The sequence below is a fragment of the Paenibacillus gorillae genome, assembly GCF_000513275.1.
GTDB classification, from domain to species: Bacteria; Bacillota; Bacilli; order Paenibacillales; family Paenibacillaceae; genus Pristimantibacillus; species Pristimantibacillus gorillae.
The window spans coordinates 1-57,018 of the sequence record NZ_CBVJ010000012.1; the positions used below are offsets into that span (position 1 = coordinate 1).

At 46.8% G+C, this 57,018-nt stretch carries 57 protein-coding genes, 2 tRNA genes and 1 pseudogene (1 of these 60 only partly in view); 34 read left to right on the forward strand and 26 right to left on the reverse strand.

The annotated features are described in order from the left end of the window. A partial coding sequence (locus TY10_RS30715; protein ID WP_042159531.1) for an ATP-binding protein occupies positions 1 to 1,368 on the forward strand: 1,368 nt, incomplete at its 5' end. 4 nt (positions 1,369 to 1,372) lie between these two features. Here TY10_RS30715 and TY10_RS00645 read toward each other — a convergent pair. Beyond that, positions 1,373 to 2,419 (reverse strand): YkvI family membrane protein, encoded by a 1,047-nt coding sequence (locus tag TY10_RS00645; RefSeq protein ID WP_202903122.1) that lies wholly within the window; start codon positions 2,417 to 2,419, stop codon positions 1,373 to 1,375. Positions 2,420 to 2,621: 202 nt separating this feature from the next. After that, positions 2,622 to 3,329: a hypothetical protein gene (locus TY10_RS00650; protein ID WP_042159533.1), complete on the reverse strand. Its 708-nt coding sequence runs from the start codon at positions 3,327 to 3,329 to the stop codon at positions 2,622 to 2,624. A gap of 326 nt (positions 3,330 to 3,655) precedes the next feature. Here TY10_RS00650 and TY10_RS00655 point away from each other — a divergent pair, with 326 nt between their 5' ends. The 4 genes from TY10_RS00655 to TY10_RS00670 all read left to right on the forward strand — a co-directional run bounded on the left by TY10_RS00655 (position 3,656) and on the right by TY10_RS00670 (position 5,333). Then, positions 3,656 to 4,225 (forward strand): xanthine phosphoribosyltransferase, encoded by a 570-nt coding sequence (locus tag TY10_RS00655; RefSeq protein ID WP_042159698.1) that lies wholly within the window; start codon positions 3,656 to 3,658, stop codon positions 4,223 to 4,225. A gap of 82 nt (positions 4,226 to 4,307) precedes the next feature. After that, the gene (locus TY10_RS00660) at positions 4,308 to 4,634 is read left to right on the forward strand and encodes a hypothetical protein (RefSeq protein ID WP_042159535.1); all 327 of its coding nucleotides are present in this window, start codon (positions 4,308 to 4,310) and stop codon (positions 4,632 to 4,634) included. A gap of 97 nt (positions 4,635 to 4,731) precedes the next feature. Next, a complete protein-coding gene (locus tag TY10_RS00665) occupies positions 4,732 to 4,944 on the forward strand; it encodes a hypothetical protein (protein WP_042159538.1) in 213 nt (70 codons plus the stop codon). Between the two features lie 23 nt (positions 4,945 to 4,967). Further along, complete coding sequence (locus tag TY10_RS00670; RefSeq protein WP_042159540.1) at positions 4,968 to 5,333, forward strand: TFIIB-type zinc ribbon-containing protein; 366 nt, start codon at positions 4,968 to 4,970, stop codon at positions 5,331 to 5,333. 662 nt (positions 5,334 to 5,995) lie between these two features. Here the strand turns inward: TY10_RS00670 and TY10_RS00675 are convergent. Both TY10_RS00675 and TY10_RS00680 read right to left on the reverse strand, forming a co-directional pair. After that, entirely contained in the window at positions 5,996 to 6,748 is a 753-nt protein-coding gene (locus TY10_RS00675) for an SDR family NAD(P)-dependent oxidoreductase (RefSeq protein ID WP_042159543.1), read from the reverse strand. 26 nt (positions 6,749 to 6,774) lie between these two features. Beyond that, positions 6,775 to 7,242, reverse strand: coding sequence for a MarR family transcriptional regulator (locus TY10_RS00680; protein WP_238327389.1), 468 nt, complete (start codon positions 7,240 to 7,242; stop codon positions 6,775 to 6,777). A gap of 274 nt (positions 7,243 to 7,516) precedes the next feature. Here TY10_RS00680 and TY10_RS00685 point away from each other — a divergent pair, with 274 nt between their 5' ends. Both TY10_RS00685 and TY10_RS00690 read left to right on the forward strand, forming a co-directional pair. After that, positions 7,517 to 7,837 carry an ArsR/SmtB family transcription factor gene (locus TY10_RS00685; protein WP_042159545.1) on the forward strand — a complete coding sequence of 107 codons (321 nt, stop codon included), beginning with the start codon at positions 7,517 to 7,519 and terminating at the stop codon, positions 7,835 to 7,837. Between the two features lie 23 nt (positions 7,838 to 7,860). After that, a complete protein-coding gene (locus TY10_RS00690; protein ID WP_042159548.1) occupies positions 7,861 to 8,370 on the forward strand; it encodes an SRPBCC domain-containing protein in 510 nt (169 codons plus the stop codon). A gap of 73 nt (positions 8,371 to 8,443) precedes the next feature. Here the strand turns inward: TY10_RS00690 and TY10_RS00695 are convergent, their stop codons facing one another. Beyond that, positions 8,444 to 9,280 carry a helix-turn-helix domain-containing protein gene (locus TY10_RS00695; RefSeq protein WP_042159549.1) on the reverse strand — a complete coding sequence of 279 codons (837 nt, stop codon included), beginning with the start codon at positions 9,278 to 9,280 and terminating at the stop codon, positions 8,444 to 8,446. A gap of 198 nt (positions 9,281 to 9,478) precedes the next feature. On the opposite strand from TY10_RS00695, the gene TY10_RS00700 reads away from it, so the two are divergent. Together TY10_RS00700 and TY10_RS30170 are read left to right on the forward strand one after the other, a co-directional pair. After that, positions 9,479 to 11,953, forward strand: a complete 2,475-nt coding sequence (locus tag TY10_RS00700) for a beta-mannosidase (protein WP_042159552.1) — start codon at positions 9,479 to 9,481, stop codon at positions 11,951 to 11,953. Between the two features lie 85 nt (positions 11,954 to 12,038). Continuing rightward, a complete protein-coding gene (locus TY10_RS30170; protein WP_155985640.1) occupies positions 12,039 to 13,148 on the forward strand; it encodes a WD40/YVTN/BNR-like repeat-containing protein in 1,110 nt (369 codons plus the stop codon). A gap of 59 nt (positions 13,149 to 13,207) precedes the next feature. Here the strand turns inward: TY10_RS30170 and TY10_RS00710 are convergent, their stop codons facing one another. The 4 genes from TY10_RS00710 to TY10_RS00725 form a co-directional block, all read right to left on the reverse strand. Further along, on the reverse strand, positions 13,208 to 14,188 hold the full coding sequence (locus TY10_RS00710; protein ID WP_042159557.1) for an ABC transporter substrate-binding protein: 981 nt from the start codon (positions 14,186 to 14,188) through the stop codon (positions 13,208 to 13,210). 120 nt (positions 14,189 to 14,308) lie between these two features. Then, the gene (locus TY10_RS00715) at positions 14,309 to 15,952 is read right to left on the reverse strand and encodes an ABC transporter substrate-binding protein (RefSeq protein ID WP_042159559.1); all 1,644 of its coding nucleotides are present in this window, start codon (positions 15,950 to 15,952) and stop codon (positions 14,309 to 14,311) included. 122 nt (positions 15,953 to 16,074) lie between these two features. Further along, a complete protein-coding gene (locus TY10_RS00720) occupies positions 16,075 to 17,412 on the reverse strand; it encodes a sensor histidine kinase (RefSeq protein WP_042159561.1) in 1,338 nt (445 codons plus the stop codon). Between the two features lie 2 nt (positions 17,413 to 17,414). Beyond that, positions 17,415 to 18,128: a response regulator transcription factor gene (locus TY10_RS00725; RefSeq protein ID WP_042159563.1), complete on the reverse strand. Its 714-nt coding sequence runs from the start codon at positions 18,126 to 18,128 to the stop codon at positions 17,415 to 17,417. 180 nt (positions 18,129 to 18,308) lie between these two features. Between TY10_RS00725 and TY10_RS00730 the strand changes: the two genes are divergently transcribed. Then, positions 18,309 to 19,631 (forward strand): ABC transporter substrate-binding protein, encoded by a 1,323-nt coding sequence (locus TY10_RS00730; RefSeq protein ID WP_042159565.1) that lies wholly within the window; start codon positions 18,309 to 18,311, stop codon positions 19,629 to 19,631. A 98-nt stretch (positions 19,632 to 19,729) separates the two neighbouring features. On the opposite strand, the gene TY10_RS00735 is transcribed toward TY10_RS00730, so the two are convergent. Then, entirely contained in the window at positions 19,730 to 20,419 is a 690-nt protein-coding gene (locus tag TY10_RS00735; protein WP_042159567.1) for a FadR/GntR family transcriptional regulator, read from the reverse strand. A 266-nt stretch (positions 20,420 to 20,685) separates the two neighbouring features. Between TY10_RS00735 and TY10_RS00740 the strand changes: the two genes are divergently transcribed. Genes TY10_RS00740 through ilvC form a run of 3 tightly spaced genes read left to right on the forward strand, consistent with a single transcriptional unit; the run spans position 20,686 to position 23,678 of the window. Beyond that, positions 20,686 to 21,882 (forward strand): MFS transporter, encoded by a 1,197-nt coding sequence (locus tag TY10_RS00740; RefSeq protein WP_042159569.1) that lies wholly within the window; start codon positions 20,686 to 20,688, stop codon positions 21,880 to 21,882. Beyond that, the gene (locus TY10_RS00745) at positions 21,875 to 22,693 is read left to right on the forward strand and encodes an ABC transporter ATP-binding protein (protein ID WP_042159702.1); all 819 of its coding nucleotides are present in this window, start codon (positions 21,875 to 21,877) and stop codon (positions 22,691 to 22,693) included. The genes TY10_RS00740 and TY10_RS00745 overlap by 8 nt, the downstream gene beginning before the upstream one ends. Continuing rightward, entirely contained in the window at positions 22,683 to 23,678 is a 996-nt protein-coding gene (gene ilvC / locus TY10_RS00750) for a ketol-acid reductoisomerase (protein WP_042159570.1), read from the forward strand. The genes TY10_RS00745 and ilvC overlap by 11 nt, the downstream gene beginning before the upstream one ends. 145 nt (positions 23,679 to 23,823) lie before the next feature. Here ilvC and TY10_RS00755 read toward each other — a convergent pair. Continuing rightward, positions 23,824 to 23,910: transfer RNA gene (locus tag TY10_RS00755), tRNA-Leu, on the reverse strand. A 211-nt stretch (positions 23,911 to 24,121) separates the two neighbouring features. Here TY10_RS00755 and TY10_RS00760 point away from each other — a divergent pair. Beyond that, the gene (locus tag TY10_RS00760) at positions 24,122 to 24,544 is read left to right on the forward strand and encodes an Rrf2 family transcriptional regulator (protein WP_042159580.1); all 423 of its coding nucleotides are present in this window, start codon (positions 24,122 to 24,124) and stop codon (positions 24,542 to 24,544) included. Positions 24,545 to 24,624: 80 nt separating this feature from the next. Here TY10_RS00760 and TY10_RS00765 read toward each other — a convergent pair whose 3' ends face one another. After that, the gene (locus TY10_RS00765; protein ID WP_238327390.1) at positions 24,625 to 25,620 is read right to left on the reverse strand and encodes an AraC family transcriptional regulator; all 996 of its coding nucleotides are present in this window, start codon (positions 25,618 to 25,620) and stop codon (positions 24,625 to 24,627) included. A gap of 244 nt (positions 25,621 to 25,864) precedes the next feature. On the opposite strand from TY10_RS00765, the gene TY10_RS00770 reads away from it, so the two are divergent. The 3 genes from TY10_RS00770 to TY10_RS00780 all read left to right on the forward strand — a co-directional run bounded on the left by TY10_RS00770 (position 25,865) and on the right by TY10_RS00780 (position 29,825). Continuing rightward, on the forward strand, positions 25,865 to 26,851 hold the full coding sequence (locus TY10_RS00770) for an oxidoreductase (RefSeq protein ID WP_042159584.1): 987 nt from the start codon (positions 25,865 to 25,867) through the stop codon (positions 26,849 to 26,851). Positions 26,852 to 27,076: 225 nt separating this feature from the next. Further along, complete coding sequence (gene cysI, locus TY10_RS00775) at positions 27,077 to 28,822, forward strand: assimilatory sulfite reductase (NADPH) hemoprotein subunit (protein WP_042159704.1); 1,746 nt, start codon at positions 27,077 to 27,079, stop codon at positions 28,820 to 28,822. Positions 28,823 to 28,991: 169 nt separating this feature from the next. Next, positions 28,992 to 29,825: a uroporphyrinogen-III synthase gene (locus TY10_RS00780; RefSeq protein ID WP_042159586.1), complete on the forward strand. Its 834-nt coding sequence runs from the start codon at positions 28,992 to 28,994 to the stop codon at positions 29,823 to 29,825. A 92-nt stretch (positions 29,826 to 29,917) separates the two neighbouring features. Here TY10_RS00780 and TY10_RS00785 read toward each other — a convergent pair whose 3' ends face one another. After that, complete coding sequence (locus tag TY10_RS00785) at positions 29,918 to 30,694, reverse strand: amino acid ABC transporter ATP-binding protein (protein ID WP_042159588.1); 777 nt, start codon at positions 30,692 to 30,694, stop codon at positions 29,918 to 29,920. A gap of 183 nt (positions 30,695 to 30,877) precedes the next feature. Between TY10_RS00785 and TY10_RS00790 the strand changes: the two genes are divergently transcribed. Then, positions 30,878 to 31,237, forward strand: coding sequence for a c-type cytochrome (locus TY10_RS00790; protein WP_162160550.1), 360 nt, complete (start codon positions 30,878 to 30,880; stop codon positions 31,235 to 31,237). A 167-nt stretch (positions 31,238 to 31,404) separates the two neighbouring features. Here the strand turns inward: TY10_RS00790 and msrB are convergent, their stop codons facing one another. The 6 genes from msrB to TY10_RS00820 form a co-directional block, all read right to left on the reverse strand. Beyond that, entirely contained in the window at positions 31,405 to 32,493 is a 1,089-nt protein-coding gene (msrB, locus tag TY10_RS00795) for a peptide-methionine (R)-S-oxide reductase MsrB (RefSeq protein ID WP_042159590.1), read from the reverse strand. A gap of 11 nt (positions 32,494 to 32,504) precedes the next feature. After that, positions 32,505 to 33,062 carry a redoxin family protein gene (locus TY10_RS00800; protein ID WP_042159592.1) on the reverse strand — a complete coding sequence of 186 codons (558 nt, stop codon included), beginning with the start codon at positions 33,060 to 33,062 and terminating at the stop codon, positions 32,505 to 32,507. Positions 33,063 to 33,081: 19 nt separating this feature from the next. Next, a complete protein-coding gene (locus tag TY10_RS00805; RefSeq protein WP_420329367.1) occupies positions 33,082 to 33,807 on the reverse strand; it encodes a cytochrome c biogenesis CcdA family protein in 726 nt (241 codons plus the stop codon). A gap of 9 nt (positions 33,808 to 33,816) precedes the next feature. Beyond that, entirely contained in the window at positions 33,817 to 34,908 is a 1,092-nt protein-coding gene (locus TY10_RS00810; protein WP_042159596.1) for a sensor histidine kinase, read from the reverse strand. Then, positions 34,905 to 35,612 carry a response regulator transcription factor gene (locus tag TY10_RS00815; RefSeq protein ID WP_042159598.1) on the reverse strand — a complete coding sequence of 236 codons (708 nt, stop codon included), beginning with the start codon at positions 35,610 to 35,612 and terminating at the stop codon, positions 34,905 to 34,907. Before TY10_RS00815 ends, TY10_RS00810 begins: the two co-directional genes overlap by 4 nt. 269 nt (positions 35,613 to 35,881) lie before the next feature. Further along, positions 35,882 to 35,968 (reverse strand) — tRNA-Leu (locus TY10_RS00820). A gap of 228 nt (positions 35,969 to 36,196) precedes the next feature. Between TY10_RS00820 and TY10_RS00825 the strand changes: the two genes are divergently transcribed. After that, positions 36,197 to 36,967: a divergent polysaccharide deacetylase family protein gene (locus TY10_RS00825; protein WP_063510413.1), complete on the forward strand. Its 771-nt coding sequence runs from the start codon at positions 36,197 to 36,199 to the stop codon at positions 36,965 to 36,967. Here TY10_RS00825 and TY10_RS00830 read toward each other — a convergent pair. Next, positions 36,932 to 37,633 (reverse strand): N-acetylmuramoyl-L-alanine amidase family protein, encoded by a 702-nt coding sequence (locus TY10_RS00830; protein ID WP_155985643.1) that lies wholly within the window; start codon positions 37,631 to 37,633, stop codon positions 36,932 to 36,934. The genes TY10_RS00825 and TY10_RS00830 overlap by 36 nt on opposite strands. A 196-nt stretch (positions 37,634 to 37,829) precedes the next feature. Here TY10_RS00830 and TY10_RS29530 point away from each other — a divergent pair, with 196 nt between their 5' ends. The 3 genes from TY10_RS29530 to TY10_RS29535 are packed head-to-tail and all read left to right on the forward strand — an operon-like array spanning position 37,830 to position 38,395. Further along, complete coding sequence (locus TY10_RS29530) at positions 37,830 to 37,970, forward strand: YqzE family protein (RefSeq protein WP_238327396.1); 141 nt, start codon at positions 37,830 to 37,832, stop codon at positions 37,968 to 37,970. Then, a complete protein-coding gene (locus TY10_RS30175; RefSeq protein WP_155985641.1) occupies positions 37,937 to 38,161 on the forward strand; it encodes a hypothetical protein in 225 nt (74 codons plus the stop codon). Before TY10_RS29530 ends, TY10_RS30175 begins: the two co-directional genes overlap by 34 nt. A gap of 48 nt (positions 38,162 to 38,209) precedes the next feature. Beyond that, positions 38,210 to 38,395: a hypothetical protein gene (locus TY10_RS29535; protein WP_081735054.1), complete on the forward strand. Its 186-nt coding sequence runs from the start codon at positions 38,210 to 38,212 to the stop codon at positions 38,393 to 38,395. Between the two features lie 649 nt (positions 38,396 to 39,044). On the opposite strand, the gene TY10_RS00840 is transcribed toward TY10_RS29535, so the two are convergent. The 3 genes and pseudogenes from TY10_RS00840 to TY10_RS32410 form a co-directional block, all read right to left on the reverse strand. Beyond that, complete coding sequence (locus TY10_RS00840) at positions 39,045 to 39,986, reverse strand: YqhG family protein (protein ID WP_042159602.1); 942 nt, start codon at positions 39,984 to 39,986, stop codon at positions 39,045 to 39,047. After that, on the reverse strand, positions 39,983 to 40,798 hold the full coding sequence (locus TY10_RS32405; RefSeq protein WP_420329368.1) for a DEAD/DEAH box helicase: 816 nt from the start codon (positions 40,796 to 40,798) through the stop codon (positions 39,983 to 39,985). The genes TY10_RS00840 and TY10_RS32405 overlap by 4 nt, the downstream gene beginning before the upstream one ends. An 18-nt stretch (positions 40,799 to 40,816) precedes the next feature. After that, positions 40,817 to 41,745, reverse strand: a pseudogene (locus TY10_RS32410) (DEAD/DEAH box helicase); the annotation flags it as partial. Positions 41,746 to 42,072: 327 nt separating this feature from the next. On the opposite strand from TY10_RS32410, the gene TY10_RS00850 reads away from it, so the two are divergent. Further along, positions 42,073 to 44,727: an adenosylcobalamin-dependent ribonucleoside-diphosphate reductase gene (locus TY10_RS00850; protein ID WP_042159604.1), complete on the forward strand. Its 2,655-nt coding sequence runs from the start codon at positions 42,073 to 42,075 to the stop codon at positions 44,725 to 44,727. A gap of 306 nt (positions 44,728 to 45,033) precedes the next feature. Beyond that, the gene (locus TY10_RS00855; protein ID WP_162160552.1) at positions 45,034 to 45,705 is read left to right on the forward strand and encodes a 4'-phosphopantetheinyl transferase family protein; all 672 of its coding nucleotides are present in this window, start codon (positions 45,034 to 45,036) and stop codon (positions 45,703 to 45,705) included. 124 nt (positions 45,706 to 45,829) lie between these two features. Here the strand turns inward: TY10_RS00855 and TY10_RS00860 are convergent, their stop codons facing one another. Next, positions 45,830 to 46,483, reverse strand: a complete 654-nt coding sequence (locus tag TY10_RS00860; protein ID WP_042159606.1) for a hypothetical protein — start codon at positions 46,481 to 46,483, stop codon at positions 45,830 to 45,832. 214 nt (positions 46,484 to 46,697) lie between these two features. Here TY10_RS00860 and TY10_RS00865 point away from each other — a divergent pair, with 214 nt between their 5' ends. The 10 genes from TY10_RS00865 (at position 46,698) to TY10_RS00910 (ending at position 55,525) form a co-directional block, all read left to right on the forward strand. Next, a complete protein-coding gene (locus TY10_RS00865) occupies positions 46,698 to 47,120 on the forward strand; it encodes an organic hydroperoxide resistance protein (protein ID WP_202903124.1) in 423 nt (140 codons plus the stop codon). A gap of 252 nt (positions 47,121 to 47,372) precedes the next feature. Continuing rightward, entirely contained in the window at positions 47,373 to 47,945 is a 573-nt protein-coding gene (locus TY10_RS00870; RefSeq protein ID WP_042159611.1) for a TetR/AcrR family transcriptional regulator, read from the forward strand. A gap of 41 nt (positions 47,946 to 47,986) precedes the next feature. Further along, a complete protein-coding gene (locus tag TY10_RS00875; RefSeq protein ID WP_042159613.1) occupies positions 47,987 to 48,601 on the forward strand; it encodes a cysteine hydrolase family protein in 615 nt (204 codons plus the stop codon). A 23-nt stretch (positions 48,602 to 48,624) separates the two neighbouring features. Further along, positions 48,625 to 49,584, forward strand: coding sequence for an aldo/keto reductase (locus TY10_RS00880; protein ID WP_042159616.1), 960 nt, complete (start codon positions 48,625 to 48,627; stop codon positions 49,582 to 49,584). A gap of 34 nt (positions 49,585 to 49,618) precedes the next feature. Further along, complete coding sequence (locus TY10_RS00885) at positions 49,619 to 50,701, forward strand: MFS transporter (protein WP_052350273.1); 1,083 nt, start codon at positions 49,619 to 49,621, stop codon at positions 50,699 to 50,701. A gap of 444 nt (positions 50,702 to 51,145) precedes the next feature. Further along, the gene (locus TY10_RS00890) at positions 51,146 to 51,760 is read left to right on the forward strand and encodes a cysteine hydrolase family protein (protein ID WP_042159618.1); all 615 of its coding nucleotides are present in this window, start codon (positions 51,146 to 51,148) and stop codon (positions 51,758 to 51,760) included. 71 nt (positions 51,761 to 51,831) lie between these two features. Next, positions 51,832 to 52,380 carry a hypothetical protein gene (locus tag TY10_RS00895; protein ID WP_042159620.1) on the forward strand — a complete coding sequence of 183 codons (549 nt, stop codon included), beginning with the start codon at positions 51,832 to 51,834 and terminating at the stop codon, positions 52,378 to 52,380. Positions 52,381 to 52,588: 208 nt separating this feature from the next. Further along, the gene (locus tag TY10_RS00900; RefSeq protein WP_042159621.1) at positions 52,589 to 54,127 is read left to right on the forward strand and encodes a spore germination protein; all 1,539 of its coding nucleotides are present in this window, start codon (positions 52,589 to 52,591) and stop codon (positions 54,125 to 54,127) included. Between the two features lie 19 nt (positions 54,128 to 54,146). After that, positions 54,147 to 55,307 carry a Ger(x)C family spore germination protein gene (locus TY10_RS00905; protein ID WP_042159623.1) on the forward strand — a complete coding sequence of 387 codons (1,161 nt, stop codon included), beginning with the start codon at positions 54,147 to 54,149 and terminating at the stop codon, positions 55,305 to 55,307. Further along, positions 55,304 to 55,525, forward strand: a complete 222-nt coding sequence (locus TY10_RS00910; RefSeq protein WP_042159625.1) for a hypothetical protein — start codon at positions 55,304 to 55,306, stop codon at positions 55,523 to 55,525. The genes TY10_RS00905 and TY10_RS00910 overlap by 4 nt, the downstream gene beginning before the upstream one ends. Here the strand turns inward: TY10_RS00910 and TY10_RS00915 are convergent. Continuing rightward, positions 55,514 to 56,629, reverse strand: a complete 1,116-nt coding sequence (locus TY10_RS00915) for a GerAB/ArcD/ProY family transporter (RefSeq protein ID WP_042159626.1) — start codon at positions 56,627 to 56,629, stop codon at positions 55,514 to 55,516. The two genes, TY10_RS00910 and TY10_RS00915, sit on opposite strands and share 12 nt — an antisense overlap. A gap of 130 nt (positions 56,630 to 56,759) precedes the next feature. Continuing rightward, positions 56,760 to 57,018, reverse strand: partial view of an alpha/beta fold hydrolase gene (locus TY10_RS00920; RefSeq protein WP_042159628.1) — the 3' end only. 596 nt of this gene lie beyond the right edge of the window; 259 of the gene's 855 nt are visible here — the last part of the coding sequence; its start codon lies beyond the right edge, outside the window; it ends in the stop codon at positions 56,760 to 56,762.

Consider the following 57,018-nt stretch of genomic DNA (forward strand, 5'->3'; position numbering starts at 1 on the left):
GCTGCGCACTGCCGTGACCGCGCGGCGCGAAGCGCTACGCGCCGCGAGCAGCTGCAGCAAAGCCTGCTGGAGCTGGGGAACCGGCTCCAGCGGCTGCGTGCCGCAGCGGAAGAGCGCCGCGCCGCCGCAGAAGAAGCGGCGCGGCAACGCGATACAGCCGCCAGCGCTTGGCGCGGCTGGCTGGAGGCACTTGCGCTGCCGCAAGCGATGTCGCCTGACGCGGCGCTCGAAGTATTCGAGCTTGTCGAGCAGGCGCTGCAGCGGCTGGCGCAGCGCGAACGCCGCGCCGCGAAATATGCCGCGGCAGGGCGGCAGCTTGCCGCATTCGAGGCGCAAGCTGCGGAGCTATGCGCTTCGCTGCCTGAGGCGGCGAGGGCAAGTCCGCCGCTTTCGCTGCGGCTGCTGCAAGCCGAGCTGCGCCGGCAGGAAGCGGCACGGCAAGAGGCAGCGCGCCTTGGTGAGCGGCTTGCGGAGCTGAACCTTGCGATCCGCGACGCTAGCGTACGAATTGACAGTGCCAATGCAGAGATGGCGGAGCTCGTCCGGCAGGCACGCATGGAGTCGGCTGCGGAATTCGCTGCAGCGCTTTCTCATCGTCCGCGCCTTGCGTCAATCGACACCCAATTGAACCGGTTGACGATTGAGCTCACGGCAGGCTTGTCTGAGCAGCGGTTCGCTGAACTGGAATTGCTGCTGGAGTCCCATGATGAGGTAGAACTCAGACAGCTTCATGCCGAAGCGGTGGGAAGCCATGAGAACGGTGAACGAATGAAGACGGAAAAGCTGGATGCAAGGGGAAGAATGCGGCAGCAGCTGGAGCAGCTGCTTCAGGAGGATGAAGGGCGCAGGCTGCTCGCCGATAAGGAAATGACGATTGCGCAGCTGGAGCAGGACGGCGATCGCTACGCGGTACTGGCTGTCAGCGCCTCGCTCATTCGCGCGACGAAGCGGATTTATGAGGAGGAAAGGCAACCGGAAGTGCTGCGGCTCGCAAGTGAATATATACGGGAGTTAACAGAGGGCCGTTATGTCCGGGTCATGACGACACCTGGCGATCCGGCGATTCGGCTGGAAACGGTAGATAAGCGCTTTGTTCCAACCGACAGGCTGAGCAGGGGAACCGCAGAGCAGGTGTATTTGGCGATGCGCCTGGCTCTAGCTGAGGAAGCAGCGCACCGCCAGCGGCTGCCTATGCTGCTAGACGATTTGTTCGTTAATTTCGACCGGCCGCGGCTCATAGCGGCTGCCGGGCTTATGAAGCGGCTTACAGAATCGCGGCAAATACTGCTGTTTAGTTGCCATGATCACATTCGCGATCTGCTCACCGGATTAATGCCGCAAGCTGCGCTGATCCAGTTGGAGAGGTAGACCGTCACGTTTTTATTTGTGTCATTCGTTTGCGAATAATCAAATACAGCCATCCTAAGCTGACTAGGCCGAAGATCGGATAAAGGGTCGAGAGCAGCGGTCCAAAGCCGATCTGGCTGGCGACAAAGCAGCAGAGCAGTACAAGGATTGTAAGTATGGAACGCGACCATTTCAGCCGCTCCTGAAGCTGCAGGGTCAAGCCGTAAATGTCAGCGATGAGCGTTGTGAAAATTTCCGCAAAAATTAAAAATACATAAATGAACTGAACCGTCTGGCCAAGCTGCTTGGCAATGCCGCCCATCGGAATGGCATATTGCTGAATGCCCGGCATATGGACCGATAGCGCGATATGGCCGGCCAATAGCATGAAGCCGATACCGAGGCTTCCGACCCAAGAACCGAGTATGATCGTTTTCCGGTCGCGAATTTCTGCTCCAAGCGGTACGAGCACCGCTTGTGACATCGACAGATTAAAGGCTGTATACAGAAATGGCGATGCCCAGGCGGCCCAGACGCTATGATCGCTAGAGAGCGATATGAACCGGCCGGCACCGGGAGTATGGAAGGTATCTACAATGACGACAACGGTAAACAGCAGCATCAGCGGAACAACGATGGCGTTTACGGTCAGTATCGCCTTCATCCCTTTGCGCAGCAAAAAATAACAAGCGGCAATCGTTATAAGCAAGCCCGCCTGGTACGATATATTCCAGTTTTCATAAAAGATCGTCCCGGCGCCTGCGAGCATCACTGCAGTTACGCCGAGCAGCACAACCAGCATGAAATGGCTGATCCACCGGCCGTATTTTTCTCCAAACAGTGCTTTGTTCAAGTCTTCGTACGATTTGGCCTGAATATCGCTGGAAATTAGCATCATTTTGGTGCCAAGCCAGATGAACATCGCTGTCGCGATTGCTATCGTTAAGGTGCCCCAATAGCCGAAGCGGGTGAAAAACTGCAAAATTTCCTGTCCGGTCGCAAAACCGGCGCCTACGATCGTCCCCATATAGGTGGATGCGATCTGAAGCACCTTTCCGGTACGTTTCAGCATTATGGCGTCCTCCGTTCGATAAACCTTCTATATATCAATAGGTATGATGGAGAGAGGACGAGCATGACAGCTTGTTCGGTTTTTTGGTACTAGACTCTTAGTTCCGCTGTAAAAATATAAAAAGGGCGCTTCCCGTTCAAATAAACGGAGTAGCGCCCTTACTATTAGTTGCTGTTGTATGACAGAAGATTATCCGGTTTGGTTATACGACTGCTAATAGCTTAATCGATACGATTTTGCTATGATCGGGATCAAGATCGAGCTTTAACAGCGTGCTTTTACCTTCATAAGTCAGAATAAAACTATTTTGAGTGTTTGGCTTGCCTAGCGCCTTTACAGCCGTCTCTGTTTTATCGCCGACGCGAATGCCGCTTATGCCGGTGGAAATGCTTGCATCATAGACTTCAACGTATTGAATGATGTTTTTACCGTTAATGCCGACGGAAAAGCCCTTGTATTCATGGACTTCGATCGATTCGTCGCCATCTTCAAGCGTATACGTATCGCCAGCCTCGCCAAATCGTTTCAGCAGCTTGGAGCGGGCGTCACCAATGGCTAGACCCATAATTAAAGGTTTAGCGGCGTTCCACTGCGGCTCGCTGCTGGCGGAGCTTTTACTGCCGGAATTGTCCGACTTAACATTGGATTCTGCGCTCGTACCGCCGCCTGGTCCGGGATCGGCCGTTTCACCCGTCGGCTCGCCGCTGACGAGGTTGTTTTTCAAATAATTCTTCTGTGGCGTATCGCCTTGCATATAGGATTTGCCGTTCACGGCATTTGCATCTCCGGTCAGGTCCGGCTTCTCTCCGTTATAATTGCTCTGGCAGCCGGCAGCCACAATTGCCAGCGTAAGCACGGCAGCCAATTTCGCACTGTTATGTAGTTTCGATCCGCGTTTGCGTCTGTTCATTGCTCCAACTCTCCCTTTACAGGAATTGAATTCCTGTTCAATTATGTACGTCGGTTCGGCTGTCCTTGTTCCTTATATCGGTAATGCGGGTTGAACCCGTAATATCTGAATTCATCTATTTGCGAACGTGCAAAAACATTGTACTATTCTAGACGGTTGAAACTGGAAAAAGTTTCTGATTTTTATTGCTTCTGTTAAAAAACTTTAAGCGGCTTTCGTGTGAAAGGATGCGCCAATGTCGGCTTTTGCATCATTCGCAGGTTGCGCTTTCGGCCGTTCCTATGGTACGTTAACGAAAAGGGATTTTGGTGGAAGGAATGAATACGATGGATATTTTAAAAGAGCGAATTTTACAACAAGGTCAGGTACTTTCGAATGATGTACTAAGACTCGATTCTTTGATCAACCACCAAGTCGATCCGGCTTTGACGATGGAGATGGGCCACGAATTTGCCAAACGGTTCGCGGGCGAGCAAATTACGAAAGTGTTGACAATCGAATCCTCAGGTATTCCTTCTGCATTCGCAGCCGCATATGTGCTGGGCGTTCCGCTCGTGTTCGCACGACGCAAAAAAACGCTCATTGCCGATCCGGAGGCTTATTGCGAGCGTGTACCTTCTTTTACGAAGGGAATGGTCACTGATATCATGGTGTCCAAGCAGTATCTGACAGCGGATGATAAAGTGTTGTTTATTGACGATATAATTGCAAATGGAGACGCGGCTCGCGGTTTGGTGAAAATTATCGAGCGTTCAGGCGCCCATTTGGTCGGACTAGGCATTGTGGTCGAGAAAACGTTCCAGGCTGGCGGCAGAACGCTGCGGGAACAAGGGGTCCGGGTGGAGCCGCTTGTGAAAATCGCATCGCTGGCTGACGGCAAAATTACGTTTGAATAGCATGTTCCAGTATATATGCTCTTTTCCGACAAGGAGTTTTAGCATATAATAGTTCGTAAGTGACTGAGAGGAGGCATAAGCAATGGGAAACTTATCTGCAGAATTTATGAACGCCAAGTTGAACGATGCGAAAGTTCATTTTGAACGCGCGCTCGATTGCAAACATACTGAATTTGATGATCTGTACCCTTATATGATTGAGCATCCGCAATTTTTCTGGTATAAACGTTATGTAGCCTGGTCGGAGCTTTTGACGATCGTGAAGCTGAGCGAGGAACTGGAGATGGAATGGCGCGATCAGTTTACAGAACGTCAAGCGGATTATATTGCGAAGCGCGTTATGTCCTCTAAAGTGCTGGACGAATGGTACGAGACGGAGACGAATGACTCCAAGGAGCATGTTGGTTAAGCTGAGGCTTCATAACATAATTGGATAGACCAAACCTCAATGGGCGCTTTAGTCCGTTGAGGTTTTTTTCAAAACTAGGACAGGGAGGCGAGTTGCTGTGATTAGCGAAGAACAATTGGATCAGTTTCGGATTAGCGGCGAAATGGTTAGAGCTGTGCGGGATGAAATAGAGGCTAATGATGTAGTTGGCATCGTTGTAGCATGGGATGATTCAACCGTTGTGTTACGAAAAGCGAATCGGCGCGTATTAAAGCTTAGCCGCGGCTATCGCTTCGAACCAGCCGCGAGCGAAAGAGGGACGGCTCTTTAAACGCGGTGAAGGGAGCGGATATTATGAAGTGTCCGATTTGCGAAGATGTTCGTATGAGGGAAGTGGAGAAGGACGGCGTTCTGATTGACGTATGTCCGGATTGCAAAGGGGTATGGCTAGATCGGGGGGAGCTGGACAAGCTTGTCCAAGGCGTGAAGGAACTGAGGGAAGAATACGGGCGGGATGACCGGTATAACAACCAGTACAATCAGCCGCAGTCTCAGCCTCCGCAGCAGCCTTACGGTCAACAGCCGCCTCCGTACCAGCAGAACCAAGGATATGGCAATGGCAACAACGGCCAGTACGGCTCCTACAAGGATGGCAAGCACGGTTATCCGCATAAGAAGAAAAAGTCAGTGCTGGACGTCTTCGGCGACCTGTTTGACTAATGAATTGAACGCCGTTTGTCGGCGGAGGGTTGACCTTACGGCTTTTCAGCCGAAGGGTCGGCCCTTTTTTTGTTTTTCATTATTGTTTTTCATTATTGTTTTTTATTTTGTTCTTTAATTTGTTCATTATTTTGTTCACTATGTTGTTCTGCGTGTTGTTCTTTAATTTGTTCTTTATTATGGCGACATTTCGATACCGATTAACATTGTGGGGATACTCTATATGGAGGCACTGTATAATTCTTGCCTAGTACTACATAGCGAAGCTGCTTCGTTAATTGGCGGGACTGCAGCCGAGGACAGTAAGTTGCCCAGTACTAACTAGCGAACCTCCTTCGCGTTAAGCGGTCAAACTGCAGCGGACGATAAGTGAGGTGGTTTCGCTATATATGGTTATATGGTTAATCGGCCGCGCGCTTCCTGGCGCGCGGTGCCATCGCGGTATGCGGTTCTGGTTGCGCGTCTGTGGTAAATCTTCGTGTTGTTTCCAACGATAAGCGAAGCCGTTCCGTTGAGCCGCCAACCTGCACACAATTCTCATCGCGTGGAGCAACATTACATCGCGGCAGTCACAACGCGAAAAAAAGGCTGCCACCCAATAAGCGCTCAGGTGACAGCCTATATTTCCAGGAAGCAGCGGTACCCGTTGCTTCCAATATTCCTTACTTCGCGTAATAGCCGCCGTCAATCGGCAGCTCGATGCCTGTAATATACGAGGATTCATCGGATGCGAGGAAGAGGACGCCTTGCGCGATATCCTCCGGTTTGCCGAGCCGTGGCAGCGGTGTTTGCGACAGGAACCATTGGCGCATATTCTCATCCTTCATCAGGTCGACGGTCATCGGCGTTTCAATGTAGCCCGGATGAATGGAGTTGGCGCGAATGTTATGTTTGGCGTAATCGACCGCTGTTGCTTTCGTCAGCATCCGTACAGCGCCTTTACTAGCTGTGTATGGACCTGTGCCGCTGCCGCCGGTCAGTCCGGCAATCGACGATATATTAATAATCGAGCCCCCGCCGGCTTCGATCATATGCGGGATGACATATTTTTGCCCCAGAAAAATACTAGTCACGTTAATCGACATCGTTTTCTCCCAGGCTTCAACGGTCAAGTCCATAAATGGAGTAGCGTTAGATATGCCGGCGTTGTTGACGAGGATGTCGACTTTGCCGAATTTTGCAACGGTTTCCTCTACGATGCGAATCCAGTCGTCCTCAGAAGCGACGTTATGCTTGAAGCCCAGTGCTTCGCCGCCGCCAGCTTCAATCTCACGAACGACCTCATTAATTTTATCTTCCTGCAAGTCGGTCACAACTACATTAGCGCCTTCTTTGGCGAACAGCAAAGCGTCCGCTTTCCCCATGCCTCCGGCTGCACCTGTAATAATCGCTACTTTATTAAGAAGTCTTCCCATCGTTGATTGCCTCCCTGTTCTTGAGATTAGATGCTGCTATTCTTCAACTGGAGCAATTCGTTAACGCGCTCATATGAGGCAATGAGCAAATCCTTCTCGTTTTCTGATAAGTCAGACCATAGCCCGTCCGTAAGCGTCTGATACTTTTCCAGCATTCGCTCATGGATATGACGGCCGTGATCCGTAAGCTGCAAATAAACTTGCCGCCGATCCGTTTCGGAGACGACACGCTCAACCAAACCTTTTCGAACGAGCTTGTTGCTTAAATTCGATACGGCCGGGAGTGTAATATCCAGTACTTTGGAAAAATAAGAGCTGGTAAGCTGCTTCTCATGAAATAATGCCTGCAGGATAAAATATTGCGACGAGGTTAAGTCAAAGTCCGGAAGCTTGGCATAACTCGCGACGATAGTCATCATCTGACGGGCAAACAAAAGGGACAGCTGCTCCTGCTTGTCCATCACCATCACCTCATAACGATACGGTTTAATCATTTCACATATGCTTCTAATTAAAGTAGTTAAAAGCTTTTAACAATTTAAATGTATCTTATTTTTAGCAGAGAGTCAACCAATAGGGCGGAAATGGCAGGCGCAGCAGCAACTAGCTGGAATCCCAATGTGATAGGAGACAATAGCAACAACAATCTTTTGAATATTCCTTGACAGGAATATTCCTAAAGTGGTATATTTCAATCAAGGATACGTGAGCTGGTCCGTTTGACGATACAGCCTCGGTGAATATCATTCCATAAGGGGCAATGTCAGGATGGAAATTACAACTTTCAGCGCATTATCCGATCCAAACCGGCTGCATATTGTCGAGCTTTTGCTGGAAGGCTCCTTAACCGTAGGGGAGATCGCCGAGCGGCTGCAAATCCGTCAGCCTCAAGTTTCCAAGCATTTGCGCATTTTGCTGGATGCGGGACTTGTTGAAGTGCAGGCGGAAGCTAACAGGCGTCGTTACAAGCTGCGGCTGGAACCGCTTCAGGAAATAGACGCCTGGCTCGCCGATTATCTTCGGATCTGGGATGAACGGTTCGGCAAGCTGGAGCATTATTTGGATCAGCTCAAGGGACGGAAAAACTAAATGATTAACAGGAGGAATGTCAGATGACGAACAAATTGACATTAAGGCCGGAAGGTTCAGTATTATTTATGGAGCGGGAGTTTGATGCGCCGCGTGAGCTTGTGTATGATGCTTACACACAAGCGGAGCACTTGAAGCATTGGTGGGGGCCTCGCGGCTGGGAATTGTCCTATTGTACGGTCGATTTCCGCCCAGGCGGCGTCTGGCATTATTGTATGAAATGCGTGGACGAGAACCAAGGCGATTTCTTTGGCTTTGAATCTTGGGGGAAAGGCGTTTACAAGGAAATCGACGCGCCTGAATCCTTTACTTATCAGGATTTCTTCTCCGATGCGGAGGGCAATGAGACAGAAGGCATGCCATCTTCAATTGTTGCTCTATCGTTTGAGCCGCTGGAAGGCAATCGGACGAGAATGGTTAGCCGCGCAAAATATGAATCGGAGGACCAGTTGAACAAGGTGCTTGAAATGGGAATGGAGCCGGGCATTGCCCAAACGCTGGACCGGTTTGAGGAATATTTGCTTACTTTGTAATCATTGAAATAATTGCGGCAGTACAGCAGAGGCAGGCCATCTGGTAATCCGGATCGGCCTGTCTCTTTTCCATTTAACGGCGCCGGATTTTCCCGGGAGAGGCACCGTAATTTTTTTTGAACAAATGATAGAAGTGACTGAGATTGTCAAAACCGGCTTCATACGAAATTTCCAGAATGGATAGCGGCGTCGTCAGCAGCAGGTTTTTGGCGTAGCCCAATCGAAGCTGGTTAATGTGAGCTGTCGGCGTCGTATGAAGATATTGCTTGAATACGCGGTTCATATGGCCCACGCTGCGGTCGGATAAGGTGTAGAGCCGCTCCAGGCCGCCTGTGAAGTTTTCTTTCTTTTGCAGCTCCAGCAGCAGAGCATCCAGCCATTGCGGCATTATTTTCTCATTCTCGTTCTGGTCGTTAAAGAAGTAATAAGTCAGTGCATCTGTCAGAAAGCTTCGCGCCAAAATTCTGGCCTTCTTCTTCTCAAGCGTCGTATAGAGGTGAATAAGCTCTCCTTTCCGGACGAGCGTCTCGACATCGGATGGAGGCAGTACGATAGATGGTGGCATTGCCACGCTTTTCAGCTTTTGAGCGACAACGGGATTAGCCAAATATTTGAAAGCATCCTCGATCACTTCTTTATAGAAATTGACATTAATAAACTGACAATCGGAATCATCGTAAAAGTCATACCAGTGCGTATCGTCAGGGCGGATGAAAACCATCGTCCCTTTTTCCATATAGTGCGCTTCACCGTTAATATGATGGATGCATTTGCCGGCCGTTATAATAAAAACTTCGTAATAATCGTGGCGATGCAGCGGTGTCGTGTGCTTAATGGAATATTCGATATGAAAATTCGCCTGAACCTCAGGGTCGATCAGCGCTGCAGCTTTCAATACGGCAACTTGCATCTTATACTCACCTCATAGTTGAAATAAGGGTTGTCTATATGATGTTAATATAGCACAAAAAAAGCTCAAACAATACAAGACTGAGGGCGTAATCAAGTGTTACTATCATGCTGTTGGCGGATAGACATACCTTATCGCCTCATCCTTATTGATAATCATATAGCACAATAAATTACTGACGAAGCAGGTGGAATACAGATGCAATTGCTAACCCTTAACGGCGTATGGAACATGAAGAGAACGGACGAAGCGGAATGGATTAACGGAACCGTACCGGGCTCCGTATTTAACGATTTGCTCCAAGCGGGCAAAATGGAGGATCCGTTTTTCCGGGATAATGAATACGATGCACTGGAACTGTCGAAATTCGACTATGAATACAAACGTGAATTTACGGTAGAGCAGGATACGCTTAATCATGACGTTGTTCTGCTGCGCTGCGAAGGTCTCGATACGTTATGCGAGGTTTTCATTAACGGCAGCTCTGTTTTGAAAGCGGATAACATGCACAGAACATACGAAGTGGATGTTAAGAACGTTCTTGTTGCCGGTGATAATCAGATTCACATTGTCATTCAATCGGCTACGCTATACGCACTGGAAAAAGAGAAGGAACAGCATTTGTCCAGCTGCGCCGACGCCGTACCTGGCATCTCTCATATTCGGAAGGCGCACAGTATGTTTGGCTGGGATTGGGGTCCGCAAATTCCCGACGCGGGCATTTGGCGCAGTATCTCCATCGTCGGCTTCGATACGGGCAGAATTGACGACGTATATGTCACGCAGCAGCATTCTGACAACAAGGTAAATATCGATATTAAGGTCGACCTCCAGAAGTGGAATGATTCCGCGCTCAGCCTGCGTGCGGTTCTGGAATCGCCAGACGGCAAAACCTATGAACATACGGTTTCCGCTGCAACTGGTACGGATGCTTTGCTTCAGCTAGAAGTTGCAGATCCGCAAATTTGGTGGCCGCATAACTACGGCAGCCAGCCGCTTTATTCCTTGAAGGTTGAGCTTCTGGATGGTGGCGGCAAGGCGATTGACGACAAGTCGCTGACTATCGGACTGAGAACGTTGACTATCAAACAAGAGAAAGACACTTGGGGGGAGTCCTTTGAGTTCGAAGCGAATGGCAAGCGTATTTTTGCTATGGGCGCGAACTATATTCCGGAGGATAACGTCTTTGGCCGGATCAGCTATGAGAGAACGGAGAAGCTCATTAAGAGCTGTGTAGAAGCCAATTACAACTGTATCCGCGTATGGGGCGGCGGCTATTATTGCGACGATTATTTCTATGACCTGTGTGACCAATACGGCTTGATCGTCTGGCAGGACCATATGTACGCTTGCGGTAATTATGATTTTAACGAGCAATTTAAAGAAAGCATTCGTCTCGAAACGATCGACAACGTGAAGCGTATCCGTCATCACGCATCCCTTGGCTTGTGGAGCGGGAACAACGAGCTGGAGTATGCCTGGGCATACTGGGGCTGGGGAGAGCGTTACGGCGAGAAGCTGCAGCAGGATTATCTCAAGCAGTTCGAGCAATATTTGCCGGAGCTGAATGAGTCGCTTGATCCGAATACGTTCTACTGGCGTTCTTCGCCTTCATCTACTGGCAACTTCGATGATCCGAACAATGAGAACATCGGGGATATGCACTATTGGGATGTATGGCATGGACGCAAGCCGATTACTGAGTTCAGAACCCTGTATCCGCGCTTTATGTCGGAGTTCGGTCTGCAGTCATTCCCGTCTCTGAAAACAGTAGAGAGCTTCACGCTGCCGGAGGACCGCAATATCTTCTCTTATGTGATGGAATCGCATCAGAAGAACGGTACGGGCAACGAGAAGATTCTCTACTACATCAGCGAATATTTCAAATTACCGAAAAACTTCGATACGCTTCTCTACGTTTCTCAGCTCATTCAGGCAGAAGGAATGCGTAATGCGGTTGAGCACTGGAGAAGAAACCGCGGCAGATGTATGGGGGCAATCTACTGGCAGTTGAACGACATCTGGCCGGTTGCATCATGGTCAAGCCTGGATTACTTCGGCAGATGGAAAGCGGCTCATTATTCGACGAAAAGATATTTCGCTCCGGTATTGGCATCGGCTTGCGAAGAGGGTACTTCTGTTGCGCTGCATGTGAGCAACGAAACGCTGGAGCCAGTCGAAGGCAAGCTGACTTGGCGCCTGATGAATCATCGTTCTGAGGTGATTCAAAGCGGTGAGCAAGGGGCAGCGGTTGACGCTCTGGCAACGAAAGAAATCGTCGGACTGGATTTCGCTTCCGTTCTGGATTCCAAGCAGAAGCAAAGACAAAGCTACTTGGAGTTTGACTTCATCGTGAACGGGCAGTCAGTGAGCGGCGGAACGGTTCAATTTGTGAAGTCGAAGCACTTTGATTACTTGAATCCGCAAATCAGCGTACAGGTCAGCGAAGCCGAGGACCGGTTCGTTATCGAGCTGGAAAGCCAAGCTTACGCTAAATTCGTAGAGCTGGACTTCAAAACTGCCGATGCTTTGTTCGACGACAATATTTTCGATTTGTCGGCGTCCCGTCCGAAGACTGTAACGGTTAAGAAAGACAGCTTGTCTGAAGCTTTGAGCCTGGATGCATTCCGGGAACAGCTTACAGTACGCAGCTTGTTTGATACGTACGAGTAATCGGACGGCTTGAAAAACAGAATGACAGGTTCTCAACCTGATTGAAATAATAGAGCATCTCCTTTTAGGGTAAAGAGGCAGCCTTTTGCCAATTACTCTGGCGGGAGATGCTTTTTCGTTACGCCATTTAATCCTTAAAATCCTGAATAGGAAATATTTCATCATCCAGCAACATTTACCTTGTGAGCTTCGTCAGAAGATTATCTTGGAAAAAAGAGAATATATGGAAAATAAATATTCTAATAACTATTTGTTGTTGTGGAGGAAACCTATAGTGCAGCATAGATTTAGCCAGATATTGAACCTGAATAACAAACGAAAGAGTGCTTTTCCTTTTACAACTGTCCTTCTACTCATTATAGCTGCTGGACTATTAACCTCTTGCACCAGCATAACCGGAGGCTATTCCTTTAGGCCTGGCTCCGTCTCTACATCAGTCTCTACTCCCAAACCTAATGACGCTAAGTATGTCGTCCCTATTGCAGACAATTCCTATTCAATGGATCGGACAGGCAATATTAACTTCAATTATAGGAAGGGAACTGTTACTGCAAAAGCGCCGTTACAATTGGATGCGACGGAATTAGTACCCGGAATGGGCTTTATGGAGACAGGTTTCTACTTATCAGAGGAAAAAACCGCAATCGTATATGGATTTGCCGATGGGATATCGTCACCGCTGCATGTATTGATTAGCGAGGACATGGGAGAGACGTGGAATGAATATAAGATTGAAGGCGCTAAGGGGTATGATACGAAGCTTATCGGCTTTACGTCGGAAAAAGAGGGCTGGATCATCTTAGGGGACCCATTCGGTGTAGGGAAATCGATGAATTATATATATCAGACATCCGATGGCGGTCAGACATGGCAAGAGATTGGCAATGTCAATGAGAAATATGCGGAGCAAATTTCGGGAGCCGGATTCTATAACAAGGACATTGGCTTCCTAGGCTTTGGATCCGATGAAGACAAAGGACCTGTCATCTTCGGGACGAAGAATCGGGGGCAAACGTGGGGAAAACTGGATATCGATTTGCCGGAGCATTTTACCCAATTTGAGCAGACACCGCTTAATCCTGTTTTTAATGGCCAGGAATGGAAATTTCTGATATTGCTAAGCAAGGCCGGAGAAACAGCTGGAACGATCGAATTGACGAGTAAAGACGGAGGACTTTCATGGGCTTATGAATAATAATGATCGGACAAAAATAATGCCCGGAGAAATGGTATGACCATCTTTCCGGGCATTATTTACTTCACGAGGGCATTCAAGACGTCATCGATTTTTTTCGTATTGGCAATGGCTCCGCTAGCCATCCAGTAGTTGCTTGGCATTTCGAAGACGTGGCCGTTTTTGACGGCAGGCAAATTCCGCCACAAGGCGCTGTTCTCATAATCCGTCAATAGCGCTCTTGAATCCTCTCCCTGCACAAGTACAAAGATATAGTCGGCATCCAATTGAGGCAGTATTTCCAGTGAGAGCGGCTGAGCGCGACTCCAGGATAATTCCTTAACCAGCTTATGCGGAGTTAACCCTAGATCGGAATAAAGCACGAGTCCGCTGTAATAGGAGCCGTCCATCAGTTGGACTTCTTTCGGCTTTACACGAATGACGGCAAACGTTTTATTTTCCACATAGGGCTTCAACTGCTCTTTTGCCTGCACAACTTTGTTGTCGTAATCGAGAATCGCCTGCTTCGCTTTAGCGGAAGTGCCTGTCATCTCACCGATGACCTCAAGCGTGTTTTTCCAGTCAACTGTCGCATCTTCAAAAACATAGGTCGGAGCAATGGCGGAAAACTGCTTATACGCTTCTTCGTCCGCCATATTCGTCGTATACAGCACAACGAGGTCAGGGTTCGTTGCAAGCAGCGCTTCCTTGTTTAGCCCTCCGCTCGAAAAATCAAGCTTGGGCACATCTTTGAGATCCTGCTCTAAGTAATCCTGCACTAGCTCGCCGTAGGACCATTTTGCAGCAGGCTTGATCCCAAGGGTCAGAAGCGTATCTTCAAGGTAAGGGGCGACGATCCTTTGGGGAGTAGAAGTCAGTTGAATAGAACCCAATGAATGCTTGAATTCTTTCGGCTCTGACACGCTCTCTGTCCCGGTATCAGGCGATGCGGAAGGAGTTAGGCTGTTATTGTTAGCCTTCGAGCCGCAACCGCTTATAAGTAAAATGAGTGAAAGTGCTGCTAAAATATAAGCTGAGCTTTTTCGGAATTGGTAACGCATAGTGCCTCCTAGGTGATTTTGATTTTCATTATCAACAAAAGTTATTTTATCACCTTGGTATTGCGATTGATAGAGAGAATTGTGTGGCGTTAAGCAGGCGAATTGTGCGATTAGTCTTCTCTATTTAGTTCCCAGCAGCTGCTGAGCCTGTTCAATAACAAGCTCATGAGCATAAGGCGAATACTCCAGCCAAGGCGTTTCCTCTATAAGATAGACCTGTCCGTTTTGAACTGCTCGAATTGTCGTCCACTCGGTGTCCTGTTGCAGTTGTTCCCAAGCCTGCTGCGATTCCTCATCCTTATCGACGACCAACAGTAAATGGGCAGTATCGTGAAGAAGAGAAACATCCAGTGCAGAAAGCGTGCGGAATACCGGAATGTCAACCGTATCGAAGGGAGGCCGAAGACCAAGATCATCGTATAGAACAGCACCGCCGTTGCGTCTGCCGTAAATAATCAATTTACCAAGCATCATGTGCAGAAGCGTAACGGTTTCGTTACCAATGCTGCGCTGAATGATCGTTTTTGCTTCATTAGCTTTGTTCTCATAATGGTCGATCCAGCGTTCAGCAGCCTTTTGTTGTCCGACAATAGATGCAATCTGCCTGAACTGATCCCGCCATGGCTTACCCATCCATGGAACAACAAAGGTAGGTGCGATTTTGCGGAGCTGCTCGTCAATTTCTGGCGGAATAATATCGTCGCACAGTATCATTTCAGGCTTTGCCTCCGCCAGACTTTGCATGTTATGCCTCCAAAAGTCGGCCGGCATGATTTTACGCCGCAGCAAATGTACAGAAATTAAATCATGATAACGGCTCCGGTGGTATTCTCTCTGACGGTCAACAGGCGCAGCATAGGGAATGATATCAAGTGCCATGAGGTGAGCAGCGTAATGATAACTGACGGTTGCAATTCTCTCATGCTTGCTGGCAGCGAATATGGAGGGGGGCATGCCAACCTCTTCTCTGAATTTTCGCCTAAAATGGGAATCGTCGCCGTATCCCACCCGGCGGGCCGCCTCACTTATTTTCATACCGTTGCGCAGCAAAGCTTTGGATTGAAGGATGCGGATTTTGGACAAATAGCTGTGCGGGCTAAGTCCGGTGATAGTCTTGAAGACATGCGAATAATGCCAAGGGCTCATGCAGGCGATTGCTGCTAATTCATCGCGGGTTAGCGGCTCCGCGTAGCGGCGCTCCATCTCTTGAATAGTGCGCAGAATGGCATAACGGGCATCTGTTTCTTGCTCTTGCCCGGGTTCATTGATGTCCATAAGCAGATATACCAGCTTATAAAACGATATCCTATCACTATGCCTGCGCAATTCCTTAGCACTTGTGTGACTATCCCATAGCAGTACGGCCAAACGGTGAAGCTCTGGAAAATAGGGCTTGGGAAGATCAACGCCGCAGTTAAACACATCGGCAGACAGCTGGAAAATACGGTTTTCCTCATTGCGTGCATGCTCGGATAACGCTTCGAATTGAATATAGTAGCCTTCAGGAAGCTCGGATCCGTTCCGTTCATATTCAAAAAGCATGCCAGGGGAAATAAGCAGGCCTCTATCTCGCTCTAGCGTATAAAGTTGTTTGTCTATAAAGAATAGACAGCTGCCTTTAGTAACCAGCAGCAAAATATAGCATTCCGCGAAAGCGGAGCTGGGAGCTTCCTCCATGCGTGAGCCCAATTGTTCGATGTTGATAAAACGGAAGATGAGATTATCGCCGGTACCCTTAGCAGATTGCGGGAGTAGTAAAGTCATTACATCATTCCTTATCTAGAGCGATTAATATCAGTAGTTTCATTGAATTGTAATAGAAACAGGCTTAGGAAGCAATGGAAGGATGGTGTTCACAGCGGCTTCATCTCTTGCAGGCAGGCGGCTCAGCTAACTTGAGAGGCAGGGAAGCTTAATACAAAGGCTGCCCCTCCATTTTTCCGGTTATGAGCCGATATTTGACCGTGACATCGTTCGACAATTGCCCGGGAAATGGCTAACCCTAATCCGGTTTGTCCATCTTGTCCTTTAACGAATCGCTGGAAAAGGCGAGGGAGGATTGCTTCCGAAATACCTTCGCCATCGTCACAGATTTCAATAGCGACCCGATTATCATTTTCAGACACATTGATGCGTATCGTTTCTTTGGCATAACGCGAAGCATTTCCGACAATATTCAGCAAAGCCTGAAGCAATTTCTCCGGATCAACTTTAATATGAGGCTGTTGTCCCCAATCCGGAATACTGGACACTTGGATTTGAATACCCTTGTCCAGTAGCAGCGGATTCATCCGTTCCACAGTCTGGGCAATCAGTTTTTGTACGGGAATATCAAAATCCTCGAAAATTCCCTCTTCACTTTCCAGTTTGGCGAGCAGAATCATCTCTGTCACAATTTTTTTCAATCTTTCACATTCATCAGCAATCGTTTCCAAGCCTTTATCCGCATGCTCGCCAGTGAATATACCATCCCGAATTCCCTCCGCATAACCTTGTATCGACATCAGCGGTGTTTTCAATTCATGGGAAGCGTTTTGAAAAAACTGTCTTTGCGCATGATGGTATTTTTCAAGCTCGCTTGCCAGTTGATACACACTTTGTGCCACTTCGCCTACCTCTCCGCTGGATTTGACCAGCTCAACCTCGGAAAAACGGCGTGTCTCTACTTTTTTTAATTCTCTTCTTAGGTCAGTCAGCGGTGTTACAAGCTTTCTGGTAATGAAAATGCTGAGTATAAAAGCGAGAATGCCTCCTGCTGATAAAATCAGTAGCATACGGCTAAACAAAGCCCACTGCATCGATTTGATTGTACTGAGTGGCGTGGTCATCATAATGGTAGTGGAATAGGGGCTAGTCCGGTCTACATTATCCGATATGGATTCCGCGATATATATTCCATCAGGCTGCTGTAAAAATCCGTTGCCGTTTACATCAAGCGGAGTTAAGAAATGTTTCCATTCCATAGTCTTCGCAGCAGTTAATTGGCTGTAAAAGAGATGATGAAAGGACTGCAGCCATAACGCCTCAATTTGCCCAGTGCTGACAGCTTGACCTGGCACAGCTTGAAGCGCATTCAAATAATGTCTGCCTGTTACTTGCATTTCTTTTCTTTGGCTGTGAATTAGCGTATTAGACAATAGCGGATAGACAAGGACAGCCGTAATGGCTAGAACAGCAAACAGCAAAATTCCGAATGATAGATTCAGCCTATAAATCAATCTCATACTTATTCTTCATCTCCTTGAACCCGCAATCGATAGCCATGCCCCCAGACTGTCTCAATAGGGAGCTCATTAATCTTTCTGCGCAGCCGCTTTACCAGATCGTCAATTGCCCGGTCACTGCCGAAATAGTCAGCACCCCAGACCAGCGTCAACAGCTCGTCACGAGAGAAGGCACGATTCGGTTGTTCAAGCAAGGTCCGAAGCAGTGTAAATTCTTTGAAGGTCATACTTAGTTCTTTGCCGCGCCAGAAAACCTGTCTTTCTTCCACAACCAGCTTTAGATCAAGAAGCTCCAGCTGCATTCTCTGGGCAGGGACGAGGTTGTGATCAACTGGTTGCGGATGCATGGTACGGAGCCGGTAGAAAAGCCGGTTGACCCGCGCAACCAATTCCCGGGGACTGAAGGGCTTCGTTAAATAATCATCACTCCCCAGCTCTATGCCAAGTATGCGGTCAACTTCTTCATCCCGCGCAGAGATCATAATAATCGGGACCTCAGTCTCCTTGCGGATTTGCCGGCAGAAGTCGTAGCCGTTCATCTTCGGAAGATTAATATCGAGCACCCACAGATCGGGAGAGTCTTTTTTCCACAAAGCCAGTGCTTCTTCAGCAGTCGATAATGAGAAGGTCTCATACCCTTCTTTATTCAAATAAGCGGACACAATTTCCCGTATTTTTGCATCGTCGTCCACGATCGCAATTTTATATGCATTCATGTGTGCAGCCTCCGGACCAGATCTTTATCATCCATTGTAACAAATGCCTCTCCGCTGCGGTGCAATCCCACACTTTTTCCATACTTTTTCTATAACTCCTCCAAATCTTATTTGATGCTTGTCTGTATAGTTAGGACCTGTAAGCAATCGAATTCGAATACGTTGAAAAGGATGATCGCAATGAATAAGAAATGGACCTTGCTTGTACTGGCCGCATTATTAATGTTAACGGCTTGCAGCAATACGGATGCTTCAGTGAACTCCGGCGCCCCGTCGCCAGGTGAGAAGAAGACCGTTGTTGTGGCGGTGATGAGTGCTGACCCCTTCCTGGAGAAAGCAGCCCTGGCATTTGAAGCGCTTCATGATGATGTTCGGATTGAAATTAAATCCCATATGGCTAATCCTGATGGAGGGCCAAGAGTAGCCGTATCGCTGGCCGATATCGAGAAATATATTCAAACCTTAACGACACAAGCTCTTTCAGGTAAAGGAGCGGATTTGATGACAATGGGAATTTTGCCTGAAGATAAATTTGTGGAGAAGAATGTACTAGTCAATCTGTATGAGCTAATGGAGAAAGATTCATCTTTTGATAAAGGGAAGTATTACGAGAACGTTTTGAAATCCTCTCAAGTGGGTGACGGTCTTTATGCGATGCCGCTTTCTTTTTCGATAGATGCGATTCAGGGCAACACGGAGCTGCTGAAGAAAGCCAACATTAGTATGAATGACAACAATTGGACCTGGAGTCAATTTGCTGACATCGTTAAGAAATTGAAAGAACAGAATGGCTCCGACTATATGGCATTCGTCAATCCTAGTCAAATCATTGCCGATTATATTTCTGAAAATGGCTCCGAGTTCCTGAATAAAGGAGAGCCGAATTTCGATTCCGATGCGTTCAGAGATGCATTGACGCAAATAAAAACGATGTTTAGCGAGAAAATAATCGAAGGAATCTATACGGATACAGACAAAGTATTGTTTGCGATGAAAAGTATGAGCAGCCCCAAAAATGCGTTATTGTCTGTTCTGGATCCGAAGCTTCAGTATTATCAGAAGCCGACAATGAACGGTAAATCTTCAGGCTGGAAGATGGGCTCTTTCACTACCTTTGGCTTAAATAGCAAATCGAAGGTCAAGCCGGAGGCATGGGAGTTCCTTAAATTTCTGCTTTCTGAAGAAATGCAGTCTTCACCAGATTTGATGGGCTTACCCTTGAACAAAGCTGCGATTGACGAGAAGTTCGCTGATACGGAGCAAGAGCTTGAGCAAGGCAAGCTGGAAGTGAATTTTACCATACCCGATTCCGAGACGGTGAAGAAACAAATTCAATCGTTAAAAACCTTATTGGAGGGAGATGGAGGAGAGAAACAATTCAGCGATCAGAAAGTGCTTAATATCGTCTTTGAAGAATTTTCACCTTATCTTATGGGACAGAAGTCGGTTGAAGAAGTGAGCAAACTGATTCAAAACCGGGTGAAGACTTATTTGAATGAATAAGTGTACAGACAAGAAAGCCAACGTTATGGTCTCATAGCGTTGGCTTTCTTTTATAGTAAGGGCATTGAGTGGGGGAAATCCCATAATGGATATTCATATCAGTTGGTTTTTCTTGAACTTTCCTTTAAGTTCTCTAAGATGAGCAGCTTCGCTCTTTCCGTATTTCTATCTTTAATCGCTTGAAGCAATTGCTCATGTATGGGAGTGCTGTCATCATATTGACGGACATCCTGGACGATTAAATGACTCAAGTACTCTTTGAGTATCGTGCAAAAATCACGGTATAAATCAACTAGAAGCTCATTCTGAGTGGATTGGGCAATCGCAAAATGAAAATGAAGATCTGCTTCAACGTAATCTGCATAATTACCGGAATCAAGCGCTTTTTTGCGTTGATCCAGATATGCTTGCATATTTTCCAGATCTTTTTCTGTTCGATTAGCAACGGCTATTTCACAAATTTGCAAGTCCAGCATTTTTCTAACCTCGTAAATATGCTGCTCCCTATATTTTTTTGCCGTTTTCAAGTAGCTTTCGGGTAGTTCAACAGACTTAATATATGTTCCATCACCATGTCTAACTTGAAGGACACCTGCATGAACTAGAATTTTTACGGCTTCCCTGACCGTAGAACGGCCAACTGAAAACTGTTCCATAAGCTCGATCTCTGTCGGTAATTTATCCCCTGGCTTGAACTGTCCGGAGAAGATGCTATTTTGTAGTTGTTCCAGTATTTCATCAACAAGCTTGCGTTTAGGAACAGCTTTGAACCCCTCGTTATTACTCATTAAGATCCTCCTAAGACATCATGTTAATCAGTTAGTTGATATTTATGTGTCTATATCTTTCCGTACAAAATACATAATACATCATATGTATTTTTTTATCAAACAGCCGCATTTAGACGGGGAATTATGAAAAGGGCGATACATCTTCTTGAATATTTCTCTCGATAATTGATTTGACATCAGACGTCTGATGTATTAGTATTTTGTTATCATTTCGGGCTATCTAATCAGTACGATATAAAATTTTGAAATAAGTAGGTGCTTTAATGAAAAAGAAACATGTTGGCTTCATGATTATCGCAATACTGTTTGTGTCTATGAATCTGAGACCTGCCATAACTTCGATTGCTGCTCTGCTCGAAACGATTCAGAGCGATCTCTCGCTAAGCAGTACGACAGTTAGCCTTTTAACAGCAATTCCTGTTATTTGCATGGGCATATTTGCTCCTTTAACTACCAGGTTCATTCAACGATTCGGACTGGAGCGAACAGTGACTTACTGTTTAGTACTCATAGGTGCAGCTACAGGCCTGCGATTTTTTGCTGAAAATACAGCACTATTTCTAATGACTGCTGGTTTGATTGGTATTGGACTGGCAATCATCGGACCATCGTTATCTGGATATATTAAACAGCATTTTCCCAGTCATGCTCATTTGATGATTGGAATTTACTCAGCGGGTATTGGACTAGGGGCTTCTTTAGGTGCAGGACTCACGATTCCTTTAAAAAATCAGCTTCATATCGGATGGCCTGCAGCTCTTGCTTTCTGGCTGATATTGGCGCTCATCTCTATCATGTTGTGGATCTTTGCAACAAAAGGTGGAATTCAGAGCAAACTGACTTCCAAACCAAATAGAAAGCCGTTTCCATGGCGGAACAAACGAGCATTGCTGGTGATGATTTTCTTTGGTCTACAAGGTTGTCTGAACTATTCCATCACGGTATGGATAGCTCCAATTTCGCGGCTGAATCATTTTTCTGAGGCGCTTGCCGGCACCGTGGTCACTGTCTTCACACTCGTACAAATGGGAGCTTCTATAATCCTTCCCTTGTTTGCAGCTAAATTCCCAAATCGTCTTTTTTGGATGCTCTTTAATTCGATTATCCTTTTGTCAGGGCTACTAATGCTTAGCTTTATGAATGGAATGAATGTGCCTTGGATTGCGGCTGTATTATTAGGATTTAGTTCCGGCGGGTTATTTTACCTGGCTTTGCTTCTCCCGCTCGATGAAACAGACAATGCGGAAGATGCAAGTTCTTGGACTTCCATGGTGCAGTTCGGCGGCTATATCTTATCTGGGATTGGTCCAATTTTTACAGGTTGGATTCATAATATTACGGGTAGTTATCCAATCTCCTTTATTGGATTATCTATAATTGGTTTGTTTGTCGTTGTACTGAGTTTAGTTATTGGAAACAAAAAAAGTACAGAAAGGAGAATTACCATTGAAGATTATTGATGTTAGAAATGTGACTTGGATTCGAGATGACTCCACAATTTTGCATGATGTAAGCTGGCAAGTTGAATCAGGAGAGCATTGGTGTATTGTCGGGTTGAACGGGTCTGGGAAAACGACTTTGCTCAATATGATTAACGGCTACATTTGGCCTACCAGGGGTCAATTATCGGTACTGGGTCATACATTCGGAGAATTTGATCTAAGAGAGCTTCGCAAGTCGATAGGCTGGGTTAGTTCTTCTCTTCAACAACGTTTGTATGGAAGTGAGACAGCTTTGAACATCGTGTTAAGCGGTAAGTTTGCAACCATCGGGCTGTACGATGATTTTTTGCAGGAAGACTTGACGAAGGCCTATTCTTTACTCCAGCTGCTTGGTTGTGAGAAGTTAACGAATCGGAGATATGACACATTCTCGCAAGGAGAGCGTCAACGTGTTCTTATCGCTAGAGCCTTGATGGCGTCCCCCAAATTGCTTATTTTGGATGAGCCTTGTACGGGACTTGATGTATTTGCCCGTGAGCTGCTGCTGAATATGGTTGATAACATAACAAAGCAACCAGATGCACCTACCCTGTTGTTTGTAACCCATCATGTCGAGGAAATTATGCCAGTATTCAAAAAAACCTTGCTAATTAAAGAAGGTAAAATATTCAGAGCCGGAGATACACTGGATCTCCTGAATACGGAGCTGTTATCTGATTTTTTTGACGCTCCGCTAGATGTAGAACGTCGCAATAATCGTACATGGCTATTGCCGTCAAGTAATATAACCGAAGAAAAACTCAAGGAGGATTACGTTAATGAGCACTAATATTTATCATGAAAAAGATACAGAAATCAATATGAACATTCTTCAGGGCAAAACAATTGCTGTACTGGGCTATGGAAGCCAGGGCCATGCCCAAGCGCAAAACCTGCGTGACAGTGGTCTCTATGTCATTATTGGTCAGAGAAAGGGCAAATCATTTGATGCAGCAGTCAAAGACGGATTTGAAGTTTTCTCTGTATCGGATGCTGTAAGCCGTGCAGATGTTGTACAAATTTTGCTGCCGGATGAACTGCAATCGACTGTCTATGAAGCTGAAATAAAACCGAACTTAAAATCAGGCGCTGCTCTCATGTTTTCACATGGTTTTAGTATTCATTTTGGACAAATAAAAGCACCGGTTGACAGCGATGTATTATTAATTGCCCCTAAATCCCCAGGGCATATGGTTAGACGATTGTACACGGATGGCTTTGGAGTGCCGGGTCTCATTGCCGTTCATCAAAATGCGTCAGGGAATGCGTTTGCGATCGGATTAGCTTACGGAAAGGGCATCGGCTGTACTCGCGCGGGTGTGCTTGAAACATCATTTCGAGAAGAGACGGAAACAGATCTGTTTGGTGAACAAGCAGTCATTTGCGGCGGGGTAAGCGCACTTGTCAAGGCGGGCTTCGAAACGTTAACAGAAGCGGGTTATTCTCCAGAAATGGCTTACTTTGAATGTATGCATGAATTGAAATTGATAGTGGACCTTATGTACGAAGGCGGCCTTGCCACTATGAGGGATTCGGTCAGTAATACGGCTGAATATGGCGATTATATTACGGGGCCAAAAATTGTAACAGATCGCACAAAAAGAGCTATGCGGGAAGTTTTAGCTGACATTCAGCAAGGGAGGTTTGCTAAGGAATTTATGTTAGAAAACCAATCCGGGCAAGCTACATTAACTGCGATACGCCGTAATGAAGCCCAGCATTCTTTGGAAACCGTAGGGACGCAATTACGCAAGCTGATGACTTGGATGAACTAATGATTACTATTTTAAGAAAATGAATATAAGATAATAGGCCGAAGCAAGCTCAGTGTTCATTGAACTTTGCATTCGGCTTTTTTTACTGTAACAAAAAAAGGTATCCGTCTGCTATAAAGCAGATAGATACCTGTCATTGATGATTTGGTGCGGTCGAGAGGACTCGAACCTCCACGGCTGTTACACCACTAGAACCTGAATCTAGCGCGTCTGCCAATTCCGCCACGACCGCATATGTTGTGTCAACAAAAGGTATAATATCATTTTTGGCAGGGCGAAGTCAAGAAAAAAGTCAAAATGCATTCAATCATACTGTTGGAATGAGATGCATCGCCGAGCAGGCAGCAGGATGGAAGGCAGTCTTCCTGCATTGACAATGAAAACAGTTGTAACTATAATCGTCACATGAATAGCTGCGACTTACAAGCAAGGAGGCGTGCGGGATGAACAATAACCGGTTTGCCGTTGCTGTCCATATACTATCGTTACTGGAGCTTATGAAGGATACGCGCTTAACTTCGGAATATATTGCAGGCAGTGTGAATACCAATGCCGTCGTCATCCGGCGTATAACGGGGATGCTGAGCAAAGCGGGACTCGTGCTGACGAGCCCGGGCGTTGCAGGTGCTTCGCTTTCCCGGCCGGCAGATCAAATTACACTGTTGGACGTTTATCGTGCGGTGCAGAGCGGAGGGCAAGAAGAGCTGTTCGCAATCCATGACAAGCCAAATCCCGATTGCTCCGTAGGGAGGAACATCCAGTCGTCGCTGGAAAATGTATTCTCGCAAGCACAGCTGGCGCTGGAGAATAAGCTTGCTGCTTTAACTTTGGAGCAGGTTACGACGGATCTGGCGAATAAAATGTAGAGGTATACCAGTAGATGAGACGAGGATTTGTCCGACAGGACGGTCCTCGTCTCGTTTTTTTCTCGATAATTGGATTGCCTTTAGAGAGAAGGAGTGAGCAGCACGCTCTTCAATACATCCGCCGCTGAGCTTTTTTGAAGTGATTTGATATCCTGCAGAGGCGGCAGGCCAAAGAGACGCCGGTATTCCCGGTTGAATTGCGAAGTGCTTTCATAACCGACTTCCAATGCGGCATTCGTAGCATCCATCGCGCCGCTCAGCATGAGACGGCGAGCCTCTTGCAGCCGGAGCTGCTTCTGATATTGCAACGGCCCCATTGTCGTAACGGCTTTAAATTTATGCTGTAATCCCGAGACGCTCATATTGTTTGCTTGCGCAAGCTCTTGTGCGGTAAAAGAGCGCGAGTAGTTTTCTTTAATCCAAGCGATAGCGCGGCCGACCCCTTCAGCTTGCTGATCGAAAAATACTTGCTGGAAAAACAAATGACCATAATTCCCTGCAAGCAGCTTATAGATCATTTCGCGTTTGATCAGCTTGGACAGAAACAGAATTTCCTCCCTAGGCTTATCGATGAGCTTAAGCAAGCGGATGAACAGACCTAATAGCTCTGCATCGGATTTTCCGATAAAAGCGCCGACATTCAATTTATTATGCTGAACGTTTACTTTAATATTGGCTTCCGTAATGACGGAAGCGATTTCCTCTGGCGTGAAATCAACCCTTAATCCGATATAAGGTTCAACTGCGCCATTCACTTCGGCGGATGCAGGAAAATCTATTAAGGAAGTTAGAAAGTCGCCTGGCCGAGCATAAATGATATGCGAGCCAGCATGAATTTTTTTGGTACCCTGCAAAATAAGGCAAAATGCTGGCTTTAGAACTACTGGAATAGGCGGCGTCTGTTGTGAGCTTCTGGCAAGCGTAAGAAACGAAATGGCAGTCTGATGCCTTCCGTCCACGGTTGCGATTCTCTTTGTCATAGTGATGATTTGTTCCAATATATCTTTATTATCTATATGAAGCGAAGTGTTCTCTTCAGCAGTGCCATCGGCAGTTTCATCATTTGTGAACATCATTATCCTCCCTATTGCTGAACATCGTCATAATAAAATTATAATCGTTAGCTTACCATGTCTCAATATAACGAGAACAGGTATTGATTGCAGATTTAGGCAAGTTTTAAGCAGAAATGGTCAAGCGCTTCTTGTTCATCTGTATGATAATGAAGCAAGCATGGATGGCGATATAAGGACGGATGGGGACGTAGCCGTTCAAAAATAGAGGAGACAACGGGTCAAATCATTTTAAGGAGGGTATGTTATGTTAACGAATCAAAAACCAATCGGCTCGGGCTTTGGAGCCTCTTCGACGACAACCGAGGTCATAGCCGGCATTGACCTTAACGGCAAAGTTGCAATTGTAACGGGAGGTTATTCGGGTCTTGGCTTGGAAACGGTACGCACGCTGCATGGAGCGGGAGCAACGGTTATTGTGCCGACCCGCGATCCGGAGAGGGCGGCTTCTGCTCTGGAGGGTCTAGCCAGGGTCGAAATTGCGCCGATGAACTTGCTTGATCCGGCATCAATCGATGCATTCGGCGATATGTTCTTGGCCTCTGGGCGTCCGCTTCACATGCTCGTGAATAGTGCGGGCATTATGGCTAGCCCGCTTTCCCGCGACGCTCGGGGCTATGAATCACAGTTTGCCACCAATCATTTGGGGCATTTTCAACTTACGACGAAGCTTTGGCCCGCGCTCTGTCAAGCCCGCGGTGCCCGTGTCGTATCGGTGTCATCCAAGGGGCATCGCTATTCGCCGGTCGTATTCGATGATCCTAACTTTGAACATCGTGCATATGACCGATGGGCAGCGTATGGCCAATCCAAGACTGCTAATATTTTGTTTGCGCTCGAATTGGATCGGCGCGGCAGGGGAGAAGGTATCCGCGCTTTCTCGCTCCATCCTGGAAGTATTGTAGGCACAGGGCTTGAGAAACATCTTACCCGTGAGGAATTAGTTGCTGGAGGTATCCTTAACGAGGATGGAACGCCGATTCTTGATCCGGAAAGACAATTGAAGACGCTTGAGCAGGGAGCGGCGACAATCGTCTGGTGCGCGACAACTCCTATGCTGAGCGGGCTGGGAGGCGTCTATTGCGAAAACTGTGAGGTAGCAACTCTTATGGACGAGGCTGGAGAGGGTTCCAGCATGCGGTCGGCAGCACGCATGGACGGGGTTATGGCTTATGCAGTGGACCCTAAGTCGGCCGAACGTCTATGGGTTTTAAGTCAACAGCTTACTAACTGATTTATAAAGCATGGGGAATAGCCCGTTTCTTCTAAATGAAGAGGCGGGCTGTTCTTCGTTCATTTTCGTGGTCAGACCATGGGAGAAGAATGGATGGCGAGTATTTCTGTCGGTTTGGATGGTTTTTCTTTATTTATTTACTTTTATAATAGTAAGCAAGCTGGAACAATTGGGTGAAAGGTGGCGCTAAGTATGGATAATAAGCAAGCGGATGAAGTACGATCGATGTACGGAGCAACTTTGAAGGTGCCTGATTTGCCGCCCGCCGTCAAACCGCCGGCAGGACCGCCAAGTGAAGTAGAGCACATGAAGCGGGAAAGCGAATATTTACGCGGTACGATTTATGACGGTCTGCGGGACCGGATTACGGGATCAATCTCGGAGCAGGATAATCGGCTGTTGAAATTTCATGGCAGCTACATGCAGGATGACCGGGACGAGCGCAATGAACGCCAGAAGAAAAAGCTGGAGCCCTCCTATCAGTTTATGCTCCGCGTACTGGCTCCTGGCGGAGTCGCTTCCCCTCAGCAATATTTGGCGCTGGACAACCTTGCGCAATTGTATGGCAATCAAACGATTAGATTAACGACGCGGCAATCTTTCCAGCTTCACGGTATTGTGAAATGGAATTTGCAGCAAACAATAAAAACCGTCAATGATATGCTGATGACGACCAAGGCAGCCTGCGGCGACGTGGTCCGTAATGTCATGTGCAACCCGAATCCGAATCAGTCCGATATCCACATGGAGGTATATGGCTGGGCCCGGGCGCTTAGCGAGCATTTGCTGCCGCGCACGCCTGCCTATCACGAAATATGGATCGATGATAAGAAAGTAACGGACAGCCTGCAAGGAAAGCTGGTAGAGCCTATTTATGGCCCTGCTTATTTGCCGCGTAAATTCAAAATTGGCGTAGCCGTTCCCCCTTCGAACGATATTGATGTTTTCTCGCAGGATCTGGGGTTTATCGCCATTGTACAAGATGGAGAGCTAAAGGGGTTTAATGTGGCGGTAGGCGGTGGGATGGGTATGACGCACGGTGATAAGGAAACCTATCCCCAATTGGCAAAGGTCATCGGTTTCTGTAAGCCGGAGCAGGTAATTGATGTTGCTGAGAAAACGGTACTGATCCAGCGTGATTACGGGAATCGTTCCGTTCGTAAAAATGCAAGATTCAAATATACAATTGATCGTTACGGCTTAGACTGGTTTGTCTCCACATTGCATGAACGAATGGGCTGGACTCTGGAAGAGTCGCGTCCCTATCACTTCGAGCATCATGGAGACCGATACGGCTGGGTTAAAGGAAGCAACGGAATGTGGCACTTGACGCTGTTTATTATGAGCGGACGGATTAAAGATGATCCGGGTTATAAGCTGATGAGCGGCTTGCGGGAGATTGCCCGTATTCATAAGGGAGATTTCCGATTAACAGCGAATCAGAATTTAATTATTGCCGATGTATCCAGCCGGGACAAAAGTAAAATTGCTGCTCTAGTGGAGCAGTACGGATTAAGTGACGGGAAGCAGCAATCTGCACTCCGCCGAAATGCGATGTCTTGCGTGTCATTTCCTACATGCGGTTTGGCTATGGCTGAAGCGGAACGCTACTTGCCTTCGCTGCTCGATAAGATCGAATACTTATTAGATGAAGCGGGGCTTCGGAACGATGAAATCGTTATCCGGATAACGGGGTGCCCGAATGGCTGCGCGAGACCGGTGCTCGGAGAGATTGCCTTGATTGGCAAATCGCCGGGAAGATACAATTTATATCTCGGTGCCGATTTCATCGGGCAAAGAATGAGCAGACTATATGCGGAAAATTTAAATGAAGAAGCGATCTTGGAGCATTTGAAGCCATTGCTTAACCGCTATGCCAAAGAGCGTTTATCAGGCGAGCATTTTGGCGATTTTGTCATCCGAGCAGGCGAAGTCAAGTCGGTTGCTTCAGGGCTGGATTTTCATCAATAACGAGGAGATCAGCGGATTTTTTGTTAAACTAGAAATTCACTGATTTTTGAGGGTTCGTTTTCCTGCCGTTTTTGTTATTATAGTGATTAAGTCGGAATTCGCGAGGGAGTCCGGAACATGTCAGATACGTATAGCGGGAAAAAATCTGGAGCCGGTTGGGGGAAACATTGTGGCTAGAGGTCTGGAAGGCAAACGGGTTGTCATCGCAGGCTCCCGTAAATTGCAGGAGCTTAGCGAAATTATAGAGCGGCAGGGCGGCGAAGCTTTTGTTCGTCCGCAGCAGGGCTTGCTGGTGCTAAAAGAGCTGGAAGTGGAACAGGAACTGCTTCAATTGGTCGACAAAGGCACGGATTGGGCAATCTTCACGACAGGAACAGGATTCAGCGCTCTGCTGGAGCAGGCTGAGAAAATTGGGGTTCGAGATCGGATGCTGGATATGCTGCGGCATGCCAAAGTTGGCGCCAGAGGCTATAAAACGTTTAGCTTGCTGAAGCAGCAAGGCATTCAGACACTCGTTGTGGACGAAGACGGAACGACGCAAGGATTAATTCGAGCGCTGCAAGGGCAGTCGTTTTCAGGCCAACACATTGCGATTCAGCTTCATGGCGAACTGATGCCGGAATTAGTTGCTTTCTTTGAAAGACAAGGCGCTGATGTGCAGACTATTTTGCCATACCGCCACGTAGCTCCCGATCATAATGTATCGCATCAGCTTAGCCAAGAGATAGTTGAAGGTATTGTAGATGCCGTTTGTTTTACAACGGCTGTGCAGGTGCGTTATTTTTTTCAATTTGCGAAAACTAACAATCTCTACTCCGAGATCAAGGAAAGCTTTCATCATGGGGTTATTGCAGTCGCGGTCGGCCGGGTAACGGCGGAAGCCTTGAAAGAGGAAGGGATTGAGCGGATTGTAGCGCCTGAGAACGAACGAATGGGCGCGATGATCATAGAGCTTGCACGTTACTACCAGAATACATCCTCGCAACGAGTCATAATGGATTGAATATTAGCTTAAGACTGCTTGTTGCTCGGAAGAGGGCGGGGCGGACGGTTGAACTTTGGTATACCGCCATCCCGCCCGCAAGCTGTCCCCTGTTAACCGTGCAGACTGCTGAAAAAACGGGCTAGTCTGGCGTTATCCTTCGATTCGAAAATTTCCTCCGATGTTCCTTCCGCGACGATGCGGCCTTCTTCCATATACAGCACCCGGTCAGACACCTGACGGGCAAAACGCATTTCATGTGTTACGACAATCATAGTCATTCCTTCTTCAGCAAGCTGAGTCATCATTTGCAGGACTTCGCCTACCAGCTCAGGGTCTAAAGATGAAGTCGGTTCATCAAAGAGCAGTACACTTGGCTCCATTGCCAGTGCCCGGGTAATTGCGACCCGCTGCTGCTGTCCGCCGGACAACATACCGGGATAGTCATTTTTCTTCTCCAGCAGGCCAACGCGTGCAAGCAGCTCCTCTGCATGCCGGATCGCTTCCCGTTTTGATTTTTTGTTGACGTTAACGGGTCCTTCGATAATATTGTCGAGTACGGTTTTATGCTCCCACAGATTGAAATGCTGGAAAACCATCCCGACTTTGCTTCTTACCTTGCTGAGCTTAAACTTGGATAAAAAGGTAAGGTGACTGGCCCGATTGAGCTTATATGCTACAGGCTGGCTGTCGATGAGAATTTCACCGGAAGAAGGAACCTCCAGCAAATTAATCATGCGCAGGAGAGAGCTTTTTCCGGCTCCGCTGGGCCCGATAATAGAAACGACCTCGCCCTTTTGAATAGAGAAATTAGTGCTGTGGACGACCGTCTTCGTGCCGAACGTTTTGCTTATATTGACCAGCTCCAGAACCGGCATGTCAGTAACCATGGAACCAAACCGCGCAGCGAGCCGGGGCATTATTATTCCGAGGTATCGCGAGCTAAGCTTTGTCATCAAACGCTCAAAATTCTGGCCCCTGCATAGCTATAACGGGTCATTTGAATTTGCGGTTCTTTTGTTATGATTGCTGTTGAACTGGAAGGGAAAGGGAAAGGGAAAGGGGATCAAAGGGTGATCAGATTGAAAAGTGTCTTCGTAACATGTCTTTTCGCAGCTGTACTACTGCTTTTGTCGGCTTGTGGAGCGCCAATCGCAAGCGATGCTAATGAGACGAAAACCAGCAGCAAGGAAGAACAGAGCAATACCGATAATGCCGAGCAATTGATCTACAAGAAAAAATGTATATCCTGTCACGGTGTTGACCTCCAAGGCAGGGCAGGCCCAAGTCTTCAGAATGTCGGCAGCCGATTAACGGAGGAAGAAATCTTTGATATTGTAGCAAATGGACGCAAGGGGATGCCGAAGTTTGAGAAACGCATCTCGGAAGAAGAACTCCGCAGCATTTCCCGCTGGTTATCGGAGATGAAGTAAATGGTGGGACACAACCAACACACGCTATAAAGAGGCTGCAAGGTTGATATACCGGCAGGCGATCGACCAGGTTTTGTGCCTTATCGTAATAAAACAGGTCCGTGAATCGCTGCAAGAGCGAGTTCACGGACCTGTTAGTTGTAATACATGCTGCCAGCCAGTTTCATTTATTCCACCGCAGACATCAAGTAACCGTAGTGCTCCTTATCCATCTGCGCAACCGGAATGAATAAAATTGACGCACTATTGATGCAATAGCGTTTTCCTCCGCGATCTTGGGGACCGTCGTCGAACACATGGCCGAGATGAATGTCGCCCGCCCGGCTCCGCACTTCGGTTCGAACCATCCCGAAGCTTGTATCGTCTTTGTAGGTAACGACCTCCGGTATGATTGGCTTCGTGAAGCTCGGCCAACCGCAACCGGAATCATATTTATCGCGACTGGAGAATAGAGGCTCTCCGGTGGCGATATCAACATAAATACCGGGTTCCTCATTATCCCAGTACTCGTTGGAGAAAGCGTGCTCCGTATCATTGTTAACAGCGACCGCATATTGGTCTTTCGTTAACTTCTGCTTCAATTCTTCATCACTAGGTTTCGGATACAGCGAGGGATCGATCACAATTTCCTGATCATCAAGAATGCTTAGATCGATGTGGCAATATCCGTTCGGATTTTTCTCCAAATAATCTTGATGGTACTCCTCGGCCAAGTAATAGTTCTGCAAAGGCAATACTTCAGTAACAATCGGCTTGCTGTACTTTTCTTGCTCCCCAGTTACAGCTTGTTGAATGATTTCTGCATCCTCGGCATGGGTATAGTATATCCCTGTCCGGTACTGAACACCTTGGTCATTCCCTTGCTTATTCTTGCTGGTAGGGTCGATTACCCGGAAGTAATCGGCAAGCAGCTTCTGCAGGGTAACTTGCTTCGGATCGTATTTGACATGAACAGTTTCAGCAAAACCGCGATCTCCCCGGATTACATCTTGATACGTCGGGTTCTCGCCCTCGCCGTTCGCGTAACCTGAGGTTACGTCATAAACGCCGTTAATGCGGGACATATAGGCCTCCACACCCCAGAAGCAGCCGCCAGCCAAGTATAAGTCGCGCAGCTCGGATTCGGGTATGTCGGGCCGGACCGTCGCTGCCGCCGCCTTGGCATTCTGCCGGGCTTGCTCGGCACTGATGGACCCGCAAGCGGACAGCACCAAAATTATAGCAGCCAGAAGTACGCCTAACGTAACGTTTCTCATAAGCATCCTCCTCACCTTATTTCCTTGAATGACTCCATAATCAACTCATTAGAGGCGTGACCAGGAGATGATTTGGCCAGAATGCCGTCTGAGCCGATATAATAGGAGCTCGGATAACCTCTTAAACCAAATTGCTTCGCCCATACTCCGTTCTCGTCAAACAACACTGTGATATTGGAATAAGGCTGCTTAGTGAACCATTCTGTAAAATCCTTCGCGGATTTCTCACCTTTATAATTTGGCGTAACGATTGTAATCACGCGGAAATCATGATCTTGACCGGCTAGCGTATTCAAATCCTCTAGTCCTGCCAGACAGATTGAGCACCAGGAAGCCCAGTATTTCACGTAAACCTTCTGGCCCTTGAAATCTGCAAGCTGGATTTCATTGCCGTTCAAATCGCTTAAGGAGAAGGAGGGAGCAGCCGTTCCCTTATTCATCACTTCATTGTTTTTCACAGTGCTTGCAGCGGAACTTTGCACGGTTTCCTTGGCGCCGCAGGCGGATAGAACGGTTAGAAGAACACCAGCCAGCAGCATAAACTTGATCCATTGCTTTGAGAACTTCATGCTTCATACCCCCAGTCGTTTACTGAAACCATACGACGATCGTATTGAGCTGATCGGTCATGAGCAAAATCCCCATCAGAATGAGAATGAAGCCGGATACAACCTTAATCATCCCCATAAATTTATACAACCGTCTGATCCTTGTGAGAATAAAATCTGAAAATATAGACATCAGCAGAAAAGGAATCGCCAGCCCCAGCGTGTAGATCAGCATCAGAAAACCTCCATAAGCTGGTGAGCCTTCGCCGGCTGCGATACTGAGAATAGCGGCCAGCACCGGACCGATGCACGGTGTCCATCCAAAGCTGAAGGTCAGCCCTAGCAGAAAAGCGCCTATATAGCCTTTACTGTTGATGCGGTCGCTGGAAATCTTCTTTTCCCGTTCTAGCCAAGAAAGCTTAATCCACCCCGTCTGGTATATACCGAACAGGATGACAATGGCTCCGCAGACAGCAATGAAACGTGAGTTCGTGATTACGGTACCGATCGTTCCGAAGCCAAAACCGAGGAAGATGAAAACTGTAGACAACCCAAGAACAAACAACAATGTCCGTATAATTAGTGCTGGCCGAAGCCGGAAAGAACGGGAATCAGCTGTCCCTGGATTTGCACTGCTCGCACCAGTTCCCGACAGGTAGGCAACATATACGGGAAGTAACGGCAAAATACATGGCGCAAAAAACGATAACAGCCCTGCGGCAAATACGCCGAAGAGAAATAATTGCTCGCCTGCCAATTCAATCACCACCTGATCTTATAGCTTGGTATTCACGGATGAAGAGTGGAGCTGATCAGAGGAGGACTTGCGACTGGTAAAGACCGGCAGCGTAAACCAGAAACAGCTTCCCGATCCTGTGGTACTGCGCACGCCAATTTCGCCGCCATGGAGCTGGACGATCGATTTAGCGATTGCCAGTCCAAGCCCAGCGCCTCCGCTGCTTTTACTTCGAGATTTATCCACCCGGTAAAACCGTTCAAAGATGCGGGAAAGCTCCGCTTCATCTATTCCTTCGCCTTCATCTATAACGGAGATCCTCAAGAAGGAATCGTCCTGTTCGGCGGCTGATAAAATGATTTTTCCCCCGATAGGGGAATATTGAATGGCATTTTGCAGCAGATTGGACAGAACCCGCTTGATTTGAGCGGGCACCATATTGGCGGCAGGCAGTCTATCCGGCATTTCGATCTCAATCTTAAGCTGCTTTTCCTTCAAATGCAGAGAAAAGCTTTCCAAGGTGCTGATCAGCAATTCATCCGTATGATAAGGCTGCGGGTCGAATATTTCCCCCTGGGCTTCCATACTGGAGAGCTCGAACAAGTCCTGAATGAGGCCGCCCAGCCGTCTCGTTTCCAGCCGAATGGTATGCAAATAACGCTGGAAGGTTTCCTTATCGTTAATCACGTCGTCTTCCAGCGCTTCGACGAATGATTGAATGGATGCCAGGGGCGTCCGCAAATCATGGGAGACATTCGCAATTAATTCCCGCCGCGCAGCTTCGGAGCTGTACAGATTATCAAAGCTTTCCTTTAACTTTTGACTCATCTCGTTGAATTGTTGTGCCAAGATCTTATATTCCAGCGGCCCAATTGACGGGACTTCTGTATGGAAATCGCCTTCGGCTATTTTTTTGGTCTGCTGGGTGATTCGCGCAATCGACTTCTCCAAAGGCCGTGTCAGCAAATGCTGCAGAATGAAAGAGAGGAGGCCTGTGCCAGCCGTAACGCTAGTCAGCCAGTATAGCTGTTCGATCGTAAGCAGCATTTTGGAGTAGCTGACAAACAAAATGATTAATAAAACGCCAATGCCAGTAAGGTTGGCCAGCAATAAATTGGTTCTTAATTTCATGGTTTGGCTTCACCCGCAAACTTATAACCAATGCCCCAGACCGTTTTGATATATTTAGGTTCTGAAGGATTCGGCTCGATTTTTTCTCTCAATCTGCGAATATGCACGGTCACTGTGGTCGTATCTCCCTCATAGCTGAAATCCCACAGCTTGCTCAGAATTTGATTCCGAGAAAAGACTTGATCGGGATGGCTCGCCAATAAGTACAGCATCTCGAACTCTGTAACCGTCAAGTCAATCGTCTGCCCGCATACTTCAACTTTGCGTTTGCCCACGTGAATCGTTATATCTTCGTATTTAATCATATGTTCGGAAGCAGCGCTGGGGGCAGGCTGTATATACCGAACCCTGCGCAATATATTCCTTACGCGAAGAACAAGCTCCCTTGGACTGAAAGGCTTCGTCAAATAATCATCTGCGCCTAATGTCAGCCCCATCAGCCGATCCTGCTCTTCTCCGCGTGCGGTCAGCATGATGATCGGTATATCCTCGGTTTGACGGATTTCCGTACACACTTGCCAGCCGTCTTTGCGGGGCATCATGAGATCGAGCACGATAAGATCCGGCCGATGGCTCGACCATAGCTCCAGTGCTTCTAAGCCGTCTCTGGCGGTCATGACGAAATAGCCTTCCCGTTCCAGATATCTGCGGCATACATCCGTAATATTCATATCGTCATCAGCGACCAGTATGCGCTCATTCAATCCGCCCAACCCCTAACGTTCAATAAAGATCTATAAAATCGATCATACCATAAAAGGGCTGATCATCTCGGCTGAATGCTCCTTACATCATCATCATCATCATCATGATCACACTCCATATAAATTTGTGCTGCAAAAGAATCGTAAGCCAAACTGCTTACGATTCTCTAAGCAAAGTATTACAAATGTATTACGGCTTATTAGAACAACAAAAAAAGGCCCGCGAATCGCTGCAAGAGCGATTTCACGAGCCTGTTAGTTATAAGGTATGGTGCGGTCAAGAGGACTCGAACCTCCACGGTTGTTACACCACTAGAACCTGAATCTAGCGCGTCTGCCAATTCCGCCATGACCGCATGTCATTGGGATTACGTTCCTAATGGTAGCATGCGTCCTAAAGCGAAGTCAAGCTATTCGCCAAAGTTCAAATATTCAGCATATTTTCCCACGAATGGACAAACAATGAAAGAAGCGTAAACAAGATAAGGGGGTTTGGAATTTGAATGCGAAAATAAAAAAACGCTTGCTTGCTGCTTGCAGCTGGAGCCATCGCTTTAAGCTTATCAGCAGGGAGCCGTATAGGATTGGCGGGAGCGGAAGGGGCAGAAGCTGCACCGGATCAGCCGGTGCAATCCGAAGGACAAGTCCGGCAAGTAGCCATCGTCATCGATGACTTCGGCAATAATATGAACGGTACGGAAGAGATGCTTAATCTGCCGATTAAGTTCACAGTGGCGGTCATGCCGTTTATGCCAACGACAAAGCAGGATGCCGAGGAAGCGCACCGGCTTGGGCATGATGTGATTGTCCATATGCCGATGGAGCCCAATAAAGGGTTGAAATCCTGGCTAGGACCAGGCGCAATTACGACAGATATGAGCGATGAGGAAATACGCAAGCGGGTGGAGGACGCCATTAACGAAGTGCCGCATGCGATCGGCATGAACAATCATATGGGATCCAAAGTGACGGCGGACGAACGGGTTATGCGTGTTGTGCTTCAGGTATGCAAGGAGCGGGGACTGTTTTTTCTAGACAGCCGGACTACGTTTAAGACCGTTGTGCCGAAGGTAACACAAGAGCTGAGCGTTCCGCTCGTATCCAATGATGTTTTCCTTGACGACGTTTATACGGAAGCGCACATTTCTAAGCAGATTGGGATTGTCCGCAAATTTTTGGAGCAGCATGATAATTGTGTCGTTATCGGCCATGTGGGCGTTCCAGGCAAAAAGACCGCCGCAGTGCTGCGGCAGTCCATACCCGTTATGCAATCCAATGAGCATATTCAGTTCGTAAAAGCTGCCGACATGCTGTCTCCCTCACCGGGTGATCCATTTATATTGCCGAATTCCTGATGCTATAGCATTCGCAATTTGAAGCTGCTGGCGAGGGTCGGTTAGCATCGCCCGATCCCCGTCATTGCTTATGAAGCCCATCTCGACAATGACGGCTGGCTGGTCCACCCGGCGGAGCAGATAGAAAGGCTTGCCTTCACGCGGATAGAAGGTCGTCTCTTGCTGGCGGTTAAGCGCATCCTGGATGCAAAAAGCAAGCAAAGCGCTCTCTCCGCTTTCCTGATGGAGAACTATCGGTCCGCTCTTGGAACGGTTTTTCGTTGCATTGACATGCAGGCTGACAAGCAGCTGCGTATCAATTTCCTCTGTCAGCTGCCTGCGTTGAGACAGGTCACGGCGATGCCTGGAGCGGGTGATATGCCAGCGGTTATCATCGCTGAGGGCGTAATCACCAGTTCGATTCAATACAGCGGAAATGCCTTGGCTGTTCAGCAGCAAATACAGCTTTTGAGCGACAGCCAGATTAATATCCTTTTCAAGCACCGAATCTGCAGAAGCCCCGCCGTCGATGCCGCCGTGTCCTGCATCAATTAACACGTTAGCGGAGGGCATCGTCCAGCCGCTGTCATTCTCGGATTGCGGTTCATCGGCAGCGTCGGGATCCGGAGCTGCATCTGCAAAATTGATGGGAAGCAGCATAAGTAAGGCAGCGGCAAGCTGCAGCATTTTCAACAAAATCGTTCCTCCTCCGTTACTCTGGGACCAAATGCAACATCCTTATCGTGGCTTATTGGAGGAAAACTCATACACGTTTATTAACGAAGGGCAGCGGGCAAACTTGTATTAACAAATAAATGAGGTGATAGGTATGGCAAGCGGCAATGATTTGATCAAATACGTAACGGAACAGGTTGTGCACTATATGGAGACGCCCCGTGCCGAGCGCAAACAGACAAAAGCGTCAGCCAGAGCGCAAAGGGAGCACTGGATGACGCGTTGGTTTGGCGTTGGTGCAATGAGCGTATTATTATGGTGGAGAGGACGAGCAGAGCGTCAGCGGTAAAAGCGTCCAAGTTCAGCAAGCAGCTGAACTGGAATATATCGGCGGCTTTCGCCCAGCTCGTCCGTCTCGAGTGCGGCATAGACGATGCCGTTATTCCAATCATGGTAACCGGTAACGGACCAGGCATACAGCATATCGCCGCCATAACGTTCAGCAACGTATTGTACTTGTTTTTCGCTTTAATGGCATAAAGAAGCTTCGACACATCTTTATTGCTCGCTTGAAGCGGTGCGGCATCAGTGAGCCAAGGCAATTTACTGTATGGATCGAACGAGGGATTGGACACGACTGTCCGCAAATTGACTTCTTTCTGCGTTAAATCGATGACGGGAAGAGCTGCGGCAAGCTTTGCTTCCTTCGTGCTTGCGGTTTCCCATTTGCGCGCATCAAGTGGAAGTCCTTCGCCGCTCATCGCGTCGCTGTAGATGGTTCGTTTATCATCGCTTGTTTTCCAGACGGCAAGCAAGGGATGCACATATAGCTGCTGATTTGCAGAAGGATGGATAAGGGAGAGCTGCCGCAAAGATTGCTGCAGCGTTTGTTCATTATATAAGTATTGTCCCAAGCCGTACTCGCCTATTGTATAGCCGCCTTGCTCGACAGCTTGCACGACGACATAGCCGGCTGTTTTGCCGTTCGTTCCTTTAATAAGGGCCAGCCAGTTATGTGTTCCCGGACCTAAAGGCATTAATTCGAATTTGGCTTGCTTCCATGAGCGGAAATCCGGCTGCTTGGCCATTTCGGTTATCCAGCCTGACAGCAGGAAAGATATTTCGAAGGTGCTGCTTTGCTCGGCTGGCTCCGCTATTCCATGAACAGTACGTACGGTGACGGGAGATAAAAGCAGCCCGATCGCTAAGGCAGAAGTAATTATTTTTTTCAGCCAATTGTGCTTGCGCATCTATACTCACCTCTTCATTAAAGCAGACTGCATATGCAGCCTGCTTTATTTAATAGAATCTGCTTTCCTATTGTATGCGGACAAGCCTGGGAAGGCTGTTGGTTATTGTCGCCCTTGCGGCGATTCGTCACGTTCTATTTTTGACGGATGGATGCGGATTCCGTCTGATTCCGCTAATCGATGCCTTCCAGATGGAAGATGCCGCAATTTATGGCGGATGCCGTCACCCTCGGCTCGAATTGCCACTTCGTTTCTTGTCTTCTTTGGTTATATTGCTCTTGGATAGCAGGCTTTGTTTCATCTGTAGCGTGCTTGATCAAGGGCTCATAATAACCGTCAATCCGATCGAGCTCTTCCTGAAGCCTCTCTGTTGCTGCCGCCGCCCAGCTGTAATCGTAATTTTTCAGCTTACGCTCCAGTGCCTGCTCCACCACCGATAGTGCCTTCGTCAGCGACAAACCGTTTTTCGCCACATGGACATTTGCCGGCAATCTTGGCGTTAAGCGCAGCGTCTGCAACTGGTCATGGAACTGTTCGACGATGCTTCCTGTCGCAAGAGATACCCCATAGCTGTGAATTTCCTCGCGTTTCATGTCGCTAGCAAACTCGACGCGCATATTCACTCCAAGCCAAGCGGTATAGGGGGTTGATGAGAAAGGAGTGCTCGCCTTTTTCTCCGGCTCCTGAAACAAATTGACGTAGCTGCCATAGCTTTTGGCCGCGGTGAACAATTGCTCCAGCCTGCGGGAACCGAAATACAGATCCTCCCGAGGCGTTCGGGTGCCGTTCGTCAAGTTGCCTGGTACAAACCCCATCGACCGGCTCAATGCAGCATTGGCCGCCGCTTCCTGCGGCGTTAATGCAGGCGCTGAAGCCGAGGGGGCTGCAGTGAGTGCTTCATATTTATGCTTATCGGTGACGAATAGAAAGGTCATCGTCTCGGGCGGAGTTCCGGTGCGGTCAACGAAGCCCCAGTAATAGGGGCGATTGGTCAGTTCCCGGTCTGCGGCCGGAGACAGCTTAACGGTAAAGTGCGCTGGAGACTTTTCCAATATGGAGCAGTCTGTCGCTTCCAAGTACCGGTGGACGAATTTATGCACTTGCTTCTCATTCATGGACGAATCTCCACCTCCACCTTCTGGCCTAATCCTGTCATTTGCGTCAGAATTGCAGCCGGATCGGCCGTTTCATTGCGCAGCTTCACAATAGAGCTGCCGAGCTCATTGATCTGCTTGCTGAGATCGGCATTGCTGCCGCCGGACTGGAGCAGCACCCGGGCGAGCTGCTGTTCCAGCGAGCCTTCTCCTTTCTCAAACCGTTCCAATATATGATCCAGCTCGCCAATGACAAGCTCAAACAGATTGATTTTCTCATGAAGCAAGTTGACGATATGCTCCTCAATGGTGCCGACTGTGCATAGATTGTAGATATGGACATCCTCGGTCTGTCCGAGACGGTGAACGCGCCCGATCCGCTGCTCCACCCGCATCGGATTCCACGGCAGATCGAAGTTGATCATATGGTGGCAGAACTGCAGGTTAATGCCCTCGCCCCCGGCTTCCGTCGCGATTAGCACCTGTGCGCGCCCGCGGAACAGGTCCATCATCCAGTCCTTCTTGCCGCGATTCATCCCGCCCCGGTAAGGAACGGCAACCATATTGTTGTTGCGGAAAAACTGCAGCAAATATTCTTGCGTTGCTCTATATTCGGTGAAAATAATAACTTTCTCATTCATTTGCTGAACGAGCTCCAGCGTTTTTTGCGCTTTCGTATTGGATTCGATCTTGCGGATAAACTCTACCAGCTCCCAAATCTTCGGGCGCATTGGTGAATCCTCGGCCGTCTTCTTGAATAAATTGACGAGCGTTACAAATACGGCATCCCGGCTGCTGCATACTTCACGTTGAAGGGTGACAAGAGAGAGCATGCTGGTCAGATCGCCGCCGCTCTCGTCGTAGCGTTCCCGGACAAAACCGGTCACGGCGTTATATAGAGCTTGTTCTTCTGCTGACAGCACGAGTGGAATGTTGCGGACGATGCGTTTCGTGAACGAAATGCCGCCGTCGCCACGGCGGTTGCGGATCATAATGCTGGACAACGCGTCCTGCAGCTGATCTTCGTTTTTCGGCAGCCGTTTATCGACGACGAAGTTGGCGGCAAACTCACTCTGCCCGCCGAGCTGCCCCGGTTTCAGCAGCGTAATGAGATTGAACAGCTCGTCGAGGTCGTTCTGGATTGGTGTAGCGGTTAGCAGCAGGCAATATTTTTTGCGCAGCTGGACGACAAATTGATAGTTGGTCGTTTTTTTGTTTTTAGCTTATGCGCTTCATCGATAATGATGAGGTCGTAGTCAGTGCCCAGCACAAGCTCGCGGTGCGGGTCGCGCTTCGCGGTATCGATAGAGGCGACTACGACATCGTAGTGCCAAGTATGCTCTTTCTTTTGCGCGACGGCCGATATGCCGAACTTCTGATTCAGCTCTCTTACCCATTGCAAGACCAGGGAGGCAGGCACGAGAATAAGCGCGCGGCGAACGAGACCGCGAACCATATATTCTTTCAGGATCAGGCCGGCTTCGATCGTTTTGCCAAGTCCCACCTCGTCGGCGAGAATGGCCCGGCCGCCCATTTCATGGAGCACCTTGCGGGCCGTACTAATTTGATGCGGCATAGGCTCAAGGCCGGGAAGCGTCCGAAGGCACTGCATATGCTCGAAGCTGTCGATTTTTTTCGCTTGCTCAGCTTCCATTGACAGCTGATACAACGTCCAGTCGTCCCAAGGGCCGTTTTTGGCCATCCGGCTTTGAAGCTCCTCGAACCAGGAACGGTCCAGCTTCAGGTCGACCAATGGATGCAGCTTGCGGGTAGCGATCATGTTCGAAGCGGCAGCCGCACCAGTAAGATCGGCGTTAGGGTTAATGGTAGAGGACAAGTTTGCAGGCTCCTTCCGGGAAAAAAGAGATAGTTGCCTATAGTATGACCCTATTGTCGGATATTCATAAGAAAGAGGAGTAGAATAAGACCGAGGAAATAGCGGACGCCTGCGTGTGATTAAGACTGTAGATGCTGTAAGCCTATTTAATTGTAGATCAGTGAAAATCAATATGTAGTATGTTATAATGGTTATAAAACACAATATGTTGTTATTCTGTTGTGAGACCGTGCATAGAAAGCCAATTCATAATCTGGGGAGGCTGCTGAAATGGGTGAAGCGGGGAGCAATCGGCTGGAAGGCTTGAGTGAAAAAATATTTTTGGACCGGTACGCTAGGAAAAATGCAGATACGAGCAAGGCTAAAGTGGGTGATGTCGTACTCGCGCTAACGAAGGACGATCCGAAATTTCCGGCAAAAGAAGTCGGGGAGATCATCTCGCGAGATGGAGATGTCGTTCAGGTTAAGATGCGGAGCGGGGATACGGTAGAGACTACCGTCGACAAGCTGACGCTGACGATCGAGCATACGCCAGGCGAGATGTGGGATCGGCTGGCTGCGGCTATGGCTGGAGCAGAAGGGGATGAAGCGGCGCGAAGTCTGTGGACGGAGCGTTTCCGCTATATTTTAGATGACTGGAAGCTCGTTCCCGGCGGGCGGATAGCTGCAGGAGCAGGGGCGAGCGATGAGCTGACGCTGTTCAATTGTTACGTCATTCCATCACCGAAGGACAGCCGGGGCGGCATTATGAAGACCTTAACCGAAATGACCGAGATTATGGCTAGAGGCGGCGGTGTTGGCATTAATCTTTCCTCGCTGCGTCCGCGCCGAGCTATCGTGGCAGGAGTGAATGGCACGTCGAGCGGCTCCGTCTCTTGGGGAGGGCTGTTCAGCTATACGACGGGGCTGATCGAGCAGGGCGGGAGCCGGAGGGGCGCTCTCATGCTGATGATTAATGATTGGCATCCCGATATTATCGACTTTATCACGGTGAAGCAGACGATGGGGCAAGTGACGAATGCGAATCTGTCCGTGTGTGTCAGCAACGGTTTTATGAAGGCAGTCAAGGAGGATTCCGACTGGGAGCTTGTTTTCCCCGATACGAAGGATCCCGAGTACAATGAGCTGTGGGAAGGCGATCTGGAGGCATGGCGGAAGCTGGGCAAAAAAGTGATTCCGTACAAAACCGTCCGCGCCCGCGATATTTGGCATCTCATTATTGAATCGGCCTGGAAGTCCGCTGAGCCGGGCGTCGTCTTCATGGAATACTACAACCAGATGTCCAACAGCTGGTATTTCAATCCCATCATCAGCACGAATCCATGCGGGGAGCAGGGTCTGCCGGGCTGGGGCGTATGCAATTTGTCTGCGATAAATCTGTCGAGATTTTACGATGAGGCGAATCACGCCGTTGATTGGCAGGAGCTTGCCAAAGTAACCCGATGGTCGGTACGGTTTCTAGATAATGTGATCGATACGACGCCGTATCACTTTCAGGAAAATGAGGATAATCAAAAACGGGAGCGCCGGATCGGGCTCGGAACGATGGGGCTTGCAGAGCTGATGATCAAGCTGGGCATCCGTTACGGCAGCCCGGAATCACTCGTTTTTCTCGATGAGCTATACAGCTTTATTGCACGGGAGTCCTATCTGGCATCCAGTGAGATCGCTGCGGAAAAAGGCTCTTTCGAAGCTTTCGAGCATGATCTATTTGTGCAAAGCGGGTTTATGCGCAATATAATTGAGGCTTTTCCGGAGGTTGGCGAAACGGTGCGGCTCCAAGGCATTCGCAATGTAACGGTCATTACACAAGCGCCAACGGGCAGTACGGGAACGATGGTCGGCACCTCTACCGGCATCGAGCCTTACTTTGCGTTCGAATATTACCGCCAAAGCCGGCTTGGATACGACAAGCAGCTTGTTCCAATCGCGCAGCAATGGAAGGATGCTCATCCCGGCGAAGATTTGCCGGATTATTTCGTAACGGCGATGAGCCTGTCTGCTAAGGATCACATTCGTGTTCAGGCGGCTATTCAGCGCTGGGTTGACAGCTCAATCTCCAAAACTGCCAATTGTCCTAATGATTTCACCGTGGAGGAGACGAAGGAATTGTACGAAATGGCCTTCGAGCTCGGCTGCAAAGGCGTAACGATCTATCGCGACGGGAGCCGGGATGTACAGGTGTTGTCGACACCAGGTGAAGAGAAAAAGGCGGAAGAATCAGCAGTGGCAGAAGCCGGGAAAACGGACGCGGCGGCTGAAGATGGAACGGTCGAAGCGGGAACTGCGGATGAGGCCGTTGGAGAAAGGTTAACTACGGGAAGTGCAGTTGGAGCGGTGGATGTAAAAGAGGAGCCTGCTAGAACAGGTGTAGTCGATCAAGCTTACAAACGCCGGCCGCAAATGCTGCGCGGTGCCACGTATAAAATCAACACACCGTTCGGTATGGCCTACATTACGATTAACGATCTCAACGGAACGCCGGCTGAAATCTTCCTGAACGTCGGCAAAGCAGGCTCTGATGTGTTCGCGATGGCGGAAGCGCTGGGCAGAGTATGCTCGCTGTTTCTCCGTTACGGCGATCATGGCAATAAAGTGAAGCTGCTGATCAAGCACTTGAAAGGGATTGGCGGCTCCGGCGCGATTGGCTTTGGTGTGAATCGCGTGGAGTCGATTGCAGATGCGGTTGCCAAAGCGTTGGAGACGCATTTGGAGAGTGTTGAGGAGCAGGCGGCTTCGGCTCCCACGGTGAGTGCGGGTGTGTCGAAGTTGAGTGCAAGTGGGGACGAGAATGCTGATAAGCATCAGCATAAACATGGTGAGATCAGCTCGCTTGATCTCTGTCCTTCATGCGGCTCAGCCGCGTTGATTAATATTGAGGGCTGCAGGCAATGCAGCAATTGCGGGTATAGCAAGTGTAATTGAGATCTATTGTTAAAGAATGAATTTATATAGCATGCTGAATGTTTATGTGCGTCGTATAATGCTGCACTAACATTCAAAGTGTGAAGCCGGCCTGTAGCGCAGTATTTTACTAGCTATAGGCTGTTTTCATAAATAAGGTTTAGGGGGCAGATTTGCATGTTGATAATTTCTTATAATGGCTATTAGCGAGGTATGGAAAATTAGCCTACATTATGGTGTAATTAACTTAAGTTTGTAAACGTGCTCTAGACCAGGTTAAGGAAGTGTGACATGCTTCATCTTTATTATCTTAAGATGGATCGAGAAATGGCATCTATAGAACGGGAAGAATGGCTGCCTTACGTTTCTGAAGGAAGACGGGAGCGGGTCGCGCGCTTTCATTTTGCGAAGGATGCTCAGCGATCATTGTTTGGGGAATTATTGGCCAGGTATGCATTGTGTGAAAATACGGGCCGGGGAAATAGTGAGTTGAAGTTTATTCAGAATCGTTTTGGTAAGCCGATGCTGGAAAGGGAAAGAGATGAGAGGGAGATTTACTTTAATCTATCGCATTCTGGACAGTGGGTTGTATGCGCAGTCGATTATACCCCGGTTGGCATCGATGTTGAAGAGATGAAGCCAATTTCATTTGAAATTGCTAAACGTTTTTTTTCCAAGGATGAGTATGAAGCGTTGCTTCGAGAACCGGAGATAAGCCGGCAGCAATACTTTTATGCGTTATGGACGATGAAAGAAAGCTTTATCAAAGCAGATGGTCGAGGGTTATCGTTGCCGCTCGACCAGTTCACGATCGATGTTGCCCAAGGTCGAGTACAGTACCAACAGGAGTGGCAAAATAGCCGACTATGGTACAGTCAATTGGATGAGGAGCATATGCTGGCAGTCTGTGCTTCCCCGGGAATACATAAGATAGCGCAGCATTTCACATTGAGTGACTTCGTAAGAATGGTTACGGATAAACTGGATTTGATAGGATAGCAAAAATAAGACTAGTAATTAAAGGCGGTAAAATCCGAAATCAGATATTTTCAAATACCCCTGAAATCGATCAATAATGCAAAATGAAACCCAGTACCGTGACGGTACTGGGTTTCTATTAAATTTAGGACTGCTGATTCGGCGCTTGTTGTGTCTCTAAATATTTCAAAGCATTGTAGACCATTTCTGCGGCTTCACCGCTTGTAATTTCTTTCTTTGGATTGAAATTGTAGTCTGTATCGAGAGTGGCTATGCCAAGGATAAGCGCACGCTTCACATCCCAGCTTAACTGCTCTCTATTGCTGGAATCCTCATTAATTGCTGGCAGTTCGATTTTCTTCTCCAACGCGATCATCAGGTAATGCGTGAATTCTTCCTTAGTCCAGACCTTTTTTGGATCCAGATCATTCGGCAAACCAAGATCGTTAGCCGCTGCAATAATCAGAGCTTGAGCATACCAAGCTTTATCATCCGCTTTCTTGAAGTAGTCTGTAGCATGCGGTTCTTTAAAGAAACGAATCGTATCTAGATTGAATCCAAACGCATTGACTAACAACTGCACACCTTGCGCAGCGGGAAGAGTAGCATTAATCTCTACGCGCCCCGTTTGATCCCCTTTAATGATGCCTTTCTTTTGCAGCGAAGAGACGGAGATTTGAATCTTGGCATTATTCGCTTCTTGAAATCCTTGTCCAGCTGCGGCAAAGCTATGTCCGGCTATGGTAAGGGAAAGAATTGCAGTGGCGGTTACTGCGAGCATTTTAAATTTGTTTTTCATGTCTGTCACCTCGTTGTAGGATTTGAAGCTTCGCTCTCTTAAACGAACATTGTTTAATAATGTTGCACTCTTTTCGGATGATCGGGAGTATTCGACAACCGCATAGAAACATCATGCTAAAGGCATATTATTCTATGACCTTCAGAAGCTCAGAAAGGTTGGTACAGAAACTTCGTTAATGGCCGTAAAAAGGAGAACTGCGAAAATGGATGTAATGGAAAAGAAATTGTACACAGCTACGGTAACAGTAGAAGGCGGAAGGGAAGGCAAGATCGTATCCAGTGATGGTGTCCTTGATATGAGCTTAAAGGTTCCAAAAGAATTAGGAGGACCTGGCGGACACGGAAGCAATCCGGAGCAGTTGTTTGCAGCGGGATTTGCCGCATGCTTTGAAGGTGCGATGGGTGTTGTCATGAGGAAACAAAGACTGAAATCGGAAGGCATAAAAATAACATCGCATGTTACGCTTGGAAAGGATGCAGACGATGGCTTTGTTTTGTCCGTATACATGGACATCTCTATTAAGGGTGTAGAAATGAGCGTCGCGAAACAAATCGTCGAGGAAGCTCATAATGTTTGCCCGTATTCCAGGGCGACCCGTGGTAATATCGAAGTTATTACAAACGTAGTGGACTAGTGCACGATTAATCTGCACAATGGAATTTTGAGGTCAAAGCTCAAGCATATTGGCTTGGGCTTTTTGCATTTTTAGAAGCAGGATTCAGATAAATCAGCTAAACCAACGCAAAAGCTATTAATTGATAGGGATGGCAATCATTTAAGAACGATTGTTCAAAATTATTCTTGACCGATCGTTCTTATAGTGGTAAATTTATTTTTGTTGACCGATCGTTCTTTATTCAAGATTTATGTGAAAGGAGGAGTATAGATGGTCAGAACAAAGGAGTTTGATCGTGATACAGTTTTGCATAAAGGCATGCTGTTATTTTGGGAGCAAGGGTATGAGAAAACTTCCATGAAAGAATTAGTATCACACATGGGGATTCATAAAGGGAGCTTGTATGATACTTTTAGCGATAAAAATTCGTTGTATATCGAAGCATTGAAAAGATATAGTGAATCGCTTGAGCAATCGTATAAAGTCCGTCTAGCGGGCCTTTCTGCGAGAGAAGCAATTCAAATGCTGTTTGAAAGGGCAATTCATCAGGGGGAAGAGTCTCCTGTGGGATGCTTTATTGTGAATACTGCGGTTGAACTGGCCAATCATGATTCAGAGGCAAGAGATTGTGTTCTTCAGTTCTGGGACTTTACAGAACAATTAATACATGACCTTATCATCGAAGGCCAACATTCGGGGGAGCTTTCCAAGACGTTAAATGCGGAACAGCTTGCTCAATATTATAACAATGCACTGATCGGACTTCGCGTTATGGTTAAAACGATTAGTGACAGGGAAAAATTAAGTCAAATTATAGAAATGAATATGTCTTTATTAAAATGATGATGTTTTCTAATTTTTTAACCGGAAGGGACTGCATTTCCATGACGAAGATATACGAGCCAACAACAACAGGGCTGCTTTTAGTTGACCCTTATAATGATTTTTTAGCACCGGAAGGCAAAAGCTTCTTGCGTGCTAAAGAAGTAGCAGATTCCGTAAATTTGCTGGAGCATTTGAAAGAGATCGTTAATGCTGTTCGACAAGCTGGCATTCAAGTCTTTTTTGTTCCTCACCATAGATCTGAACCTGATGATTTTCAAAATTGGCTGCACCCTACTCCGTATCAGCTTCTTACGAAACAAAGACAAGTATTTGCTAAAGGTTCATGGGGCGGAGAATTTCATCCAGATTTCCAACCTCAGAAGAACGATGTGATTATTAAGGAGCATTGGGGCAGCAGCGGCTTCGCGAACACGGACTTGGATCATCAGCTTAAAATGCACGGTGTACAAAAGATTATTGTAGTTGGCATGTTAGCCAATACATGCATTGAAGCGACTGCACGCTTCGGCATGGAACTTGGTTATCATGTCACCCTTGTTAAAGATGCAACAGCTGCTTTCAGTAAAGAGGCGATGCATGCAGCGCATGAAATTAATGGTCCTACATTTGCACATGCTATTTTAACAACAGAAGAACTTCTTGCGGCTCTATAAACAAATTAAAGGAGAGATGTATCATGAAAACCGTCCGGCTAAAAAATACCAATATTCCTGCTATTGCTCTTGGTACCTGGTCTTGGGGAACCGGGGCTAACGGAGGTGACGCGGTTTTTGGAAATGCTCTGATGTCCGATGATTTAAAGCCTATATTCGATGCGGCAATGGACGCCGGATTGAATCTTTGGGACACGGCTGCAGTGTATGGCATGGGTGCTTCGGAAGCCATTCTCGCAACGTTTATTCAAGGAAGAGATGATGTCCTGATCTCAACGAAGTTCACGCCTCGCATTGAGCAGTCAGACCATGCTCTTGAAGAAAGCATCGGTGAAAGCTTGCAGCGGCTTGGTACGGATCTTGCAGATATTTATTGGATTCATAATCCGAAAGATGTTCAACGCTGGACCCGACAATTGATTCCGTTAATGAAAAGCGGAAAAATTAAGCATGCAGGCGTGTCTAATCATAATTTGGACGAAATTAAGCTTGCTGCGGATATATTGGCTCAAGAGGGGCTTCAGCTGTCAGCAGTTCAAAACCATTACAGCCTGCTTTATCGTGCCTCAGAAGAAGCTGGAATAATCGAGTATTGCAATGCCAATGACTTGATCTTCTTTTCTTATATGGTGTTGGAGCAAGGGGCATTAACTGGTAAGTACAATGCTCAGAATCTTTTTAAGGAGGGAACTCGGAGAGGAGACGCCTTCCATAAAGAGGTATTCGTCAAAATTGAAGCTTTGTTAGAGCTGTTGAGAGAAATCGGCAGCCGGCATCAAGTTAATCCTGCTGAAATCGCCATTGCTTGGGCAATCGCCAAAGGAACAGTACCAATTATAGGCGTGACGAAACCATCGCATATCGCCAGCGCCGTTTCTGCCATTGAGGTAAGGTTAACGAATAATGAAATTGAAGAATTGGAGCGGGCAGCGAAGTCAACAAATGTGGAGATTCGAGGGTCATGGGAAAACAACATGATTTAACGGCGCATGAAATCATAGATAGGACGGTATCAACATGAATGACAAAATTGTAATGCCGGTATGGACCTTCGGACTGTTCATCGTGATAATGAACACGACGATGTTTAATGTTTCGATCCCGAGCATTATTGGGGATATTGGCGTTTCGGCGTCCCTTGGTTCATGGATTATTTCAAGTTATTCAATTGGTTATGCCTTGTCAACGATGATTTACAGCAGGCTTTCCGATGTACTGCCGATTCGAAGACTGTTGGCAATTGGTCTGATAATATTGGGTCTCGCATCTGTGTTCGGCATTTTTGCTTCTAATTTTGAAGCGCTGTTGTTTGCTCGAATTGCGCAGTCTGCCGGAGCAGGTGTAACAGCGGGGCTTGGTCTTGTTATAGCCAGTCGATATATTCCTTATGAAAGACGCGGCCGAGCAATCGCTATGATATCGGCTGGATCCGCCATGGCATTTGGTCTGGGACCGATTGTCGGAGGGCTAATTACTGAATATATCGGCTGGGAGGGGTTGTTTGGTGTTACGAGCCTTGTGCTTCTGCTGTTCCCCGTGTTACTGCGCCTGCTCCCCAAAGAGCAGCCAAAGCCATTCCGGTTTGATTTGCTCGGAGCCATCCTGACCGTTGTCAATGCTGTAGCCATTCTGACTGCCGTCACACAGCGATCATATTTCTGGCTGGCAGTCGGAATCCTATCGATCGCCGCTCACATCTGGCATCTAAAGCGAAAAAATGAGTCTTTTATTAACCCGAAACTTTTCGCAGAACCGAAGTATCGAAAACTGCTTTTTGTCGGCTTCAGTATACTGGTGCTGAATCTCGGGAATTTGTTTATCATGCCGCTGGTCCTTGCTAATCTATTCAGCGATTCACCGCTGATCATCGGCCTTACAATTGCGCCTGGTGCTGTCCTATCTGCCTTCCTAACGCGCTTTGTCGGGCGCTGGATTGACCGGTACGGCAACATGCGCGTCCTCATTCTAGGACAAGTTATTTTAGCATTGGTTTTGATTGTTTTTTCGGGCGATTATCGGCATATCGCCGGCCGTAGTCTTAGTTGGGTACTTATTTTTCTCGCCTGCGGCTTCAGCATCATTAGCATCACTAAACAATGAAACAACTCGTATTTTACCATCCAACTTGATTGGTTCCGGCATGGGCTTCATGCAGCTCATTCAGTTTTTCGGCGGTTCGTTTTCCGTAGCGGTTTGCGGCATATTGCTCGATATTCAACATAAGCATTCACTTGTTCATGCTTATGAGATTGTGTATGCCGCTTTGATTGCAGTTAGTATCTGTTCGTTATTGATGCTAATTTGGTACGTACTTTCGAATCACCGGGTTGCTTCCTTACCTAATAATGGGGCAAGTCGTACTTGAACAAAGTAGAATAAATACCTGCAAAGGCACCCTGAGGGGTGTCTTTTACTTATGTTCTAAATATAAAATTTATCGAAGACAAATTTGCGCTCCGGTTTAATATTTCGCATAAAGTATGGTCAAATGACGAAACCTATACCGAAATTTACTTCCAATAGGAAAGTGAGGAATATCGCCTAATGACAAAAACCTATGATAAAGGAATTACGGGCTTATTATTGGTTGACCCCTATAATGATTTCTTATCTGCGGAGGGTAAAGCTTACCCTCGTCATAAGGAAATATCAGAATCCGTAAATCTGCTCGAACATCTGAAAGAAATCGTTGATAGGGTGCGAAAAGCCGGTATTCGTGTTTTTTATGTTCCTCATCACCGATCTGAATCCAATGACTTTGATACTTGGCTGTATCCAAATCCCAATCAGATCAGAGCTCAACAATCACAAATATTTGCAAAGGATTCTTGGGGCGGGGAATTTCATCCCGATTTTCAACCTCAGCAGGGCGACGTGATTATTAAAGAGCATTGGGCTAGCAGCGGATTTGCGAACACGGACTTAGATCATCAGCTGAAAATGCATGGCTTACAAAAGATTATTATTATCGGCTTGTTAGCTAACACCTGCATCGAAGCGACCGCGCGCTTTGGCTCGGAGCTGGGCTACCATGTTACTCTCGTTAAAGATGCTACTGCTGCTTATAGTAAAGAGGCTATGTACTCGGCGCATGAAGTTAATGGGCCTACGTTTGCTCATGCAATTGTAACAACGGAAGAACTTCTTTCTCAGCTGTAAACGATTTGGCGAAGTAAATGTATTCCATAAATATATAAGCGACAGCATGACTATAAAGAGGAGGCTTACTTATGTCCAAAATTCGCGAAGATCTTACTCTCGCAAACTCAAGCTTTAGTCACATCATCGACGTTCCGGTGGAAAAAGTCGATATCGGAAAATGGTTGTTTTCGCTTTCTGAAGCTGAATATCAACGGTGCTGTCCTCCCGACCATATAGCGGTGGGAACAACCACGACTGAAGACGGACGTCCTATGTCAATAAACGTGGAGAAAATCGGCACCAGTCTCTCCATTCAGCATTATGTAGGGGAGGTCGTCGAAAAACATAAATGCCGGATGGTCTCCACGACCGATATTTTTATTTCGAACGAACAACGAACCCAAATGCAAGTAATTTGGGAGCTTAGCGTAAAACCCGTCAACGCCGAGCAGACTGAGTTTACAAATTTCGTTGTAACCCATCCGTCGGAGCATTTATTGCGTATTTTCGAGGATCAAGGACTTACGTTTGAGCAGGCGTCCGCATCTCGTCAAAAAATATCGGAAGATCACAATAGAAGAGAAGCTCCACTATTCGCAGAAAGCATCGCACGCGCTGCACGCGGGGAAGTGCACTAGATAGTGAATAATGACGGACGACAAAACAGGAGGGAGAAGCGTATTTATGCTTTTCACTCCTGTTTTGTTCTAGCTAATCGACTACGATAGAGCTAAAACCAGTTCACATTTATGACTGAATTTTCAACCATAATATAACTTTGTGGAATAGATTTTTATCCATATGGAATAATAATTTCATTCACTTTAATCAAACGGAGTTGTCCTGATGAGAAGATTTGGAAGTGGTAATTTCAATGAATACGAGAGAAACATTAAATTGAAAAGCAATAAACTGGAGGAAGACCATAAGAAAGAGTTTACTTCGGATATTGAACAAAACGAAAAGATTATAAAAGAAACGTTTCAGGATTGTTCTGATTTGGAATATAGACAGATCGAGGTTAATCATCATATTAAATGGCTAATTGTATACATAGATAATCTCATTGACGAGAAAATGCTTGATGAGTATGTAATTAAACCCATGATAACAACTAGAGCTAAAACAGAAGGGGACCTTAAAGACGAGTTGATCTTCGCTGGTACTACAAACATTTCAAAAAATGTTTCAGATATCGTTCGTAATCTATTAGAGGGTTATGCGGCCATCCTAATAGCAGGCAGCAGTGATATCATGACAGTTGCGATTTCTGGTTCAGTCAAGAGAAGCCTAAATGAACCTTCATCCGAGCCGGTAGTGCGCGGCCCAAGGGAAGGTTTTATTGAAGATCTCTCAACCAATATAAGTCTAATACGTGGCAGGCTCAAAACTCCAAAATTGAAGGTAGAGTATATTACGTTAGGTGAGCTGTCTCAAACTCGTATAGCCATTTCATATCTGAAGGGGGTTGCGAACAATTCATTAGTTGACGAAGTGCGGGCAAGATTAGATTCGATAAAATTAGATGGTGTACTCGACTCAGGGTATATCGAAGAATTTATTGAGGATCAACCTTTTTCACCATTTCCTCAAGTACATAGCACAGAACGTCCGGACGTAGCAGTTGCTGAATTGCTTGAAGGGAAAGTAGCCATTCTTGTAGATACGACCCCATTTGTACTCATTGCTCCGATGACATTTTGGGCAGGACTTCAAGCGAGTGAGGATTATTATATTCGTTGGCCAGTGGCTACATTTATTCGATGGATTCGATTCCTTTTTATAAACTTTGCGATATATGCCCCTCCATTATATGTAGCGATTACAACCTTTCATCAGGAGATGATACCTACTGATCTTGTTCTAAGTATTGCGGCCTCAAGGGAAGCTGTGCCGTTTCCTGCCATGATTGAGGCTTTACTGATTGAAATCATATTTGAAGCATTACGGGAAGCTGGTATTCGTCTGCCTAAACAGATGGGCCAAGCGATAAGTATTGTTGGGGGATTGGTAATTGGTCAGGCTGCTGTCCAAGCAGGTTTAATATCTGCTCCGGTAGTCATTATCGTGTCAATCACTGGAATATCCATGTTTACAATTCCTCGGTACAGTTTTTCAAATGGGATCCGATTACTTCGTTTTCCAATGTTATTCTTAGCAGGTACTATGGGACTCTACGGCATTGTTTTAGGATTTCTGGGCATCATGCTGCATGTAACCTCTCTCCGGTCATTCGGCACTCTTTACTTTTCTCCTATTGCTCCGTTAAAGCTTAGCGAATTGAAAAATGTTTTAATAAGGCTGCCGATTTGGATGAAATTTCGGCATTCCAACAATCCCAGTTCACGAGAAGATCGTCTTGAAGATTTGAGTGGAGATACATAGAAAGCTGGAGGGAGAATAGATGAGAACATTTAAATGTATGATACTTCTCATGCTCGTCATTCTTTGCGGATGTTGGGATCGTACGGAAATTAATGATCTTGCATTTGTTACAGCTACTGCCATGGATCTATCGGACGATGGTAACATACTATGTTCTCTTCAAGTCGCCATACCTTCATCTACAGAAGGGGGAAATCGTGGCGGGGCAAAAGACAATCAATTTTTCATTATTTCCGCTGAAGGAAAAGATGGGAATGAGATTCACCGGAAACTTCAGAAGAAGAGTTCACGCATATTATTTTTCTCACATCGAAGCGTTATTTTCATTAGTGAACATTTAGCCAGGCATGGAATTGATGATGTGTTAGATATTTTCACTCATGATCCTAAATATCGATTAAAGACCTATATCATGATTGTGAAAGGAGGAGACGGCCGGGACATTTTGAAAATGAAATATCCTTTCAAGCAAGTATCAATCGAAGCGGTGAAAGAAATGGAGATTTCAGGACAAGATTTGGCCGTAACATTACGCGATTTTTATATTACGTATGCAAGTGAAGGCGTTCACCCTGTTATAGGGGCAATCGAGCCAGATAGCTACTCTAAAGATTCCGATAAGGAAATATACAATTTTGCGGGTGCAGGTGTATTTAAAGATTTCAAATTACTTGGTTTATTGAACGAAAAAGAAACATTAGGGCTGTTGTGGGTGACGAATCAGCTGAAGACCGGTCGAATTACGGCAAAATTACCCCATGGAGGCGAAGTGGGTATGGTTCTAAACCATACTGACCGCAAAATCATAACGAAGAATTCAAATGATTTTGTACACTTTACGATTCAACTCGAAGGCCAGGGAAGCCTGGCCGAGAATACTTCCAGTTTAGATATTAACGAACCAGAAAATTTGAATGTCATAAAAAGCGCATTAGAAGGTGCTGCTAAGAAGCAAGTTCAAGATTTTCTCATTAAAATTCAAAAAAAGTATCAAGTGGATAGTGTAGGTTTTGGCCAAGAACTATATAAGAATAATCCGGAAAAGTGGGCTGTATTGAAAAATCAATGGGATTCGCGATTTCCGGAGGCCGATATATCCGTCGAGGTGAATTTGACGATAAAAGGGGCTGGAATGATTCATTCTTCATTTGATATGCAGAACAAGGAGATGAGAAAATGATCCTGCAAATAGTAACTTTTGTTGTAGTGATGTTGAGCTTGACTATTTATTATCTGCGACATATCAAACAACCTAAAGCGGCTATTTTATATAGCAGCTTGATGGGGGTATGTATAATCGTTGGCATTTTAACCATTGCCAAGGTGTATATACCAAGCACAACAATTGTAGCAAGAACCTTATTTGAACCTCTTGGGAAATTCATTTTACAACAATAAAACTAAAGTACAGACTTCTTCCAAAGATTTTTTTATAGAATCAATCATTAGAAGGATAAGAGGTAGAGCTAATTGTGTAAATAATGCATGGCTCGGATAGGTATATCTAAGATAATGATTTAAATCGGTAGAATAATTTACAAAAACTGAAATCGATCCTAATACGGACAAAATCGTTATAGGAATTACAAGGTCCTTATACCCTTTAATGTTAAAAAGCTGACCGATACTTAGGCAGATAACAAAGAAGGTAAGAGATATTTTTATAAAACTGCCCATAACCCATATAGCTACCGCTAAGGCTTCCATGCGCTCAAAGCTTCCTTGAATTCCTATAAACTGGATGACGCTTAATAAGGGGAAAGTCAGTTTTTCCGTTAAGGGCCCAAATATCATGATCATAGGTATAATAATAATGGCTAGAAGTCCAGAGATAGTAAATAAACCGAAAAAGGAAGCCTTTAAAGCTTTTTTCGGTTGATTTAAATAAGGGAGAAGCCATCCTAAAATAAAAAATTGACTTAAATAAGCTGCTGGGAAAATTGATCCCTGGAGGACTGGAAATATACCGTTGCTCAACACAGGACGGAGCCGCTCTGGTTCATATTCTGCAAGCATGAGTATCAAGAGCGGAATCAACAAAACAAACATAACTAAAGCAAGGTAATCGTTGCATCTTGCAATCGATTCAATTCCCATATAGACAGCTATGCCGCACAAGAGTGCTAATGATAGACTGAGAACGATGGGAGGACTTCTATGTAATAGAACGGTATTTACAAACTGGATATGCTGATTAAGAATAATGAAATTAAAATTAATCCAGTAATATAGAATATACAGCCCCATCAATTTACTTAGCCATTTGCCTACGATTTGTGAGCTGTACTGAATAATGGTTTGACCTGGGTAGCGATTAGACAATAGGATCATTACCCAAATATTTATTGACCCGATCAAGACAGAAGGGAATATTGTCATCCATGCGTCTTGCTTGGAAATTTCGATTGTTACATTCGGAATGATCAGAATGACTGTTGGAGCTATAAAGGAAAAGAGCAATAGACTAAGTTGAGTTGGCGATATTTTTTCAGCAGGTGTCATTAACTTTCTCCTTCCTTTTTCTTCACCCCTACAGATATACATCCATTATTGCCTTTATTGATATCTCGTAAACAAACTAAAGGGACATTCAAAATGCGCATCAGCATCTTTAATGTCCCTTTTCCATTTTTCAAATTCCATTATTTTTTAAAAAGTTTAGCATCAGTTCGCCAATTTCAAGCGCATGTGTTTCTAATGCAAAGTGCCCTGTATCTAATAAATGGATCTCCGCTTCAGGCAGATCTTTTTTAAAAGCTTTGGCACCTGCCGGAATAAATGATACATCATTCTCTCCCCATACTGCCAATAAGGGAGGCTGATATTGCTGGAGATATTTTTGAAATTGTGCGTACAATCTTACATTAGTTTGATAGTCAAAAATTAAGTCT

Bases quoted from the DNA above. Each gene is read 5' to 3' on its own strand.
- TY10_RS30175 (WP_155985641.1), top strand. From the start codon at position 37,937: ATGGTGGAGAGGACGAGCAGAGCGTCAGCGGTAAAAGCGTCCAAGTTC.
- TY10_RS00710 (WP_042159557.1), bottom strand. From the start codon at position 14,188: ATGCGTTACCAATTCCGAAAAAGCTCAGCTTATATTTTAGCAGCACTT.
- TY10_RS00770 (WP_042159584.1), top strand. From the start codon at position 25,865: ATGTTAACGAATCAAAAACCAATCGGCTCGGGCTTTGGAGCCTCTTCG.
- TY10_RS00915 (WP_042159626.1), bottom strand. From the start codon at position 56,629: ATGACACCTGCTGAAAAAATATCGCCAACTCAACTTAGTCTATTGCTC.
- TY10_RS00715 (WP_042159559.1), bottom strand. From the start codon at position 15,952: ATGACTTTACTACTCCCGCAATCTGCTAAGGGTACCGGCGATAATCTC.
- TY10_RS32405 (WP_420329368.1), bottom strand. From the start codon at position 40,798: ATGCTCTCTCTTGTCACCCTTCAACGTGAAGTATGCAGCAGCCGGGAT.
- TY10_RS00760 (WP_042159580.1), top strand. From the start codon at position 24,122: ATGAACAATAACCGGTTTGCCGTTGCTGTCCATATACTATCGTTACTG.
- TY10_RS00855 (WP_162160552.1), top strand. From the start codon at position 45,034: ATGGCATCTATAGAACGGGAAGAATGGCTGCCTTACGTTTCTGAAGGA.
- TY10_RS00900 (WP_042159621.1), top strand. From the start codon at position 52,589: ATGAGAAGATTTGGAAGTGGTAATTTCAATGAATACGAGAGAAACATT.
- TY10_RS00675 (WP_042159543.1), bottom strand. From the start codon at position 6,748: ATGGGAAGACTTCTTAATAAAGTAGCGATTATTACAGGTGCAGCCGGA.
- TY10_RS00740 (WP_042159569.1), top strand. From the start codon at position 20,686: ATGAAAAAGAAACATGTTGGCTTCATGATTATCGCAATACTGTTTGTG.
- TY10_RS29530 (WP_238327396.1), top strand. From the start codon at position 37,830: ATGGAGACGCCCCGTGCCGAGCGCAAACAGACAAAAGCGTCAGCCAGA.
- TY10_RS00850 (WP_042159604.1), top strand. From the start codon at position 42,073: ATGGGTGAAGCGGGGAGCAATCGGCTGGAAGGCTTGAGTGAAAAAATA.
- TY10_RS00870 (WP_042159611.1), top strand. From the start codon at position 47,373: ATGGTCAGAACAAAGGAGTTTGATCGTGATACAGTTTTGCATAAAGGC.
- TY10_RS00730 (WP_042159565.1), top strand. From the start codon at position 18,309: ATGAATAAGAAATGGACCTTGCTTGTACTGGCCGCATTATTAATGTTA.
- TY10_RS00810 (WP_042159596.1), bottom strand. From the start codon at position 34,908: ATGAAATTAAGAACCAATTTATTGCTGGCCAACCTTACTGGCATTGGC.
- TY10_RS00700 (WP_042159552.1), top strand. From the start codon at position 9,479: ATGCAATTGCTAACCCTTAACGGCGTATGGAACATGAAGAGAACGGAC.
- TY10_RS00645 (WP_202903122.1), bottom strand. From the start codon at position 2,419: ATGCTGAAACGTACCGGAAAGGTGCTTCAGATCGCATCCACCTATATG.
- TY10_RS00905 (WP_042159623.1), top strand. From the start codon at position 54,147: ATGAGAACATTTAAATGTATGATACTTCTCATGCTCGTCATTCTTTGC.
- TY10_RS00865 (WP_202903124.1), top strand. From the start codon at position 46,698: ATGGAAAAGAAATTGTACACAGCTACGGTAACAGTAGAAGGCGGAAGG.
- TY10_RS00690 (WP_042159548.1), top strand. From the start codon at position 7,861: ATGACGAACAAATTGACATTAAGGCCGGAAGGTTCAGTATTATTTATG.
- TY10_RS00650 (WP_042159533.1), bottom strand. From the start codon at position 3,329: ATGAACAGACGCAAACGCGGATCGAAACTACATAACAGTGCGAAATTG.
- TY10_RS00785 (WP_042159588.1), bottom strand. From the start codon at position 30,694: ATGGTTACTGACATGCCGGTTCTGGAGCTGGTCAATATAAGCAAAACG.
- TY10_RS00875 (WP_042159613.1), top strand. From the start codon at position 47,987: ATGACGAAGATATACGAGCCAACAACAACAGGGCTGCTTTTAGTTGAC.
- TY10_RS00910 (WP_042159625.1), top strand. From the start codon at position 55,304: ATGATCCTGCAAATAGTAACTTTTGTTGTAGTGATGTTGAGCTTGACT.
- TY10_RS00880 (WP_042159616.1), top strand. From the start codon at position 48,625: ATGAAAACCGTCCGGCTAAAAAATACCAATATTCCTGCTATTGCTCTT.
- TY10_RS00895 (WP_042159620.1), top strand. From the start codon at position 51,832: ATGTCCAAAATTCGCGAAGATCTTACTCTCGCAAACTCAAGCTTTAGT.
- TY10_RS00695 (WP_042159549.1), bottom strand. From the start codon at position 9,280: ATGCAAGTTGCCGTATTGAAAGCTGCAGCGCTGATCGACCCTGAGGTT.
- TY10_RS00860 (WP_042159606.1), bottom strand. From the start codon at position 46,483: ATGAAAAACAAATTTAAAATGCTCGCAGTAACCGCCACTGCAATTCTT.
- TY10_RS00830 (WP_155985643.1), bottom strand. From the start codon at position 37,633: ATGCTGCAGCTTGCCGCTGCCTTACTTATGCTGCTTCCCATCAATTTT.
- TY10_RS00660 (WP_042159535.1), top strand. From the start codon at position 4,308: ATGGGAAACTTATCTGCAGAATTTATGAACGCCAAGTTGAACGATGCG.
- TY10_RS00725 (WP_042159563.1), bottom strand. From the start codon at position 18,128: ATGAATGCATATAAAATTGCGATCGTGGACGACGATGCAAAAATACGG.
- TY10_RS00670 (WP_042159540.1), top strand. From the start codon at position 4,968: ATGAAGTGTCCGATTTGCGAAGATGTTCGTATGAGGGAAGTGGAGAAG.
- cysI (WP_042159704.1), top strand. From the start codon at position 27,077: ATGTACGGAGCAACTTTGAAGGTGCCTGATTTGCCGCCCGCCGTCAAA.
- TY10_RS00655 (WP_042159698.1), top strand. From the start codon at position 3,656: ATGGATATTTTAAAAGAGCGAATTTTACAACAAGGTCAGGTACTTTCG.
- TY10_RS00890 (WP_042159618.1), top strand. From the start codon at position 51,146: ATGACAAAAACCTATGATAAAGGAATTACGGGCTTATTATTGGTTGAC.
- ilvC (WP_042159570.1), top strand. From the start codon at position 22,683: ATGAGCACTAATATTTATCATGAAAAAGATACAGAAATCAATATGAAC.
- TY10_RS00765 (WP_238327390.1), bottom strand. From the start codon at position 25,620: ATGATGTTCACAAATGATGAAACTGCCGATGGCACTGCTGAAGAGAAC.
- TY10_RS00680 (WP_238327389.1), bottom strand. From the start codon at position 7,242: ATGATTAAACCGTATCGTTATGAGGTGATGGTGATGGACAAGCAGGAG.
- TY10_RS00800 (WP_042159592.1), bottom strand. From the start codon at position 33,062: ATGAAGTTCTCAAAGCAATGGATCAAGTTTATGCTGCTGGCTGGTGTT.
- msrB (WP_042159590.1), bottom strand. From the start codon at position 32,493: ATGAGAAACGTTACGTTAGGCGTACTTCTGGCTGCTATAATTTTGGTG.
- TY10_RS00885 (WP_052350273.1), top strand. From the start codon at position 49,619: ATGAATGACAAAATTGTAATGCCGGTATGGACCTTCGGACTGTTCATC.
- TY10_RS00840 (WP_042159602.1), bottom strand. From the start codon at position 39,986: ATGAATGAGAAGCAAGTGCATAAATTCGTCCACCGGTACTTGGAAGCG.
- TY10_RS00735 (WP_042159567.1), bottom strand. From the start codon at position 20,419: ATGAGTAATAACGAGGGGTTCAAAGCTGTTCCTAAACGCAAGCTTGTT.
- TY10_RS00720 (WP_042159561.1), bottom strand. From the start codon at position 17,412: ATGAGATTGATTTATAGGCTGAATCTATCATTCGGAATTTTGCTGTTT.
- TY10_RS00685 (WP_042159545.1), top strand. From the start codon at position 7,517: ATGGAAATTACAACTTTCAGCGCATTATCCGATCCAAACCGGCTGCAT.